Annotated in this window: 54 protein-coding genes and 3 pseudogenes (1 of these 57 only partly in view); 30 read left to right on the top strand and 27 right to left on the bottom strand. The window is 73.4% G+C overall.

Annotation, left to right across the window (positions count from 1 at the left end; genetic code table 11):
• Positions 1–247: the beginning of an inorganic phosphate transporter gene (locus AB0L29_RS28010; protein WP_365830762.1), read on the bottom strand. Its footprint begins 998 nt before the window's first position; the window shows 247 of its 1245 coding nt (coding positions 1–247); the start codon lies at positions 245–247; the stop codon falls past the left edge of the window.
• Positions 248–557: 310 nt separating this feature from the next.
• Here AB0L29_RS28010 and AB0L29_RS28005 point away from each other — a divergent pair, with 310 nt between their 5' ends.
• The 3 genes from AB0L29_RS28005 (at position 558) to AB0L29_RS27995 (ending at position 4268) form a co-directional block, all read left to right on the top strand.
• On the top strand, positions 558–1289 hold the full coding sequence (locus AB0L29_RS28005; protein ID WP_365830760.1) for a class II aldolase/adducin family protein: 732 nt from the start codon (positions 558–560) through the stop codon (positions 1287–1289).
• A 115-nt stretch (positions 1290–1404) separates the two neighbouring features.
• Positions 1405–2532, top strand: coding sequence for an alpha/beta fold hydrolase (locus AB0L29_RS28000; protein ID WP_365830758.1), 1128 nt, complete (start codon positions 1405–1407; stop codon positions 2530–2532).
• A 425-nt stretch (positions 2533–2957) separates the two neighbouring features.
• The gene (locus tag AB0L29_RS27995; protein WP_365830756.1) at positions 2958–4268 is read left to right on the top strand and encodes a hypothetical protein; all 1311 of its coding nucleotides are present in this window, start codon (positions 2958–2960) and stop codon (positions 4266–4268) included.
• 25 nt (positions 4269–4293) lie between these two features.
• Here the strand turns inward: AB0L29_RS27995 and AB0L29_RS27990 are convergent, their stop codons facing one another.
• The gene (locus AB0L29_RS27990) at positions 4294–4707 is read right to left on the bottom strand and encodes a VOC family protein (RefSeq protein WP_365830754.1); all 414 of its coding nucleotides are present in this window, start codon (positions 4705–4707) and stop codon (positions 4294–4296) included.
• 329 nt (positions 4708–5036) lie between these two features.
• Here AB0L29_RS27990 and AB0L29_RS27985 point away from each other — a divergent pair, with 329 nt between their 5' ends.
• The 3 genes from AB0L29_RS27985 (at position 5037) to AB0L29_RS27975 (ending at position 8208) form a co-directional block, all read left to right on the top strand.
• Positions 5037–6635, top strand: coding sequence for an ABC-F family ATP-binding cassette domain-containing protein (locus AB0L29_RS27985; protein ID WP_365830752.1), 1599 nt, complete (start codon positions 5037–5039; stop codon positions 6633–6635).
• A gap of 373 nt (positions 6636–7008) precedes the next feature.
• A complete protein-coding gene (locus AB0L29_RS27980; protein WP_053128672.1) occupies positions 7009–7230 on the top strand; it encodes a helix-turn-helix domain-containing protein in 222 nt (73 codons plus the stop codon).
• 174 nt (positions 7231–7404) lie between these two features.
• Positions 7405–8208, top strand: coding sequence for an enoyl-CoA hydratase/isomerase family protein (locus tag AB0L29_RS27975; RefSeq protein ID WP_365830750.1), 804 nt, complete (start codon positions 7405–7407; stop codon positions 8206–8208).
• Between the two features lie 49 nt (positions 8209–8257).
• Here the strand turns inward: AB0L29_RS27975 and AB0L29_RS27970 are convergent, their stop codons facing one another.
• Positions 8258–9136, bottom strand: a complete 879-nt coding sequence (locus tag AB0L29_RS27970; RefSeq protein WP_365830748.1) for a nucleopolyhedrovirus P10 family protein — start codon at positions 9134–9136, stop codon at positions 8258–8260.
• Between the two features lie 96 nt (positions 9137–9232).
• On the opposite strand from AB0L29_RS27970, the gene AB0L29_RS27965 reads away from it, so the two are divergent.
• From AB0L29_RS27965 to amaP, 5 genes and pseudogenes are all read left to right on the top strand, one after another.
• Positions 9233–9694 (top strand): Asp23/Gls24 family envelope stress response protein, encoded by a 462-nt coding sequence (locus tag AB0L29_RS27965; protein ID WP_365830816.1) that lies wholly within the window; start codon positions 9233–9235, stop codon positions 9692–9694.
• A 70-nt stretch (positions 9695–9764) separates the two neighbouring features.
• On the top strand, positions 9765–9950 hold the full coding sequence (locus AB0L29_RS27960) for a hypothetical protein (RefSeq protein ID WP_365830746.1): 186 nt from the start codon (positions 9765–9767) through the stop codon (positions 9948–9950).
• 5 nt (positions 9951–9955) lie between these two features.
• Positions 9956–10330 (top strand): hypothetical protein, encoded by a 375-nt coding sequence (locus AB0L29_RS27955; RefSeq protein ID WP_365830744.1) that lies wholly within the window; start codon positions 9956–9958, stop codon positions 10328–10330.
• Positions 10327–11019 (top strand): DUF6286 domain-containing protein, encoded by a 693-nt coding sequence (locus AB0L29_RS27950; RefSeq protein ID WP_365830742.1) that lies wholly within the window; start codon positions 10327–10329, stop codon positions 11017–11019. The genes AB0L29_RS27955 and AB0L29_RS27950 overlap by 4 nt, the downstream gene beginning before the upstream one ends.
• Positions 11016–11603: pseudogene (gene amaP, locus AB0L29_RS27945) on the top strand (alkaline shock response membrane anchor protein AmaP). Before AB0L29_RS27950 ends, amaP begins: the two are co-directional and overlap by 4 nt.
• A 45-nt stretch (positions 11604–11648) precedes the next feature.
• Here amaP and AB0L29_RS27940 read toward each other — a convergent pair.
• The 9 genes from AB0L29_RS27940 to AB0L29_RS27900 form a co-directional block, all read right to left on the bottom strand.
• Complete coding sequence (locus AB0L29_RS27940) at positions 11649–12404, bottom strand: SDR family oxidoreductase (protein ID WP_365830740.1); 756 nt, start codon at positions 12402–12404, stop codon at positions 11649–11651.
• Positions 12405–12409: 5 nt separating this feature from the next.
• Positions 12410–14194, bottom strand: a complete 1785-nt coding sequence (locus AB0L29_RS27935; protein ID WP_365830738.1) for a glycoside hydrolase family 15 protein — start codon at positions 14192–14194, stop codon at positions 12410–12412.
• A gap of 64 nt (positions 14195–14258) precedes the next feature.
• The gene (locus AB0L29_RS27930) at positions 14259–15053 is read right to left on the bottom strand and encodes an SURF1 family protein (protein ID WP_365830736.1); all 795 of its coding nucleotides are present in this window, start codon (positions 15051–15053) and stop codon (positions 14259–14261) included.
• Positions 15054–15150: 97 nt separating this feature from the next.
• Positions 15151–15384: a hypothetical protein gene (locus AB0L29_RS27925; protein ID WP_365830734.1), complete on the bottom strand. Its 234-nt coding sequence runs from the start codon at positions 15382–15384 to the stop codon at positions 15151–15153.
• 79 nt (positions 15385–15463) lie between these two features.
• Positions 15464–16453: a DEDDh family exonuclease gene (locus AB0L29_RS27920; protein ID WP_365830732.1), complete on the bottom strand. Its 990-nt coding sequence runs from the start codon at positions 16451–16453 to the stop codon at positions 15464–15466.
• A gap of 305 nt (positions 16454–16758) precedes the next feature.
• On the bottom strand, positions 16759–17760 hold the full coding sequence (locus AB0L29_RS27915) for a CopD family protein (RefSeq protein WP_365830815.1): 1002 nt from the start codon (positions 17758–17760) through the stop codon (positions 16759–16761).
• 105 nt (positions 17761–17865) lie between these two features.
• Entirely contained in the window at positions 17866–19266 is a 1401-nt protein-coding gene (locus AB0L29_RS27910; protein ID WP_365830730.1) for a CoA transferase, read from the bottom strand.
• Between the two features lie 126 nt (positions 19267–19392).
• Positions 19393–20907, bottom strand: a complete 1515-nt coding sequence (locus tag AB0L29_RS27905) for a S8 family serine peptidase (RefSeq protein ID WP_365830728.1) — start codon at positions 20905–20907, stop codon at positions 19393–19395.
• Between the two features lie 60 nt (positions 20908–20967).
• Positions 20968–22497 carry a S8 family serine peptidase gene (locus tag AB0L29_RS27900; RefSeq protein ID WP_365830726.1) on the bottom strand — a complete coding sequence of 510 codons (1530 nt, stop codon included), beginning with the start codon at positions 22495–22497 and terminating at the stop codon, positions 20968–20970.
• A gap of 315 nt (positions 22498–22812) precedes the next feature.
• Between AB0L29_RS27900 and AB0L29_RS27895 the strand changes: the two genes are divergently transcribed.
• From AB0L29_RS27895 to moaA, 3 genes are all read left to right on the top strand, one after another.
• Positions 22813–23169, top strand: coding sequence for a DUF485 domain-containing protein (locus AB0L29_RS27895; protein ID WP_365830724.1), 357 nt, complete (start codon positions 22813–22815; stop codon positions 23167–23169).
• Positions 23166–24785, top strand: a complete 1620-nt coding sequence (locus tag AB0L29_RS27890) for a cation acetate symporter (RefSeq protein WP_365830722.1) — start codon at positions 23166–23168, stop codon at positions 24783–24785. Before AB0L29_RS27895 ends, AB0L29_RS27890 begins: the two co-directional genes overlap by 4 nt.
• 157 nt (positions 24786–24942) lie before the next feature.
• Positions 24943–25932, top strand: a complete 990-nt coding sequence (gene moaA / locus AB0L29_RS27885) for a GTP 3',8-cyclase MoaA (protein ID WP_365830720.1) — start codon at positions 24943–24945, stop codon at positions 25930–25932.
• A 44-nt stretch (positions 25933–25976) separates the two neighbouring features.
• On the opposite strand, the gene AB0L29_RS27880 is transcribed toward moaA, so the two are convergent.
• Together AB0L29_RS27880 and AB0L29_RS27875 are read right to left on the bottom strand one after the other, a co-directional pair.
• On the bottom strand, positions 25977–26192 hold the full coding sequence (locus tag AB0L29_RS27880) for a hypothetical protein (protein WP_365830718.1): 216 nt from the start codon (positions 26190–26192) through the stop codon (positions 25977–25979).
• Positions 26193–26404: 212 nt separating this feature from the next.
• Positions 26405–26803 carry a DUF3099 domain-containing protein gene (locus tag AB0L29_RS27875; protein WP_365830716.1) on the bottom strand — a complete coding sequence of 133 codons (399 nt, stop codon included), beginning with the start codon at positions 26801–26803 and terminating at the stop codon, positions 26405–26407.
• A 261-nt stretch (positions 26804–27064) separates the two neighbouring features.
• Here AB0L29_RS27875 and AB0L29_RS27870 point away from each other — a divergent pair, with 261 nt between their 5' ends.
• Entirely contained in the window at positions 27065–27340 is a 276-nt protein-coding gene (locus AB0L29_RS27870; RefSeq protein ID WP_365830714.1) for a GlsB/YeaQ/YmgE family stress response membrane protein, read from the top strand.
• A 66-nt stretch (positions 27341–27406) separates the two neighbouring features.
• Here AB0L29_RS27870 and tyrS read toward each other — a convergent pair whose 3' ends face one another.
• The 3 genes from tyrS to AB0L29_RS27855 all read right to left on the bottom strand — a co-directional run bounded on the left by tyrS (position 27407) and on the right by AB0L29_RS27855 (position 31670).
• Positions 27407–28675: a tyrosine--tRNA ligase gene (gene tyrS / locus AB0L29_RS27865; RefSeq protein WP_365830712.1), complete on the bottom strand. Its 1269-nt coding sequence runs from the start codon at positions 28673–28675 to the stop codon at positions 27407–27409.
• Positions 28676–28755: 80 nt separating this feature from the next.
• A complete protein-coding gene (locus tag AB0L29_RS27860; protein WP_365830710.1) occupies positions 28756–30150 on the bottom strand; it encodes a TldD/PmbA family protein in 1395 nt (464 codons plus the stop codon).
• Positions 30147–31670: a TldD/PmbA family protein gene (locus tag AB0L29_RS27855; protein WP_365830708.1), complete on the bottom strand. Its 1524-nt coding sequence runs from the start codon at positions 31668–31670 to the stop codon at positions 30147–30149. The genes AB0L29_RS27860 and AB0L29_RS27855 overlap by 4 nt, the downstream gene beginning before the upstream one ends.
• A 253-nt stretch (positions 31671–31923) precedes the next feature.
• On the opposite strand from AB0L29_RS27855, the gene fabG reads away from it, so the two are divergent.
• The 3 genes from fabG (at position 31924) to AB0L29_RS27840 (ending at position 33963) form a co-directional block, all read left to right on the top strand.
• Positions 31924–32643 (top strand): 3-oxoacyl-[acyl-carrier-protein] reductase, encoded by a 720-nt coding sequence (gene fabG / locus AB0L29_RS27850; RefSeq protein WP_365830706.1) that lies wholly within the window; start codon positions 31924–31926, stop codon positions 32641–32643.
• Positions 32644–32648: 5 nt separating this feature from the next.
• Positions 32649–33416, top strand: coding sequence for an enoyl-ACP reductase FabI (gene fabI / locus AB0L29_RS27845; RefSeq protein WP_365830704.1), 768 nt, complete (start codon positions 32649–32651; stop codon positions 33414–33416).
• Positions 33417–33606: 190 nt separating this feature from the next.
• Complete coding sequence (locus AB0L29_RS27840) at positions 33607–33963, top strand: hypothetical protein (protein ID WP_365830702.1); 357 nt, start codon at positions 33607–33609, stop codon at positions 33961–33963.
• Here the strand turns inward: AB0L29_RS27840 and AB0L29_RS27835 are convergent.
• Entirely contained in the window at positions 33941–34633 is a 693-nt protein-coding gene (locus AB0L29_RS27835) for a FadR/GntR family transcriptional regulator (protein ID WP_365830700.1), read from the bottom strand. The two genes, AB0L29_RS27840 and AB0L29_RS27835, sit on opposite strands and share 23 nt — an antisense overlap.
• Positions 34634–34712: 79 nt before the next feature.
• On the opposite strand from AB0L29_RS27835, the gene AB0L29_RS27830 reads away from it, so the two are divergent.
• The 4 genes from AB0L29_RS27830 (at position 34713) to AB0L29_RS27815 (ending at position 37321) form a co-directional block, all read left to right on the top strand.
• Positions 34713–36038, top strand: coding sequence for a CynX/NimT family MFS transporter (locus AB0L29_RS27830; protein ID WP_365830698.1), 1326 nt, complete (start codon positions 34713–34715; stop codon positions 36036–36038).
• A 102-nt stretch (positions 36039–36140) separates the two neighbouring features.
• Complete coding sequence (locus AB0L29_RS27825) at positions 36141–36257, top strand: SGM_5486 family transporter-associated protein (RefSeq protein WP_365830696.1); 117 nt, start codon at positions 36141–36143, stop codon at positions 36255–36257.
• A gap of 275 nt (positions 36258–36532) precedes the next feature.
• Positions 36533–36739, top strand: coding sequence for a hypothetical protein (locus AB0L29_RS27820; protein ID WP_365830694.1), 207 nt, complete (start codon positions 36533–36535; stop codon positions 36737–36739).
• A gap of 63 nt (positions 36740–36802) precedes the next feature.
• Positions 36803–37321, top strand: coding sequence for a histidine phosphatase family protein (locus tag AB0L29_RS27815; RefSeq protein WP_365830692.1), 519 nt, complete (start codon positions 36803–36805; stop codon positions 37319–37321).
• A gap of 105 nt (positions 37322–37426) precedes the next feature.
• Here the strand turns inward: AB0L29_RS27815 and serB are convergent, their stop codons facing one another.
• Both serB and AB0L29_RS27805 read right to left on the bottom strand, forming a co-directional pair.
• On the bottom strand, positions 37427–38635 hold the full coding sequence (gene serB, locus AB0L29_RS27810; RefSeq protein WP_365830690.1) for a phosphoserine phosphatase SerB: 1209 nt from the start codon (positions 38633–38635) through the stop codon (positions 37427–37429).
• A gap of 172 nt (positions 38636–38807) precedes the next feature.
• Entirely contained in the window at positions 38808–41048 is a 2241-nt protein-coding gene (locus AB0L29_RS27805; RefSeq protein WP_365830688.1) for a streptophobe family protein, read from the bottom strand.
• A 240-nt stretch (positions 41049–41288) separates the two neighbouring features.
• On the opposite strand from AB0L29_RS27805, the gene AB0L29_RS27800 reads away from it, so the two are divergent.
• Positions 41289–43817 (top strand): FHA domain-containing protein, encoded by a 2529-nt coding sequence (locus tag AB0L29_RS27800; protein WP_365830686.1) that lies wholly within the window; start codon positions 41289–41291, stop codon positions 43815–43817.
• 108 nt (positions 43818–43925) lie between these two features.
• On the opposite strand, the gene AB0L29_RS27795 is transcribed toward AB0L29_RS27800, so the two are convergent.
• The 3 genes and pseudogenes from AB0L29_RS27795 to AB0L29_RS27785 form a co-directional block, all read right to left on the bottom strand.
• On the bottom strand, positions 43926–44678 hold the full coding sequence (locus AB0L29_RS27795) for a transglycosylase SLT domain-containing protein (protein ID WP_365830684.1): 753 nt from the start codon (positions 44676–44678) through the stop codon (positions 43926–43928).
• A gap of 297 nt (positions 44679–44975) precedes the next feature.
• Positions 44976–45128 (bottom strand): annotated as a pseudogene (locus AB0L29_RS27790) (S-adenosylmethionine:tRNA ribosyltransferase-isomerase); the annotation flags it as partial.
• Positions 45129–45164: 36 nt separating this feature from the next.
• A pseudogene (locus AB0L29_RS27785) lies at positions 45165–45358 on the bottom strand (short-chain dehydrogenase); the annotation flags it as partial.
• Between the two features lie 282 nt (positions 45359–45640).
• On the opposite strand from AB0L29_RS27785, the gene AB0L29_RS27780 reads away from it, so the two are divergent.
• From AB0L29_RS27780 to AB0L29_RS27770, 3 genes are all read left to right on the top strand, one after another.
• Positions 45641–46786: a GAF domain-containing sensor histidine kinase gene (locus AB0L29_RS27780; RefSeq protein WP_365830682.1), complete on the top strand. Its 1146-nt coding sequence runs from the start codon at positions 45641–45643 to the stop codon at positions 46784–46786.
• Positions 46779–47420 carry a response regulator transcription factor gene (locus AB0L29_RS27775; RefSeq protein ID WP_365830680.1) on the top strand — a complete coding sequence of 214 codons (642 nt, stop codon included), beginning with the start codon at positions 46779–46781 and terminating at the stop codon, positions 47418–47420. Before AB0L29_RS27780 ends, AB0L29_RS27775 begins: the two co-directional genes overlap by 8 nt.
• Positions 47421–47586: 166 nt before the next feature.
• Positions 47587–47832, top strand: coding sequence for a chaplin (locus tag AB0L29_RS27770; RefSeq protein WP_365830678.1), 246 nt, complete (start codon positions 47587–47589; stop codon positions 47830–47832).
• Positions 47833–48066: 234 nt separating this feature from the next.
• Here the strand turns inward: AB0L29_RS27770 and AB0L29_RS27765 are convergent, their stop codons facing one another.
• Entirely contained in the window at positions 48067–48855 is a 789-nt protein-coding gene (locus AB0L29_RS27765; RefSeq protein WP_365830676.1) for a hypothetical protein, read from the bottom strand.
• Positions 48856–49006: 151 nt separating this feature from the next.
• Between AB0L29_RS27765 and AB0L29_RS27760 the strand changes: the two genes are divergently transcribed.
• The 3 genes from AB0L29_RS27760 to AB0L29_RS27750 all read left to right on the top strand — a co-directional run bounded on the left by AB0L29_RS27760 (position 49007) and on the right by AB0L29_RS27750 (position 51453).
• The gene (locus AB0L29_RS27760; protein WP_365830674.1) at positions 49007–49804 is read left to right on the top strand and encodes an ABC transporter ATP-binding protein; all 798 of its coding nucleotides are present in this window, start codon (positions 49007–49009) and stop codon (positions 49802–49804) included.
• Between the two features lie 110 nt (positions 49805–49914).
• The gene (locus tag AB0L29_RS27755; RefSeq protein ID WP_365830672.1) at positions 49915–50346 is read left to right on the top strand and encodes an NfeD family protein; all 432 of its coding nucleotides are present in this window, start codon (positions 49915–49917) and stop codon (positions 50344–50346) included.
• A gap of 147 nt (positions 50347–50493) precedes the next feature.
• On the top strand, positions 50494–51453 hold the full coding sequence (locus AB0L29_RS27750) for an SPFH domain-containing protein (RefSeq protein ID WP_365830670.1): 960 nt from the start codon (positions 50494–50496) through the stop codon (positions 51451–51453).
• A 108-nt stretch (positions 51454–51561) separates the two neighbouring features.
• On the opposite strand, the gene AB0L29_RS27745 is transcribed toward AB0L29_RS27750, so the two are convergent.
• The 3 genes from AB0L29_RS27745 to AB0L29_RS27735 all read right to left on the bottom strand — a co-directional run bounded on the left by AB0L29_RS27745 (position 51562) and on the right by AB0L29_RS27735 (position 53636).
• On the bottom strand, positions 51562–52068 hold the full coding sequence (locus AB0L29_RS27745) for an HNH endonuclease (protein ID WP_365830668.1): 507 nt from the start codon (positions 52066–52068) through the stop codon (positions 51562–51564).
• A gap of 205 nt (positions 52069–52273) precedes the next feature.
• Positions 52274–52813, bottom strand: a complete 540-nt coding sequence (locus tag AB0L29_RS27740) for a YbhB/YbcL family Raf kinase inhibitor-like protein (RefSeq protein WP_365830666.1) — start codon at positions 52811–52813, stop codon at positions 52274–52276.
• Positions 52814–52853: 40 nt separating this feature from the next.
• Complete coding sequence (locus AB0L29_RS27735; protein ID WP_365830664.1) at positions 52854–53636, bottom strand: sporulation protein; 783 nt, start codon at positions 53634–53636, stop codon at positions 52854–52856.
• Between the two features lie 150 nt (positions 53637–53786).
• Here AB0L29_RS27735 and AB0L29_RS27730 point away from each other — a divergent pair, with 150 nt between their 5' ends.
• Positions 53787–54428, top strand: coding sequence for a DNA-3-methyladenine glycosylase (locus AB0L29_RS27730; protein WP_365830662.1), 642 nt, complete (start codon positions 53787–53789; stop codon positions 54426–54428).
• The last annotated feature ends 421 nt before the right edge of the window (positions 54429–54849 follow it).

Raw genomic sequence — 54849 nt, 5'->3', positions numbered from 1 at the left:
AGATGACCTCGGGACGGATGCCGGTCTCGTCGACGAGACCCTTGGAGATCGTGTTGGCGACTTCCACGGACAGGAAGGCGCCGACCAGGTTGAGGACGGCGGACATGGTGACCGCGACCTTGGGCTTCAGGGCGCCCGTGGAAATGGTCGTGGCCATCGCGTTCGCGGTGTCGTGGAAACCGTTCGTGAAATCGAACGCGAGTGCGGTTACCACCACAATCGCGAGGATCAGCGAGAAGCTTTCCATTTACCCAGGCAATCGTTCGAGGTCATTGGCTGGACGAACGTAGGTAACCAGGGTGAACGGAAGATGAACTGGGGGAGGCGCCGTGGTGTCCGCCGACGGGGTTTCTTATCCCGCCCCGCACCTGCGGCCCGGGCACCGCAGGGCCGGTCGCCCGCGGCGGGCCCTCTCAGCCGATCGGGCGACCCCTGGAAGAGAGATCGGTCACCCGGAAGGGTGCCGCCGTTGCCGTACCGCCCGCCGCGCGCCGGCTTCCGGCCCGAAGTGCCCCGATCCGGCGACGCGGCGCCGGCCCGCCTGGCAGGATCGCCGCATGGCCGAGCAGCGGTGGGACCAGCGGGACGGGGGAGAGCGCCGGGACGGCGCACGGGACGCGCGGGCGCCGCGGGGGCGGCGTGCGGGAACCGAGGAGGCCCGCGCCTGGGCGGACCTCGTCGAGACGGCCCGCCGGACGGTCCGCGACGGACTGGTCGTCGGCACCTCCGGCAACGTCTCGGTACGCGTCGGCGAGACGGTCCTGGTCACCCCCTCGGGCGTCCCCTACGACCGGCTCACGCCGGACGACGTGACCGGCGTCGACCTCGACGGCCGACAGGTCCTCGGCGGGCTCGTCCCCACCAGCGAGCTCCCCATGCACCTCGCCGTCTACCGCACCACCGGCGCCCGCGCCGTCGTCCACACCCACGCCGTGCACGCCACGGCCGTCTCGACGCTCGTCCGGGAGCTGCCGCCGATCCACTACATGGCCGCCGCGCTCGGCGGACCGGTCCGGGTCGCCCCGTACGCGACGTACGGCACCGGTGAGCTGGCCGAGAACATGCTGCGCGCCCTCGACGGCCGCTCCGGCTGCCTCCTGCAGAACCACGGCACGCTCACCCACGGCGCCACCCTCGACCAGGCCTACGACCGCACCGCCCAGCTGGAGTGGATGTGCCGCCTGTGGCTGACCGCCTCCTCGGTGCCGGGCCTGACGCCGACGCTGCTGTCGCGCGAGCAGCTGGCGCAGGCGGGGGAGAGGCTGCAGGGGTACGGGCAGCGGGGATGAGCCCTCGTCCGGGCCCCGGCGTGCGGGCCCCGCTGCCTTCCGCGGGACCGGTCCCGCGTCACCCGGAGCCGTCCTCCGGGTGGCCCCCCGGCGGGTCCGTCAGGACACTGGATCCGTGCACACTGTCAAAGCGACGGCCGCTGCCGTCACCGCCGTGACCGTCGCCGGCGCCGCCGCGGTGGCCGTCGGCCGGCTCGCCAGCGACGCCGCCCTCAAGGCGCCGCCGGGCAGGCCGCTGCCCACCGAGCCGCGGCTCACCGTGCACGGCACCGCCGCTGGCCGGATCAGCCTCACCCGGAACCTGGCCGCCCTGCGGCCCGGGCGGTACGGCCTGGCCGGCGCCGGCTCCCACGCGGTGGTCGGCCCCGTCCTGGACGCCGCCCCGCACACCGCCGACACCGTCGTGCGCCGCCTCGAACGCGTCACGCACGGCACCGTCCGGCCCGGCGACCGGGTGTGGCTCACCCCCAACCTGTACGTCGGCACCCCGGGCGCCGCCCTCGGGCTCGACCACACCGACGTCGACGTCCCCGGCGAACTCGGCTCCCTGCCGGCCTGGTGCGTGCCGTCGTCCCGCGACACCTGGGTGATCACGGTGCACGGCCTGGGCACCACCCGGGAACTGGCCATGAACGTCATGGAATTCCTGCACCGCCACCACTTCCCGGTGCTCGCCCTCGCCTACCGCGGCGACCTCGGCGCGCCCCGCTCCCCGGACGGCCTCGGCCACTTCGGCGAGACCGAGTGGCGCGACCTGGACGCGGCGATCCACCAGGCCCTGCAGCTCGGTGCCCGGCAGGTCGTCCTGCACGGCTGGTCCACCGGCGCGACCATGGCGCTGCGCGCGGCCACCCGCTCGGAGCTGCGCGAACGCATCGCCGGGCTGATCCTGGACTCCCCGGTGCTCGACTGGGAGACCGCCCTGCGCGCCCTCGCCGCGGCCCGCCACACACCGGGAGCGCTGCTGCCGCTCGCCGTCCGGGCCGCCCAGGGCCGCGCCGGCCTGGACGGCGACCGCCGTGCCGGCGCCGACGACCTCGACCGCCTGCGGGTCCCGGCCCTGATCTTCCACGGACCGGGCGACGTGGTGGCCCCCTGGCACCTCTCCCGGCGCCTCGCCGAGGCCCGCCCCCGCCTGGTCGGCCTGCGCAGGGTCGACCACGCGCCCCACGGAGCGATGTGGAACGCCGACCCGGAGGCCTACGAGGAGGCGATGCGCCGCTTCCTGATCCCGCTGATGTGACCGCTGATGTGATCTCCTGCGGGCTCCTGGCCGGGCCCCGTCCGCGGCCCCGCGGGGCCGCCCCGCGGGGCCGCGGACGGGGCGGTTTCCGGACAGGGTTCACGCACCTTCGCGCGCGCTCTCCCCGACCCGGTGGCGGGGATTCCGTTTAGCGTCGTGCCACTGGCCTGTTTCCTGCCCCCAGCCGCTCGCGGGACCCGGTGCGTTGGCCACCCCCGTCGCCCGCCGTGACATTCCGTTTGGGTTTTCGGACCGTCAACCGGAAGACTGCACCCGTGACGTCCCGTATCCCGCGCGACTCCAGGCTTCGACTCGTCCGCCCGCGACCCCTGGCCGCCGCCCCCAGAGCCGTGAACCAGCGGCGCCCGCGCCGCCCCGCACCGTGCCCCCCGGAGGGCACCCCGGCACCGGCGGAGCTGGCCAGAATGGCGCGCTCCGGTCTGGCCGGCGCGGTCCGCGTGGCCCGCTGGGCCGACGCCGCCCTCGGCCCCGGCCGTGCGGGCGCGACCACCGACGGCAAGGCCACCCTCTCCGACGCGACCGCCGAACGGGCGGCCCGCGAGCTGGGTCTGACCGAGGCCCAGGTGCGGGCCGACTGGGACACCGCCCGCCTGGCCGGCCTCGTCGAGGTGCACGGCGACCGCGCCCGCCCCGGCTGGCGGCTGCGCGCCTGGGACCGCGACGACAGCGCCGTGCTGCGCGGCTGGGTCGCCCTCTTCGACGCCTGGTCGCTCGCCTGCCCGGAGCCCGCGGGCCACGAGCCCGCCGCCGTCGCCGAGGTCGTCTCGGCCATGCCGCAGGTGCTCTCCTTCCTCCAGCTGTCCGCCGGGCCCGTCCCCGTGGAGCAGCTCCTGGACCTTCTGCAGCAGCGGGTGACCGAACTGCGCACCGAGCGCTGCGAGGTCGCCTACGTCCCGCCCGCCGCCACCGGCGACCCGTACGACCAGGCCCTCCTGGCCGCCCCGGCCGCTCCGGCCCCGTCCGATCCCGCCGAGGACCCGGAGACCGGCGCGGACGCCCCGCTCGCCCCGCTGCTGGACTGGGCGCTGCGCGCCCTGGCCGGCGTCGGCGCCCTCACCTACGGCGACGGGCAGGCCACCCTCACCCCGCTGGGCAGCTGGGCCGTCTGGGTGAAACTGGAGCAGATCTGCGTGGCCGCGCAGAGCCCGGCCGGCAACATCGAGCAGTCGGCCGAGGACATGCTGCGCGGCTGCGCCCAGCTGCGCCCCAACGCCGCCCGCGCCGAGTACCGCGCCTGGCTCGCCGCCCGCCCGGTCGGCAGCGCCGTCACCGAGCTGCTGGCCGCCGCCCGCGGCGACGACGCCCTGCTGCGCGGCCTGGCCTTCGAGGCGCTGCGCGTGGTCGGCGCCCCGGCCGAGCCCGAGGTGCGCGCCGTGCTGGAGGAGCCGACGCTGCGGCCCTACGCCCTGCTGTGGCTCGCCGAGCACGACGGGATCGACCCCGAGGACGCCCACGAGGTCCTCACCCGGCAGGAGGCCACCTGGCTGTGGGTGGACACCGCCGCCGCCGTCGCCGACCACGGCGAGGCCTCGATGCTGGTGCGGCACCTGGAGTCCGCGGTGCAGCCGACCGTCCCCGCCCTGTTGAACGAGGTGCGTGCCGTCGGGCACCCGCGCACCGTGCAGGTCCTCGTCGCGCTCGCCGCCGCGCACCCCGACCCGGCCCTGGCCAAGGCCGTCCGCCGCGCCGCCTTCCAGGTGCACACCGGCAGCTAGCGTCCGTCCGCCCCTCCCGGGGCCGTCAGCCCGCTGTCTCGGGGGCGTACGTGCCGAAGCTCCAGACGTTGCCCTCGAGGTCCCGGGCCATGTAGTCCCGGGAGCCGTAGTCCTGGTCCGTCGGGGGCATCAGGATCTCGACGCCGTGGTCCATGGCGCGCCGGTGGTGCGCGTCGACGTCGTCCACGACGACGTACACCCCCGCCGTGCCCGCGTCCTTCATCGCCGTGTCGAACACGCCCCCGCGGCCCTTGGACCCGACCAGCACCGCGCCGTTGCCCTGCGTCAGCTCGGCGTGCAGCACCGAGCCGTCCTCGCCCTCGAACACCGACAGCTCGGTGAAGCCGAAGGCCTCCGTGAGCTGCCGGATCGCCGCCTTCGCGTCCCTGTACAGCAGCGTGGGATAGATGCTCGGACGCCCACCGCCCGTGCCTGCCATGCCGATCACTCCCTCGTGACTCGGTGCCGGAAACCGCCGTGGAACAGCCGAACCCCGGCCTGCTGCCCAGTCTCGCACCGGCCGCCGGCAACGGCCCCCGGACCGGAGGCGGGAGCCGGCCGACGGGCCGCGCCCGCCTCCCCCGCGCGGCGCGCCGCACGGGGCGCCCGGCGGCGAAAGTCCCAGGTCCCGGCCCGAACGCCTGAACGCAGAAAAAATGGTTGCACGGCCCCGCTAGACTGGCCCCATGGCCATTCTCCTCGCGCATTAGACGGCGGGAACGTCCTCAGCCGCCCATCCCGCCCCCGTATCCGCCCAGGAGTCTGTCCGTGATCTCCGCCTCCGGCATCGAGCTGCGCGCCGGTGCCCGCGTCCTCATCGAGAACGCCACCTTCCGCGTCACCAAGGGCGACCGCATCGGCCTGGTCGGCCGCAACGGCGCCGGCAAGACCACCCTCACCAAGTGCCTGGCCGGCGAGGCCATCCCGGCCGCCGGCACCATCGCCCGCTCCGGGGAGGTCGGCTACCTCCCGCAGGACCCCCGCACCGGCGACCTCGACGTGCTCGCCCGCGACCGCATCCTCTCCGCGCGCGGTCTCGACGTCCTGATCCGCAAGATGCGCGAGAACGAGCAGCGCATCGCCAACGGCAAGGGCGCCACCCGCGAGAAGGCGATGAAGCAGTACGAGCGCCAGGAGACGGAGTTCCTCACCAAGGGCGGGTACGCCGCCGAGGCCGAGGCCGCCACCATCGCCGCCGCGCTGAACCTGCCCGACCGGGTGCTGGGCCAGCCCCTGCACACGCTCTCCGGCGGTCAGCGCCGGCGCGTCGAACTGGCCCGCATCCTGTTCTCCGACGCGGACACGCTGCTGCTCGACGAGCCGACCAACCACCTCGACGCCGACTCGATCGTCTGGCTGCGCGACTACCTCAAGAGCTACCGCGGCGGCTTCATCGTCATCAGCCACGACGTCGACCTGGTCGAGACGGTCGTCAACAAGGTGTTCTACCTGGACGCCAACCGCGCCACCATCGACGTCTACAACATGGGCTGGAAGCTCTACCAGCAGCAGCGCGAGGCCGACGAGAAGCGCCGCAGGCGCGAGCGGGCCAACGCCGAGAAGAAGGCCGCCGCCCTCAACGCCCAGGCCGACAAGATGCGCGCCAAGGCCACCAAGACCGTCGCCGCGCAGAACATGGCCCGCCGCGCCGAGAAGCTCCTGGCCGGCCTGGAGGACGTCCGCCAGCAGGACAAGGTCGCCAAGCTCCGCTTCCCGGAGCCCGCGCCCTGCGGCAAGACCCCGCTGATGGCGGAGGGCCTGTCGAAGTCGTACGGCTCGCTGGAGATCTTCACCGACGTCGACCTGGCCATCGACAAGGGATCGAGGGTCGTGATCCTCGGCCTCAACGGCGCGGGCAAGACCACCCTGCTCCGCCTGCTCGCCGGAGTGGAGCAGCCCGACACCGGCATGGTCGTGCCCGGCCACGGCCTCAAGCTGGGCTACTACGCCCAGGAGCACGAGACCCTCGACCCCGACCGCACGGTGCTGGAGAACATGCGCTCCGCCGCGCCCGACATGGACCTGGTCGAGGTCCGCAAGGTGCTCGGCTCGTTCCTGTTCTCCGGCGACGACGTCGACAAGCCCGCCGGTGTCCTGTCCGGGGGCGAGAAGACCCGCCTGGCCCTGGCGACCCTGGTGGTCAGCTCCGCCAACGTGCTGCTGCTCGACGAGCCGACCAACAACCTCGACCCGGCCAGCCGCGAGGAGATCCTCGGCGCGCTGCGCACCTACAAGGGCGCGGTCGTCCTCGTCACCCACGACGAGGGCGCCGTCGAGGCGCTCCAGCCGGAGCGGATCATCCTGCTGCCGGACGGCGTCGAGGACCTGTGGGGCGCCGACTACGCGGACCTCGTCGCCCTCGCGTGACCGCGCGGGCGGTCTCCGGCGCGGCCGGCTCCGCCGGAGCGGAGGCGTGATCCACCGCGTATGGATCATTCGGCCCAGCCGTGATCCATCATCTGTGTGAGATCTCCTCGTACCGCGGTGTGTCCTACACCGATTTCACGGCCGAGCCCCTCGTCGACCGGGGCTCGGCCGTCGCGCGTCCCTGACCTGGACCTTTGCGGAACCACTCGTCCGGCCGCACGAACGCCCTCACGTGGAATCGAGTAATCCGCTTGTGGGGACGCGCTCCCGTCGTCACAACCTTGTCTCACGGACCTTGCCGAATGGGTGGCCATGAAGCCCCGGAGGGGTGATCATGAGGGGACCAGAGCGCACTTCCCATGAGGAGGCACGGGTGGCCGAGACTCTGAAGAAGGGCAGCCGGGTGACCGGCGCCGCGCGCGACAAGCTCGCGGCAGACCTGAAGAAGAAGTACGACGCCGGTGCGAGCATCCGGGCGTTGGCCGAGGAGACCGGCCGCTCGTATGGCTTCGTGCACCGCATGCTCAGTGAGTCGGGCGTCACGCTCCGAGGGCGTGGCGGGGCGACACGGGGCAAGAAGGCCACGACGGCCTGACCCCGGGCGGCCCCTCGGCTTCGATGGTGGCCACCCGGTCGGCCGACCGACCGGCTGGGTGGTTACTGTGCAGTCACTTAACTGTGCCGTCGTACGGCGTCGTTCCGCCGTACGGCACGGAACGCCGTTCCGTCACACGGCACGGAAGACGACCGCACCCATCGGAGGCGCCCCATGGCTTCGCCCGCCCAGGACCTCGGTCCGGTTCTCGACAAGGACGGCGTACGGCTCACCGTCGACGACGCGATCGCCACGGTGACGCTGACCAACCCGGCCAAGCGCAACGCGCAGAGCCCCGCTCTGTGGCGGGCGCTGACCGAGGCCGGCCGGCTGCTGCCGGGCTCCGTCCGGGTCGTCGTGCTGCGCGCCGAGGGCAAGTCCTTCTCGGCCGGGCTCGACCGGCAGGCGTTCACGCCCGAGGGCTTCGACGGCGAGCCGTCGTTCATCGACCTCGCACGGGGCGGTGACGCCGAGCTCGACGCGACCATCGCCGAGTACCAGGAGGCGTTCACCTGGTGGCGGCGCAGCGACATCGTCTCCGTCGCCGCTGTCCAGGGACATGCCATCGGGGCGGGCTTCCAGCTCGCCCTCGCCTGTGACCTGCGCGTCGTCGCCGACGACGTGCAGGTCGCCATGCGCGAGACCAGCCTCGGACTGGTGCCCGACCTGACGGGCACGCATCCGCTGGTGGGGCTGGTCGGCTACGCCCGCGCGCTGGAGATCTGCGTGACCGGGCGGTTCGTCACGGCCGAGGAGGCCGTGAACACCGGGCTGGCCAACCTCGCCGTGCCCGGCGACCAGCTCGACGGCGCGGTGGGCGACCTGGCGTCGGCGATCCTGGCCGCGCCCCGGGACGCGGTCATCGAGACCAAGGCGCTGCTGCGCGGTGCGCAGGACCGGACCTACGAGGACCAGCGAGTGGCCGAACGCGCCGCCCAGGCCCGCCGGCTGCGCGACCTCGCCGGCCTCGGGGAATGAGCGCGGCCCGTCCACCGGGGAGTTGCCGGTGGACGGGCGCAGGGGGCGCTCAGCCCACCGCCGTCACCAGCACCGCCACCGTCGGGTGGTCCGGTAGCGCCCGCGCCACCGCCGCGCGGACCTCGCGGGCCACGTCCAGGGCCCGGTGGTCCGCGCTCACCGCGAGTTCCACCCGGACGTGACGGCCGGGCAGGGCGGCCTCCTGCCGCCGCTCCTCGATGTGCACCGCCCTGGCGGTGCCGCCGAGCGCGCCCGTCAGGCGGCTCACACCCGGCACCGCCAGGGCGGCGGCGGCCACGCGGCTCTCGTCGGAGCCGGGGGAGCCGCCGGCCGCCGGGTCCGCCGGGTCCGCCGGGTCCGCCGGGCCGATCCGGTCCTGCGGGTCCCGCGAGGCCCCCGGCGGCCGTGCGGCGGCGGGCTCGGCGCCCTCGGCGTCCTCGGCCCGCCCGCCCTCCCCGCCATCCCCGTGGCCGCCGTCGTTCCCTCGGCCACCGCCGTGCCCGTCCTGCCCGTCCTGCCCGTTCCCGTCGTCCTCGTCCAGGAGGGCCGCGACGCGCAGGTCCACCTCCGTCACCGCCAGCCCGATCCGCTCCGCCGCGGCGGCCGTCAGGGCCGTCCGCAGCAGCGCGGCCGTCGTCGGCAGGGGCTGCGACGCCGTGGCCGCGAACTCCGCCGACAGGCGCAGGGGCCCGGGCGGCAGACCGCTCGGCGGGGCGGGCACGGCCGGGTCGTACGTGCCCTCTGGGTCGGCCAGCGCGATGCGGAGCGTGTCCAGGCGTACGCCCGGCACCTCCCCGGCCGCGCGCCGCAGCACCGTCCCGGCCGCCCGCTCGGCGATCCACGCGCCGTCGCGCGGGCCGCCCAGGGGCAGGAGTCTGCCGAGGGCCAGCTGTTGTCTGACTGCCTGTGTCCACCGGTCCGCCGTCATACCTCCAGCCTGCCGTATCCCCGGCGCGCATCCACGCAACCGTGCTTACGGTGGTCACAGGACGACGACCGAAAGGGACCTACGGTGATGACCGAGATGCCGGAGCAGGACCGCGGCGCGCAGGCCAGGGCCCTCCGCGAGGGCCGGGCGACCGGGCGCGGCGAGGGGGACCCGGGCGCCCGGGGGCGGACCACCATCGCGGACGGCGTCGTGGAGAAGATCGCCGCACTGGCCGCACGCGACGTGGACGGCGTGCACGCCATGGGCAGCGGGCTGTCGCGGACCTTCGGAGCCGTGCGCGACCGGGTGCCCGGCGGGGCCAAGTCGGTGACGCGCGGAGTGAAGGCCGAGGTCGGCGAGGTGCAGGCTGCGCTCGACCTGGAGATCGTCGTCGAGTACGGCGTGCCGATCGCCGACGTGGCCCGGGAGGTGCGCGAGAACGTGATCGCCGCCGTCGAGCGGATGACCGGCCTCGAAGTCGTCGAGGTCAACATCGCGGTCGGCGACGTGAAGCTGCCGGACGAGGAGGAAGAGGAGCCGGAGCGCCGGATCCAGTGAGGCGCAGGTGGCCGGCCGGGGCCGCCGCGGGGTCGTGGAACCGTGGGACCGAGGAGCTGAGGAGCGCACCATGAGCATGGCCGTGGCCGGCATGATCGCCGGCATGGCGCTGGGCTTCGCCGGACACTTCGGCGGATTCGGGGCCTTTTTGCTGGTGGCGGCGCTGGGCGCCGTCGGCTTCGTCGTCGGCCGGTTCCTGGAGGGGGACGTGGACCTCGGCGACTTCCTCCGGTCCCGTGACGGACAGCGGCGGTGACGCCTGTGAGCACGCGGAACGGTGAGTCCCGCAGGACCCCCGCCGTCGTCCCGCCGGGCGAGCGCGGCGCCACCCGGATCGCCGACCGGGTGATGGCGAAGATCGCCTCGCAGGCGGCGCGCGAGGCCGTCGGCGCGCTGCCGCCGGACGCCGCGCCCCCGCACGCCACCGTCGCCGTGCACCAGGACGCCGCCCGGGTCCACGTCCACCTCGAACTCGGCTATCCCGGCGACATCGGCGGCCGGTGCCGGCGGGTGCGCCGTCAGGTCGTCGAGCGGGTGGGCGCGTTGGCGGGCAGGGAGGTGCCGGAGGTCGTCGTCCGGGTCGAGCGGCTGCACCTGACGGCGGCGCAGGGCGCGACCCGGGGAAGGACGCGATGAGCGAACTCCGGGGCACCGGGCCGTCCGAGGGCACCACACAGCGGCTGCCGGTCGTCGGGGAGGGGAGCGGCCCGCAGGCGGACCGGCCGGGACCGGCGCCGCCCGCGGACGACGGGCCCCCGCCCGAGCCCGGCGGCGGGGCCGGCCGCGACGGGCGCTTCTGGTCGGCGCGGCGCGTTCCCGCGGGCCTGGTCGCGCTGCTGCTGCTGATCGTCGCCAGCGCCTTCCTGTACGACATCGCCGCCGTGCGCGCCGGCCGGCCCGCGATGCGCTGGCGCCGGGAGCTGACCCGGCAACTGGCCGAGCGGCCCCTGGACGACGTCTGGGTGCTGGCCGGCGCGGGCACCGCCGCCGCCCTCGGCCTCTGGCTGCTGGTCCTGGCCGCCACACCCGGCCTGCGGAACGTCCTGCCCATGCGGTGCGCGCACGCCGACGTGCGCGCCGGACTCCACCGGGACGCCGCCGCGGCGGTGCTGCGGGACCGGGCGGTGGAGGTGCCCGGGGTGCGGTCGGCGCGGGTGCGCGTGCGCCGCCGCACGGCGGACGTGCGCGCGGTCTCGCACTTCCGCGACCCGGACGACGTACGGGCCGACCTGGACGCCGTGCTCACCGACGCGGCCCACGGGCTGGGCCTGGCCCGCACGCCCGCGCTGTCGGTGCGCGTCCGCCGGCCGGGCGGGAAGGGGTGAGGACGGTGCCCGGGGTCGTCAACCGCGTACTGCTCGGGCTCGCGGGCCTGGTCCTGCTCGTCCTCGGCGGCTGCGTGCTGGCCGCCGGGCTCGGGGCCCCGGCGCCCTCCCGGTGGATCCGTCGCGGGCGGGACGACGTGCTGCTCGGCGACGCCGAGCGGACCCGCTGGCAGGAGGCCGGCTGATGGTGGCCGGCCGTCCTGGCCGCGTTCGCCGTCCTCCTCCTGCTCGCCCTGTGGTGGCTGGTCGCGGTGGTGCGCCGCCGGCGGCTCGCCGAGGTGCTCGTCGACACCGGCGACGGCGAGGGGGCGCTGCTGAGCGGAGGAGCCCTGGAGGACGTCCTCGCCCGGGAGGCGGACCTGCTGGACGGTGTCGAGCGGGCCCGCGTCCACCTCGCCGGGCGCCGCACCGCCCCCCGGGCCCGCGTACGGCTGGCGCTGGAACCGCGCGTGGACCCCGGGACGGCGCTGCACGGCCTCACCGGCCGGGTGCTGGCGCACGCCCGGGACTCGGCCGGGCTGGCGTCGCTGCCGGCGGAGGTACGGCTGCGGGGTGTCCGGCACCGCGCGCGGAGGGTGAGCTGACCGTCCCGCGGGGCGCGGGAACCCCGGCCCGGCGGGCGGCGCTCCTCAGAACCCGTGCCGCGCCCCGCCGTCCACCGGCAGCATGACCCCGGTCAGATACGAGGCCGCCGGGGACAGCACGAACGCGGCGACGCGCCCGAACTCCTCCGGCGTCCCGTACCGCCGCAGCGGGATGCGCGACTCGGCCGCCGCCCGGGTCGCCTCCGGGTCGGCGGACAACGCGTCCAGTTCGCGCACGCGGTCGGTGTCGACACGTCCCGGAAGCAGCCCGACGACCCGGATGCCGCGCGGCCCCAGCTCGTCGGAGAGGGACTTGGCGAACCCGGCGAGCCCGGGCCGCAGCCCGTTGGAGATCGTCAGCCCCGGGATCGGCTCGTACACCGACCCGGACAGCACGAAGCCGATCACACCCCCCGCCTCCAGCTCGGCGGACGCGGCACGGGCCAGCCGCACCGCACCCAGGAACACCGACTCGAACGCCGTCTGCCACTGCTCGTCGGTGTTGTCGGCGACGAACCCGGGCGGCGGCCCGCCGACGCTGACGAGCACGCCGTCGAAGCGGCCGAACCGCTCCCGGGCGGCCGCGATCAGCCGCGCCGGAGCCTCGGGATCGGCGTTGTCCGAGGCCACGCCGAGCGCGTCGGGGCCCAGCGCGGCCGCCGCCTCGGCGACGCCCGTCTCGTCCCGCCCCGTGACGACCACCTTCGCGCCGTCGGCGACGAGCTCGCGCGCGGCGGCGTTGCCCAGTCCGCGGGTGGCCCCCGTGACGACGTACACCCGGTCCTTCAGTCCAAGATCCATGGCCCCTATCCTGCCCCGTCCTCCCCGAACAGGGCGAGGGCGGTGTTCACCAGGCCGATGTGGCTGAACGCCTGCGGGAAGTTGCCGAGCTGGCGGCCGGAGACGGGGTCGTACTCCTCCGACAGCAGTCCCACGTCGTTGGTGAGCCCGACGAGCCGTTCGAACAGCTCCCGGGCCTCCTCGGTGCGGCCGGTCATGTGCAGGGCGTCCGCGAGCCAGAAGCTGCACACCAGGAAGGTGCCCTCGCTGCCCGGCAGGCCGTCGACGGCCGTCTCGTCGACGCTGTAGCGCAGCAGGAACCCGTCCCGCTCCAGCTCCTTGCGGACCGCGTCGATGGTGCCGAGCACCCGCGGGTCGTCGGGCGGCAGGAAGCCCACGCGCGGGATGAGCAGCAGCGCGGCGTCCAGCTCGCGCGAGCCGTAGGACTGGGTGAAGGTGTTCCGCTCCGGGTCGTAGCCCTTCTCGCACACCTCGCGGTGCACCTCCTCGCGCAGCGCCCGCCAGGCGTCCAGGTCCCCCGGCAGCTCCGGGTGGCGCTCCAGCATGCGCACGGCCCGGTCCGCGGCCACCCACACCATCACCTTCGAGTGGACGAACTGGCGCCGCCCGCCGCGCACCTCCCACAGCCCCTCGTCCGGCTGCCGCCACACCGACCGCAGGTAGTCCATCAGCGCCATCTGCACCGCCCACACGTCCGGCTGGGCGGACAGCCCCGAACTGCGCGCCAGCGCCAGCGAGTCCATGACCTCGCCGTACACGTCGAGCTGGAGCTGCTTCACGGCGTCGTTGCCGATGCGGACGGGCGCCGACCCGTCGAAGCCGGACAGCCACGGCAGCTCGTACTCGGGCAGCCGCCGCTCGCCCGCCACGCCGTACATGATCTGCAGGTCCGCCGGGTCGCCGGCGACCGCGCGCAGCAGCCAGTTCCGCCAGGCCTCGGCCTCCTGCTGGTACCCGGCGGACAGCAGCGCGCCGAGGGTGAGGGTGGAGTCGCGCAGCCAGCAGTAGCGGTAGTCCCAGTTGCGCACCCCGCCCGGCTCCTCGGGCAGCGAGGTGGTGGGGGCGGCCACGATGCCGCCGGTGGGGGCGTAGGTGAGCGCCTTGAGGGTGATCAGGGAGCGGACGACGGCGTCCCGGTGGGGGCCGTCGTAGCGGCAGTGGGACACCCAGGTGCGCCAGTCCTCGACGCTGTGGCGCAGGGACTCGTACGGGTCGACGAGCGGGGGGCGCGGCTCGTGGGAGGGGTGCCAGGTCAGGACGAACGCGACGGTCTGCCCCGCCCGGACCGTGAACTCGGAGTGGGTGCCGTAGTCCTCGCCCCAGGTGGGCACCTCCGGCTCGCTGCGCAGCCACGTCGAGTCGGGGCCGGCCACGGCCACCCGGTGGCCGTCGGCCCGGCGCACCCACGGCACGACGGAGCCGTAGTCGAAGCGCAGCCGCAGCACGCTGTGGACGGTGACCTCGCCGCGCAGGCCCTCCACGATGCGCACGATGTCGGGAGCGCGGTCGCGCTGCGGCATCAGGTCGGTGACGCGCACCGCCCCCTCGCCGGTCTCCCACTCGGTGTCCAGGACGAGGGTGTCGCGGCGGTAGGCGCGCCGGGTGCACCGGTCCGCTCCCTTGGGAGCGATGCGCCAGAAGCCGTTGTCCTCGTCGCCGAGCAGCCTGGCGAAGCAGGCGGCGGAGTCGAAGCGGGGCAGGCACAGCCAGTCGATGGAGCCGTCCGCGCCGACCAGGGCCGCGGTCTGTTCGTCGCCGATGAGTGCGTAGTCCTCGATGCGGGGGTGCACGGAGTGCGGGTGCCCGGCAAGCCGGGGCGCCAATCAGGGGCGGGCCCGGTGAGTGGCCGCCGCGTCACACCGCGGCCGGTTCCGCCTCCGCCCCCTGGGCCCTGCGGGCCGCCTCCGCCCGTTCCCGGGCCTCGCGCCGGGCGAGGACCACCCAGCCGACCGGGACGGCCGCGGAGAACAGCCACCACTGGACGGCGTACGCGTAGTTCAGCGCGGCGTCCTCCTTGCCGGGCTCGCCGACCGGCTCCGGGAGGCCGCCGGCCGGTTCGGGCGCCGTCTGCGCGATGTAGCCGCCGAGCACCCGGACGCCGAGGCGCCGCGCCTCCCGCTCACTGTTGATCAGCATGACCTGACGGTCCGGCAGTCCCTCGAGGTCCTTGATGCCGCTCGACGCGGTGGTCTCGTCGGGCATCAGCCGGCCCGTGACGGTGATCTCGCCGCGGGGCGGTGCCGGCACCTCGGGGAACGCGCTCTGGCTCGTGCGGTCCGCGGGGACCCAGCCCCGGTTGACCAGCAGGACCTTGCCGTCGGTGAGGACGAACGGGGTCAGCACGTGGTAGCCGACCTCGTCGTCGGAGTTGGTGCGGCGGCGGACGACGACCTCGTCGCCGGTGTCGAAGCGCCCCTTCGCGGTCACGGTGCGGTACCGCTCGTCGCTGGTGACGGTGTGCCCGGGCGAGGTCAGCCGCTGCACGGGGACGGGCTCGGCGGCCAGCGCGTCGGAGACCAGCTCGTTGCGTTCGGTGCGCAGCTCGTAGCGGTGCATCTGCCAGATGCCCAGCCTGATCATCGTGGGGATGAGGAGGAGGGCGACCAGTGTGATGATCACCCACTGCCGGGACAACAGGAAGCGGTACACCCCACGACCGTACAACTCGGTCGCGGGGTGCATTCATGCGGGTGCCGGGTGCCGGGTGCCGGGTGCCGGGTGCCGGGTGCCGGAGGCGGGGCCGGGCTCACACGCTGTCGACGATGCCCACCTTCCCCTCCGCGCGGGCGCAGTGCGCGCCGCAGTACCAGTGGCCGTCGGCCTCGACGCCCTGGCCGATGATCTGCACCCGGCAGTGCTCGCAGACGGGTGCCATGCGGTGGATCGCGCAGGCGAAGCAGTCGAAGACGTGCACCGCGCCCTGCGCGTGCACCTCGAAGGTCATGCCGTACTGGTTGCCACATACTTCACAGGTCGCCATGGGCCACACAGTGAGCCGTCGGCGCCGTGCGGGCGAGCGGGCGCGGGGCGAGTCGCCCGGCAATCACCCGTCCGTACGGTCACCGCTGCGAGGCCGGTTCCACGTCGGCGAGGAGCTGCCCGAACGCCGCCTCGTCCACGATCGGCGTCCCGTACTGCCGGGCCTTGACCACCTTGGACGTGCCCGAGTCCGGGTCGTTGGTGACCAGGAGGCTGGTCAGCCGGGACAGGCTGGTGGCGACGTGCAGCCCGGCCTCGGTGGCGCGGTCCTCCAGCAGTTCGCGCTCGACGGAGGTGTCACCGGAGAAGGCAACCCGCATGCCCTGCTTGAGGCGCTTGCCCACTTCGTACCGGCCCGGGTTGGGGTAGGGGCACGCGGGCCTCTTGCGGGCGGGGCGCCAGCCGGTCGTCCGGTGGCCGCCGTAGCCCGCCTGCGAGCCGACCCGGGGCGCCGGCCGGTCGTTCCACTCGGTCAGCGGCCGGCACTCGTGCAGCGGCAGCCGGACGCCGGCCGCCGCCGCGGTGTGCAGACTGGGCCGGAACGCCTCCGCGAGCACCCGCGCGTCGTCCAGCGCGTGGTGCGCCCGCCGCTGGACGACGCCGAAGTGCGCCGCGAGCGTCTCCAGTTTGTGGTTGGGCAGCGGCAGGCCCAGCTCCTTGGAGAGCGCGATGGTGCACAGCCGCTGCCGCACCGGTGCCTCGCGCTCCGCGCGCGCGTACTCGCGGGCGATCATCTGCCAGTCGAAGACGGCGTTGTGCGCGACCAGCACCCGGCCGGCCAGCCGGGCGGCGAACTCCTCGGCGATGTCGGTGAAGAGGGGAGCCCCCTGGAGCATCTCGCTCGTCAGCCCGTGGATCCACACCGGTCCCGGATCCCGCTGCGGGTTGACCGTCGTGTACCAGTGGTCCTCGACCTCGCCGCGCGCGTCCAGCCGGTAGACGGCCGCGGAGATGATCCGGTCGTGCCGGGCCAGCCCCGTGGTCTCCACGTCGACGACCGCGTATCCCTTCGGATACGCGGCCGGCCACGACGTGGGGGAGGACGCTAGGGTCGTGAGGTCTTCGAGCATGGTCCCTGAGGATACGGGCCGGGACTGACAGAGCCGTCCGTCAGGTGCCGCGCGGCGCCCGGTCGAAGCGGATCGCCGGGAACGGCCCCGGCCGCCCGGCACCTTCCCGCCGCCCGCCGCCTTCGCGCCGTTCGCCGTCGCCTTCCCGCCGTTCGCCGTCGCCGGGGCGGTGAGCCGCCGCCTCGCCGCCCGCCCCCGCGGCGCCCTGCGCGTGGGACGCGGCCGGCTGCGCCTCGCCGCCCGCGGCTTCGGCGTCCCGCGCCCGGGACGCCACCGGTCGCGCGCCGCCTCCCCGGAGCGCCGGGTCACCACCGGATCGGCACCGGCAGCGCCGTGAGCAGCCCCGACACCGCGACCACCAGCCCCAGCACGACGACCTCGGCGCGGGCGGGGGAGCAGGCGGTCAGCGGGTCGGCCGCCCGGCGCAGCCGCAGCCGCGCCCACAGGGCGAGGCCGGCGACGGCGGCCATGAGGACCAGCTTGGCGAGCAGGACGCGCCCGTACGCCGTCGTGGTCAGCTGCTCCAGGACCGTCTCCGGGGGCATCCGGCGCAGCGAACTCCCCACGCCCGTCGCGGTCAGGGCGGCGAGCAGCACGGTCGCCGCACGCGCGTAGCGGCCCAGCAGGGCCGCGCCCGCCGCGGCGCCGCGCCACAGCCGCAGGGTGCGCAGCGCGTGCAGCAGACCGCCCGCCCACAGCGCCGCGCAGGCCAGGTGCACGAGCGTCAGGCCGGAGCCGAGCAGCGGGCCGTGCTCGGTGGCGGGGTGCGCGCGCAGGGCCTCCGCGACCACCACCGCGGCCAGCGGCCAGACCTGCGCGGCCGGACGGCGGGAGACGGCGCACAGGCCCGCCGCCAGGAACGCGTTCACCTCCAGCAGGGCGAGCCTGCCGTCCCGGGACGCGTACAGGCCGCCGACGTCGATCTGCGCCGGGTCGTGCGGCACCAGGTTGCCGGCGGCCACGACCGAGGCGAGCCCGAGGGCCGCGACGAAACCGGCGGCGGCCGCCGCCGGGGACCAGCTGCGCGGCGCGGCCGCGGGCGCGCCGGGCACCGAACGGGCCAGCCGGCCGACGAACAGCTCGCCGGCCGGCACGCACAGCGCGGCGAACAGCACCGTGCGCAGCAGGGCCGTGCCGCCCGCACCGGGCGCGGCGGCCTCCCCGGTGCCGCGCAGGGCGGGGGACGGCCCGAACAGCGGGATCAGCGCGCCCAGCGCCACCAGCACCAGGACGGCGGCCGCCCGGCCGGCCGCCCGGCGGCGCTCGGGTCCCCGCTCGCCGGCCGTCCCGGGAGTCGATCTCGTCAAGGTCACCCCGGAATCCTCACCAGCCGCCCCGGAACCGGGCAAGTCGCGGAAAAGAACGGCAGTGCGGCATTCCGCCCGCCGGTACGTCCCCCGGGCCCGCAGGACTCAGGCCGGCCGCGCGCGTCCGTGCCCGGGCGGTTCCTCGTCCCAGCGCGCCGCGTCCGCCCCCCAGGGCCCCGGCGGCCGGGCCCAGTCGGCCGGCCCGCCGTCGAAGGACACCGGCGGCAGGGCGTACCGCAGCGGCCCCAGTCGGCTGCCGGTCCCGGCGAGCCAGGCGTCCGGCCCCTCGTACACCGCCTTCGCCGGTTCCCCGGGCCGGCCCCCGTGCGTCAGCCAGGCCGCCGTCCGCGCCAGCGACAGCCGCACCAGCCGGCCGCCGCCCTCGTACGACTGCTCGGTCAGCGCCCGCAGCACCGCCGCCGCCAGCAGGTAGCCCGTGCCGTGGTCGAGCGCCTGCGCGGGCAGCGCGCCGGGCCGTTCCGCGGAACCCTCGGCCGCGGCGATCCCGGTGGCCGCCTGCACGAGGCTGTCGAATCCGCGCCGCCCGCCCCACGGCCCGTACGCGCCCCACGCCGACAGCTGCGCCACGACCACCCCGGGCCTGCGCCCGGCCAGCGCCTGCGGCGACAGCCCGAACCGGTCCAGGGCGCCCGGCCGGTAGCCGGTGACGACCACGTCCGCCGCCGCGAGCAGTTCCTCGAAGGTGTCCCGGCCGGTCGCCAGGTCAAGCCGCGCCGACCGCTTGCCGAAGCCGGTGTCCGCGTGCTGGCCGGGCAGTTCGGGCAGGTGCGGGCCGTCGAGGCGCAGCACGTCCGCGCCGAGCAGGGCGAGGGTGCGGGTGGCGACCGGGCCCGCGACGACCCGGGTCAGGTCCAGCACCCGCACTCCGGCGGCGGGCAGCAGGGGACCGGTCCCGGACAGGGGGCGCACGCGCGCGCGTGCCGAGTCCAGACGCCCGCGCTCGACCAGGGGGCGCGCGGCCACCGCCGCGCCCTGCTCGTGCGCGGCCCACTCCCCGGGTGTGCGCACGGCCACGGCGAGGCCGCCGGCCGCGTGCACGGCGTCCTCCACCTCCAGGGCACCACGCCCGGCGAGCGCGGCCCCCACGCGGGCCACGTCCTCCGGCACGCCCAGCGCGGCCAGCAGCCGCTCCCGGTGGTGCGGGTAGTTCGCGTGCGTCCGCACCCACCCGTCCGCCGTCCGCCAGAACCGCGACAGCGGCGCGAACGCCACCGGCGCCCGCCCGTCGACCAGCAGGTGCCGCTCGCTGGTGAACGCCGTCGCGACGGCCCCGTCGTCCACCCGGACCCGGGGCACCTCGGCGAGCCCGGCCCGCCGCGCCCCGAGTTCGGCCGCGGCCAGCGCGCACGCGCCCACGCAGGCCCGCGCCAACTCCCGCACGGGCAGGCGCGCGTGCAGCGCGCCCTCCCGCGTCACCGCGGTGACCCGCGAGAGAAGGGCGGGATCACCGCCCAGCGCCGACCAGGCGGACGCGATGTCGGTCATGACCGCACTATGCGGCATCGGCCCGCTCGACGTGCGGGGACCGCGGCGTCCGGCGCCCTTCCCGGGAACGGAACGGAACGGGCCGGGCGGGTCTCCCGCCCGGCCCGGACCGCCTTCACCGGGGCGCTACCTGGTCACCGCGTCCAGCGCGTCGACCATGCCCCAGCCGTAGAACCCGTTGCGGTTCCTCGGCCCCTCGCACACCGCGTCGGCCTTGCCGTCGGCGTCGATGTCGTAGGGGTCCGTGCACGGCACGGCGTCGGCCTGCGCGTACAGCAGCGCCTTCACCAGCGCCGGAGTGGCGTACGGGTGCGTCGACTTGATCAGGGCGGCCACGCCCGCGACGTGCGGGCTGGCCATGGACGTGCCCGCCATGTAGCCCCACGTGCCGCCGGGCAGCGTGCCGAGGATCAGCCCGCTGGTGGCCGGCGGGGCCGGGGGCTGGTAGCGGGTCGAGTCGCCGCCCGGCGCGGCTATGTCGACGACGCCCCGGCCGTAGTTGGAGAAGGACGACTTCAGGCCCTTGGCGCCGGTCGCCGCGACCGTGACGACACCCGGCAGCTGGGTGGGGATGTCGTAGCACTCGGACGGGTCGATCACCCGCTCCGACGGGGTGGAGTCGTTCGGGGAGACGGGGTCGGTGATCTGGTCGGCCGCGAGGTCGTAGTTCTCGTTGCCGGCCGCGGCGACGTTGACCGCGCCCTTCTTCTCCGCGTACCGCGAGGCCCGGGTGACGGCCTCCACGAGCGCCTTCTGGTCCGGGTCGTCCTTGCAGTTGAAGTACCAGGGGTCGGTGTAATAGCTGTTGTTGGTCACGTCGACGCCGTGCTCGGCCGCCCACACCAGGCCGCACACCACGGCCTCCGTGTAGAAGAAGCCGTCGGGGTTGGACACCTTGATGCCCGACACCTTCACCCCGGGCGCCACCCCCGTCATGCCGACGCCGTTCCTGGCGGCCGCGATCTCGCCCGCGACGTGCGTGCCGTGCGGGCTCTCTCCCGCGCCCGGCCGCCACGCCCCGTCGGTGGTGTCCGGCTTGCCCGACACGCAGTTGACCGACGCGGTGCGGTCGAAGTTGGGCGCGAGGTCCGGGTGGGTGTCGTCGACACCGGTGTCGATGACGGCGACGGTGACCTTCGGGCTGCCCAGCGACTTCTCGTGCGCCTTGTCCGCCTTGATGGCGGGCAGGTCCCACTGCTGGGGCTCCAGCGGGTCCTGCCCCGCGGGGGCCTCGGCGGCGGCGACCTCGGCGGCGCTGAGCACCTTCGGCGTGCCCACGTCGGTGGTCGACTGGGCGGGCAGCGGCGCGGTGCGCGTGGCGCCGGCCGAGTGGACCCCGGGCACCTCCCGGACGGTCCGGGCGAAGTCGGGGTTCGAGGAGTGGACGACGACGACGCCGATCCGGTCGTACGACGTCACGATCGTGCCGCCGGCCTCGCCGATGGCCTTCGTCACGTGGGCGGAAGGCGCGTGCCCGGGGCGGACGTTGACGACGTAGCTGAACGAGGCCGCGTCCGCGGTGACGGACGGGGCGCCGGCGGCGGAGGCCGTGGTGTTCGGGAGGAACGCGAGGGCCGTCGCCATGGCCATCCCGGCCGGGACGGCCATCGCGCGGCGGTAGCGCGGGTGAGGCGCTGTCATGGTGTCTCCAGTTCGTTCGCGGTACGAGCGGGCCGTGCGGGAGTTCTCAGGAGTGCGGGCTCACTTGACCGCGCGCAGCGCGTTGACGATGCCGAACCCGTAGAAGCCGTTGACGCGCCGGCCGCCCTCGCACACCGCGTCCTGCGTGCCGTCACCGTTCTGGTCGTACGATTCGGGGCAGCCGGGGTTGTCGGCCTGGGCCTTCAGCAGCGCCTGCAGCTGGGCCGGGGTCGCCCACGGGTGCTTCGACTTCAGCAGCGCGGCGACGCCGGCGGCGTGCGGCGAGGCCATCGAGGTGCCCTGCAGGAAGCCGTACTCGCCGTTGGGCATGGTGGACAGGATGCGGCCGTTCTTCGACGGGGTGTCGGGGATCTGGTAGAGGCGGTCGCCGCCCGGCGCCGCGACGTCGACGACGCGGTGACCGTAGCTGGAGTAGTACGACTTGAGGTCGTCGACGCCCGTCGCGCTGACCGTGACGACACCCGGCAGCTGGGTCGGCACGTCGAAGCACTCGTGCGGGTCGATGGTGCGCGTCACCGGCGTGGAGTCGTCGGGGCTGGAGTCGTCGACGATCGCGTCCGCGTCCAGGTCGTGGCTGGAGTTGCCCGCGGACGCCAGGTGCAGGGTGCCCTTCTTCTGGGCGTACAGCTGGGCCCGGTTGACCGCGTCGACGATGGCCCGCTGGTCCGGGTCGTCCATGCAGTTGTACAGCCACGGGTCGACGTAGTAGCTGTTGTTCGTGATCTCGACCCCGTGGTCGGCGGCGAACACGAAGGCGCACACGACGCTCTCCGGGTAGAACAGGCCGTTGCCGGGGTCGCTCACCTTGATGCCGGAGACCTTCACGCCGGGCGCGACACCGGCGACGCCGATGCCGTTGCGGGCCGCGGCTATCTCACCGGCCACGTGCGTGCCGTGGTAGTCCTCGGCGGTGTACGGGCGCCAGGCGCCCTCGCTGGTGTCCGCCTTGCCTCCGACGCAGTTCGCCGACTGGGAGGCGGAGAAGTTCGGGGCGAGGTCCGGGTGGGTGTCGTCGACGCCGGTGTCGATCACGGCCACCGTGACCTTCCTGCTGCCCGGGTTGATCCGCGCGGCCTCGTCGGCGCCGATCGCGCGCAGGTCCCACTGGTCGGCTTCGAGGGGCTCACTGCCCTGGGTCCGCTCCGAGACGGCCTCGGTCCTCGCCGCCTGAGCGTCCGTCAGGTACTCCGCCGCGCCCTGGTCCGTGGTCCCCGCGGCGGCCAGCGGCGCGGTCCGCGTCGCCCCCGCCGACCGCACCCCGCGCACCGTGCGCATGGTCTTGGCGAAGCCGGGGTCCGAGGAGTGGGCGACGATCACGCCGATCCTGCCGTACGTGACGACGACCGTGCCGCCGGCGGCCGTCACCGCCTTCTCCACCGCCGCGACCGTGCGGGCGTTCACCTCGGTGTTCACGACGTACGCCAGCTTCGGCGCGTCCGCCGCCCGCGCGGGTGCCTGCGCGTGCGGGGCGGCCGACGCCACCGCCGGCAGGAAGCCGAGCGAGGCGGTCAGCGACAGTACGAGGGGGACGGCGAGCGCGAGGCGGCGTCTGGAGGGCAGGTGGACCATGGGGTCTCCACATCATCCGGAAACGGAACCGGCCCGAGACACGGCTGGTGCTCGGGCAGGTACATGACGGGTGGTGCAGGGGCGAAGCTATCTCCCGGAGCCGCCGGCCATCAATGACCCACCGCGGGTGACTTCGGAAAGACCCCCGATGGAGTTGAACCGGTCCACGCGTGGCGCCGTGACGTTGGGCAAGGAGCCCGAGCACGATCGAGCCCTGCCGGATCACGTGCGGAACGCCTACCATCGGCCCGCGACTCACGTGATCCACGTCACCATGAGGTCCAAGCCGTTATGTCCGTCGTCCGAGGAGACTCCGTGGCCACCGACGCACCGCCCCCCGCGAAAGAGCGGCACACCCTGCCTTCACCCGAGGAGTTCACCGAGGTGCAGCAGAGCGCGGAGTTCGGTGAACTGCGCCGCTCCCACCGCTCCTTCGCCTTCCCGCTGACCATCGCCTTCATCGCCTGGTACCTGCTGTACGTCCTGCTCTCCAACTACGCGGGCGGCTTCATGGGCACCAAGCTGTTCGGCAACATCAACGTCGCCCTCGTCCTCGGTGTCGCCCAGTTCGCCACCACCTTCCTCATCGCCTGGTGGTACTCGCGGCACGCCGCCGCGAAGCTCGACCCCAAGGCCGAGGCGATCAAGGCCCGGATGGAGGGCGGCGCATGAACCTCGCCACGACCCTCGCGGCCAACGAGGCCAGCGAGCACCGGCCGCTGATCATCTCCCTGTTCGCGGCCTTCGTGATCGCCACCCTCTTCATCACCGTCTGGGCGGGCCGCCAGACCAAGGACGCCGCCGACTTCTACGCCGGCGGACGCCAGTTCAGCGCCTTCCAGAACGGCCTCGCGGTCTCCGGCGACTACATGTCGGCCGCCTCGTTCCTCGGCATCGCGGGCGCCATCGCCCTGTTCGGCTACGACGGTTTCCTGTACTCCATCGGCTTCCTGGTCGCCTGGCTGGTCGCGCTGCTCCTGGTCGCCGAACCGCTGCGCAACTCCGGCCGCTACACCATGGGCGACGTCCTGGCGTACCGCATGCGCCAGCGCCCGGTGCGCACCGCCGCCGGCACCTCCACCATCGTCGTGTCGATCTTCTACCTGCTGGCCCAGATGGCGGGCGCCGGCGTCCTGGTCTCGCTGCTGCTCGGCATCACCTCCGACGCCGGCAAGATCCTCATCGTCGCCCTCGTCGGCGTCCTGATGATCGTGTACGTCTCCATCGGCGGCATGAAGGGCACCACCTGGGTCCAGATGGTCAAGGCCGTGCTCCTCATCGGCGGCACGATCCTGATCACCTTCCTGGTGCTGCTGAAGTTCGACTTCAACATCTCCGACCTGCTCGGCAAGGCCGCCGAGAACAGCGGCAAGGGCGCCGCCTTCCTGGAGCCCGGCCTGCAGTACGGCGCCACCGGCACCTCCAAGCTGGACTTCATCTCGCTCGGCATCGCCCTGGTCCTCGGCACCGCCGGCCTGCCGCACATCCTGATCCGCTTCTACACCGTTCCCAACGCCAAGGCCGCCCGGAAGTCCGTGAACTGGGCCATCGGCATCATCGGCGCCTTCTACCTGATGACCATCGCGCTCGGCTTCGGCGCCGCCGCGCTCATCTCCCAGGACGAGATCATCGCGTCCAACCCGTCCGGCAACACGGCGGCCCCGCTGCTCGCCCTGCACCTGGGCGGCGTCGACTCGACCTGGGGCGCGATCCTGCTCGCCACCATCTCCGCGGTGGCCTTCGCGACGATCCTCGCCGTCGTCGCCGGCCTCACCCTCGCCTCGTCCTCGTCCTTCGCGCACGACATCTACGCCAACGTCATCAAGAAGGGCCAGGCCACCGAGAAGCAGGAGGTCCGGGCGGCCCGCCTGGCCACCATCGGCATCGGCGCCGTCTCCATCCTGCTGGGCGCCCTCGCCCGCGACCTGAACGTGGCCGGCCTGGTCGCGCTCGCCTTCGCGGTCGCGGCCTCCGCCAACCTGCCCACGCTCCTGTACAGCCTGTTCTGGAAGCGGTTCACCACCCAGGGCGCGCTGTGGTCGATCTACGGCGGCCTGATCGTGGCCGTCGGGCTGGTGCTGTTCTCGCCCGTCGTCTCCGGTGACCCCAAGGCGATGTTCCCCGACGTCGACTTCGCCTGGTTCCCGCTGAAGAACCCGGGCATCATCTCCATCCCGTTCGGCTTCCTGATGGGCTGGCTCGGCACGGTCCTGTCCAAGGAGGAGCCCGACGCCGAGAAGTACGCGGAGCTGGAGGTCCGGTCCCTGACCGGCACCGGCGCCCACTGAGCGGCCCCCGCGCACGGCCCCGTCGTGGCTCCCCACGGCGGGGCCGCGTCCTGCGCCGTGGGATCGGGCCTGTCCCGTTGCCGGTGGGGTCACGTACGCTCGCAGATGTCGGAAGAGCGTGCCGCGCGCACGATCCGCGTCGAGGGAGGGGGCCCACGTGCTCATCGACACCTACGGCCGAGTGGCCACCGACCTGAGGGTCTCGCTGACCGACCGGTGCAACCTGCGCTGCACCTACTGCATGCCCGAGGAGGGCCTGCAGTGGCTGGCCAAGCCGGACCTGCTCACCGACGACGAGATCGTCCGCCTGATCGGCATCGCGGTGACCTCCCTCGGCATAGAGGAGGTCCGCTTCACCGGCGGCGAGCCCCTGCTGCGCCCCGGCCTGGCCGGCATCGTCGAGCGCGTCGCCGCCCTGAGGCCCCGCCCCCGGACCTCCCTCACCACCAACGGCATCGGCCTCAAGCGCACGGCCGCCGCGCTGAAGGCGGCGGGCCTGGACCGGGTCAACGTCTCCCTCGACACGCTCCGCCCGGACGTCTTCAAGGCCCTCACCCGCCGGGACCGGCACAAGGACGTCATCGAGGGCCTGCACGCCGCCCGCGAGGCCGGCCTGACCCCCGTCAAGGTCAACTCGGTCCTGATGCCGGGCCTCAACGAGGACGAGGCCCCGGACCTGCTCGCCTGGGCGGTCGAGCACGACTACGAGCTGCGCTTCATCGAGCAGATGCCCCTGGACGCCCAGCACGGCTGGAAGCGCGACGGCATGATCACCGCCGGCGACATCCTCGCGTCCCTGCGCACCCGCTTCGAGCTGACCCCCGAGGGCGAGGAGGCGCGCGGCTCGGCACCGGCCGAGCGCTGGCTGGTCGACGGCGGACCGCACCGCGTCGGCGTCATCGCCTCCGTCACCCGCCCGTTCTGCTCCGCCTGCGACCGCACCCGCCTCACGGCCGACGGACAGGTACGCACCTGCCTGTTCGCCACCGAGGAGACCGACCTGCGCGCCGCCCTGCGCTCCGGCGCCCCCGACGAGGAGGTCGCCCGCATCTGGCGGCTGGCCATGTGGGGCAAGAAGGCGGGCGCGGGCCTGGACGACCCCTCCTTCGTCCAGCCCGACCGCCCCATGTCGGCGATCGGCGGCTAGGGCCCGGCGGCGACGCCGCCGAGGGGCGCGGACGGCCGCGCGGCTCACGGCTCCCGCGCTTCCCACTCCTTCAGGGGGACCACGTCCTTCAGGAACCCCCGCACACCGAGGAACTGCGACAGATGCTCGCGGTGCTCCTCGCACGCGAGCCACGTCTTGCGCCGCTCCGGCGTGTGGATCGTCGGGTTGTTCCACGCGAGCACCCACACGGCGTCGGCGCGGCAGCCCTTGGCGGAGCAGATCGGGGTCTCGTCACTCACTGGTTCGTCTCACAGGTCCACGAACAAGGCGACGCCGAGCAGCCACGGGGGGAGCTGCCCGGCGTCGGTCCGTCGCTCCGACGGGGGATGCGGAGCGCGTACGAAGTATGTCACGGGTGACCCTTTGCCCGGCACCGGAACAACATGATTGATCTGAGCTTTTCCTGAGCTTGGCGGGGAAGTGCCTTCCGCTTGCGGGGCCGCCCCCGGGGTCACGACCGTTCCCGGGGCTCCGTTCGTGTGCCCGGCGCCGGTTCCGCCACGACATCTTCCGCGACGGGCTGCGCGGCACCGTCATTCGTCCGCGGCGGCGCGAGCACCGGCCGCGCCGGGGGCGTCACGAACGTCGACGGCATCGACGGCGCGTTTTCGCGCCCGGCGTTGGCGACCACCACCGCGATGTACGGCAGGACCGCCCCGAGCACCAGGGCCACGACGGCGACGTGCCGCTCGACGTTCCAGAGCGTCGCCGCGAGGATCACCGAGAGCGTACGGACCGTCATCGAGATCACGTACCGGCGCTGCCGTCCGCGTACGTCCTCCTGGAGGCCCGTCCGGGCGCCCGTGATCCGGAACACCTGGACGTTGCCGCCGCCGCGTTGCTTCCGCATCACATTCCACCATCCGCCCGTATCGGACTCTCCCCGCCCCGTACCAGGTCCGCGACCGGTCGGGGAAATCTCGGGGTCCGGACAGCTCCACGGTACGCCGCCCCCGTACCGTCCACGAGACCGGGCCCCCGCTGTCCGGGGGGACGCCCGCGCGGGCGGAAGCGGGCCGGGTACCGCGGACGGCCCGCACGACGTGCGCCGCCCGGGGCCCCGGCCGAAACTGGTCGTAATGCTCATGTCGAGCGGGACGAGGAGGCGGCCATGGGCTGGCTGTGGGCGATCATCGTGGGATTGGTGCTCGGTCTGATCGCCAAGGCGATCCTCCCGGGCAAGCAGCACAGTCCTCTGTGGCTGGCCACCATCCTGGGCATGCTCGGAGCCCTCGCGGGCAACGCGATCGCGCGGGCGGCCGGCGTCGACGCGACGCCGGGCATCGACTGGTGGCGCCACGTCTTCCAGCTCGTGGCCGCGGTCGTCCTCGTCGCCGTCGGCGACAGGGTGTACATGACGGCCCGGGGCGAGCGGCGCAGAGCCTGACGACGGGCACGGGAAGGGGGCGGCCCCCGGGACCGGGGGCCGCCCCCTTCGTACGCGCGGCGGGCCTCAGGCGCCGGTGACCTCCACCGCGGCCAGGTTCTTCTTGCCGCGGCGCAGCACCAGCCAGCGCCCGTGGATCAGGTCCTCCTCGGCGGGCACCGCGTCCTCGCCGGTGACCTTGACGTTGTTCACGTAGGCGCCGCCCTCCTTGACCGTGCGGCGCGCGGCCGACTTGCTGGGCACCAGGCCGACCTCGGCGAACAGGTCCACGACCGGGCCGAGCCCGGCGACCCGGACGTGCGGCACCTCCGCGAGGGCCGCCGCCAGCGTCCGCTCGTCGAGCCCGGCGAGCTCGCCCTGGCCGAAGAGGGCCTTGGACGCGGCGATCACGGCGGCCGTCTGCTCGGCGCCGTGCACCAGCGTGGTCAGCTCCTCGGCGAGCGCGCGCTGCGCGGCCCGGGCCTGCGGACGCTCCTGCGTCTGCTTCTCCAGCTCCTCCAGCTCCTCACGGGACTTGAAGGACAGGATGCGCAGGTAGCGGGAGATGTCCCGGTCGTCCACGTTCAGCCAGAACTGGTAGAACGCGTACGGCGTCGTCATCTCCGGGTCGAGCCAGACGGCGCCGCCCTCGGTCTTGCCGAACTTGGTGCCGTCCGCCTTCGTCATCAGCGGCGTCGCCAGCGCGTGGACGGTGGCGCCCGGCTCCAGCCGGTGGATCAGGTCCAGGCCCGCCGTGAGGTTGCCCCACTGGTCGCTGCCGCCCTGCTGGAGCGTGCAGCCGTAGCGGCGGTACAGCTGCAGGAAGTCCATGCCCTGCAGGATCTGGTAACTGAACTCCGTGTAGCTGATGCCCTCGGAGGACTCCAGGCGCCGGGCGACGGAGTCCTTCGTCAGCATCTTGTTGACGCGGAAGTGCTTGCCGATGTCGCGCAGGAACTCGATCGCGGACAGGTCCTGCGTCCAGTCGAGGTTGTTCACCATGACCGCGGCGTTCTCGCCCTCGAAGGACAGGAACGGCTTGATCTGGCGGCGCAGCTTCTCGACCCAGCCCGCGACCGTCTCCGGGTCGTTCAGCGTGCGCTCCGCGGTCGGGCGCGGGTCGCCGATCAGCCCCGTGGCACCGCCGACCAGCGCCAGCGGCCGGTGGCCGGCCTGCTGGAGCCGGCGCACGGTGAGCACCTGCACCAGGTGCCCCACGTGCAGCGACGGCGCCGTCGGGTCGAAGCCGCAATAGAACGTGACGGGACCGTCCGCGAGCGCCTTGCGCAAGGCGTCCTCGTCGGTGGACAGGGCGAACAGCCCGCGCCACTTCAGCTCGTCGACGATGTCCGTCACGGTCGCAGGTCTCCTTGAACGGGATGGATGGGCCGAGCCGCGAAAGGCTCCCCGCCAGTCTATGGGGGGCGGCGGACCGTTCAGACGCCCTGGCTGACCGAGCTCATGTTGAAGTCGGGCACGCGCAGGGCGGGCATCGCGGCCCTGGTGAACCAGTCGCCCCACTCCCTCGGCAGCGTCTTCTCCGTGCGCCCCGCCTCCGTGGCCCGCCCCAGCAGGCCCACCGGCGACTCGTTGAACCGGAAGTTGTTGACCTCGCCGGTCACCTCGCCGTTCTCCACGAGGTAGACGCCGTCCCGGGTCAGACCGGTGAGCAGCAGCGTCGCCGGGTCGACCTCGCGGATGTACCACAGGCAGGTCAGCAGCAGGCCCCGCCCGGTGGCCGCGACCATCTCCTCCAGGGAGCGGTCCCCGCCCCCGTCCAGGATCAGGTTGTCGATGCCCGGCGCCAGGGGCAGCCCGGTCAGGCCCGCGCTGTGCCGGTTGGTCGTCAGACGCTTCAGCTCGCCCTCGTGCATCCACGTGGTGGGCGCGAGCGGCAGCCCGTTGTCGAACACCGACTGGTCGCCCCCGGAGGAGTGTGCGATCACGAACGGGGCCGACTCCAGGCCCGGCTCGTCCGGGTCGCTGCGCAGGGTCAGCGGCAGCCCGGCCAGCTTCTCGCCCAGGCGCGTGCCGCCGCCCGGCCTGGAGAACACCGTGCGGCCCTCGGCCGCGTCCCGGCCCGACGCCGACCACATCTGGTAGATCAGCAGGTCCGCCACGGCGGTCGGCGGCAGCAGCGTCTCGTAGCGGCCGGCGGGCAGTTCCACGCGCCGCCCGGCCCAGCCCAGGCGCACGGCCAGCTCCGCGTCCAGGGCCGCCGGGTCGACGTCCTTGAAGTCCCGCGTGGAACGGCCGGCCCACGCCGAGCGCGTCCGGTCCGGCGACTTGGCGTTCAGCTCCAGCGTCCCGTTGGGCTGGTCGTGCCGCAGCCGCAGCCCCGTCGAGGTGCCGACGTACGTGGAGACGAGCTCGTGGTTGGCGAAGCCGTACAGCTCCCGCCCGCCCGCCCGCGCGCGTGCGAACGCCTCGCCGAGCGCCGGCGCGAAGTCGGCGAACACGGCGGAGGAGGTCTCCGCGGGCGCCTCCGTGAAGTCGGGCGACTGCGGTACGCCCGTGACCAGCGGCTGGGCGTCCTCGGCGGGCCCGGCGCCGCGCGCGGCGGTCTCGGCGGCCCGCACCAGGGGCTCCAGCTCGTCCACCGTCACCGCCGAGCGGGACACCACGCCCGAGGCGGTGCCCTGCCGGCCGTCGACGGTCGCGATGACGGTGAGCGTGCGCCCGCGCGTGACACCGTTCGTGGTCAGGGCGTTGCCCGCCCAGCGCAGGTTGGCGGTCGACTGCTCGTCGGCGATCACGACGCAGCCGTCGGCCCGGGACAGCTCCAGGGCGCGCTCGACGATCTCGTGCGGCTTGGACGTACGCGCGCTCATCGGCCGGCCTCCTGGGTGGTGTTCAGAATGTTGACGCCCCTGAAGAGGGCGGACGGGCAGCCGTGCGAGACGGCGGCGACCTGGCCCGGCTGGGCCTTGCCGCAGTTGAAGGCGCCGCCCAGGACGTACGTCTGCGGACCGCCGACGGCCGCCATGGAGCCCCAGAAGTCGGTGGTCGTCGCCTGGTAGGCGACGTCCCGCAGCTGCCCGGCGAGCCGCCCGTTCTCGATCCGGAAGAAGCGCTGCCCGGTGAACTGGAAGTTGTACCTCTGCATGTCGATCGACCAGGACCGGTCCCCGACGACGTAGATGCCCCGGTCCACGCCCCCGATCAGGTCCTCCGTCGACATCCCGGCCGGATCCGGCCGCAGGGAGACGTTGGCCATGCGCTGCACCGGCACGTGCGCGGGGGAGTCGGCGAACGCGCACCCGTTGGACCGCTCGAACCCGGTGAGCCTGGCGATCCGCCGGTCCAGCTGGTAGCCGACCAGGACGCCGTCCCTCACCAGGTCCCAGGACTGCGCCTCGACGCCCTCGTCGTCGTAGCCGACGGTCGCCAGGCCGTGCTCGGCGGTGCGGTCGCCGGTGACGTTCATCAGCTCCGAGCCGTACCTCAGCTCGCCCAGCCGGTCGAAGGTGGCGAAGGAGGTCCCGGCGTACGCGGCCTCGTACCCGAGCGCCCGGTCGAGCTCGGTGGCGTGCCCGATGGACTCGTGGATGGTCAGCCACAGGTTGGACGGGTCGACGACCAGGTCGTACAGGCCCGGCTCGACGCTCGGCGCCCGCATCTTTTCGGCGAGCAGCTCCGGGATCTGCTCCAGCTCGCCGTCCCAGTCCCAGCCGGTGCCCCTCAGGTACTCCCAGCCGCGCCCCGCGGGCGGCGCGAGGGTGCGCATGGAGTCGAACTCGCCGCTGGACTCGTCCACCGCCACGGCCGTGAACACCGGGTGCAGCCGGATCCGCTGCTGGGTGGTCACCGTCCCGGCCGTGTCGGCGTAGAACTTGTTCTCGTGGACCGTCAGCAGGGAGGCGTCGACGTGGTCGACCCCGTCGGCCCCCAGCAGCCGCGCGCTCCAGTCCGCCATCAGCCCGGCCTTCTCCTCGTCGGGCACGGTGAACGGATCGATCTCGTACGACGAGATCCAGGTCCGGTCGGCGTGCACCGGCTCGTCGGCCAGTTCGACGCGCTCGTCCGACCCGGCCGCCCTGGTCACCTGCGCGGAGAGCTTCGCCATGGCCACCGCCTGGGAGGCGACCCTGGCGGCGGCGTCGAGCGTGAGGTCCACCCCCGACGCGAAGCCCCATGCACCGCCGTGCACGACGCGCACCGCGTACCCGAGGTCGGTGGTGTCCGACGAACCGGCGGGCTTGGCGTCCCGGAACCGCCAGGAGGCGTTGCGCACCCGCTCCAGGCGGAAGTCGGCGTGCTCGGCGCCCAGGGCACGCGCGCGGGCCAGGGCTGCGTCGGCCAGGGCGCGTAGGGGTAGTGCCGTGAAGGCTTCGTCGATCGTATGAGGCACCGAGGGCTCTCCCTGTCGTGTGACCTGTGGTTGCCCCGATCATGTCGCGTGCGCCCGGACCCGGACCACATGTTTGCGGGTCCGGCCGGGACTTTTCTGTAGGGACCCGACAGTGCGGCCCGTGCGCCACTGTGGGTGCCCGAATGTCCGCGGGTGGCCGCGGACCGATAGGTTTTCGGGGAAGCCGCCTGCCATCGCCGCCTGTCGTCAGGTGTTCGGGCGGGGTACCAGACGCTATCGAAAGGGTGATCCGTTGAGCCGCTCGGTTCTCGTCACCGGAGGCAACCGGGGCATCGGCCTCGCCATCGCCCGCGCTTTCGCCGACGCCGGCGACAAGGTCGCGATCACGTACCGCTCGGGTGAGCCGCCCGCCGCCCTGACGGAGGCGGGCTGCCTGGCCGTCAGGTGTGACATCACCGACGCCGAGCAGGTGGAGCAGGCCTACAAGGAGATCGAGGACGCGCACGGCCCGGTCGAGGTCCTGGTCGCCAACGCGGGCATCACCAGGGACCAGCTCCTGATGCGCATGTCCGAGGAGGACTTCACGTCCGTCCTCGACACCAACCTCACCGGCACCTTCCGCGTCGTCAAGCGCGCCAACCGCGGCATGCTGCGCGCCAAGAAGGGCCGCGTCGTGCTCATCTCGTCGGTCGTCGGGCTGCTCGGCTCCGCGGGCCAGGCCAACTACGCCGCCTCCAAGGCCGCCCTGGTCGGCTTCGCGCGCTCCCTCGCCCGTGAGCTGGGCTCGCGCAACATCACCTTCAACGTCGTCGCGCCCGGCTTCGTCGACACCGACATGACCAAGGTGCTCACCGACGAGCAGCGCGAGGGCATCGTGAAGCAGGTGCCGCTGGGCCGGTACGCGCAGCCGGAGGAGATCGCCGCGGCGGTGCGGTTCCTCGCCTCGGACGACGCCTCGTACATCACTGGAGCCGTCATCCCCGTTGACGGCGGACTGGGAATGGGTCACTGATCACCATGAGCGGAATTCTCGAGGGCAAGCGCGTCCTGATCACCGGTGTGCTGATGGAGTCCTCCATCGCCTTCCACACCGCCAAGCTGGCCCAGGAGCAGGGCGCCGAGATCATCCTGACCGCGTTCCCGCGGCCCACGCTGACCGAGCGGGTCGCCAAGCGGCTGCCCAAGCCCACCAAGGTCATCGAGCTCGACGTCACCAACGACGAGCACCTCGGGCGCCTGGCGGACGTCGTCGGCGAGGAGCTCGGCGGCCTCGACGGCGTCGTCCACTCCATCGGCTTCGCCCCGCAGGACGCCCTCGGCGGCAACTTCCTGAACACGCCGTTCGAGTCCGTCGCCACCGCGATGCACGTCTCGGCGTTCTCCCTGAAGTCGCTCACCATGGCGTGCCTGCCGCTGATGCAGAACGGCGGCTCCGTCGTCGGCCTCACCTTCGACGCCCAGTACGCCTGGCCGCAGTACGACTGGATGGGCCCGGCCAAGGCCGCCCTGGAGGCCGTCAACCGCTACATGGCCCGTGACCTGGGCAAGCAGAACATCCGCTGCAACCTGATCTCGGCGGGCCCGATCGGCTCGATGGCCGCCAAGTCCATCCCGGGCTTCGGCGAGCTGGCCTCCGTGTGGGACAGCCGCTCCCCGCTGGAGTGGGACCTGAAGGACCCGGAGCCGGCCGGCCGCGGCGTCGTCGCCCTGCTGAGCGACTGGTTCCCGAAGACCACGGGCGAGATCATCCACGTCGACGGCGGCCTGCACGCCATCGGCGCCTGACGCCTGCGGCGCCCGGAACCGGGGCGCCCGACGCGAGCGACGCCCGAGGGCCCGCACCCGGCAGGGGTGCGGGCCCTCGGCATGTCACCCGATCGGCCCGTCCGGCCGGGCGGACCGGCCGGCGACCGTCCACCCTGGGGTGCACGTCACCACGCGATCCCCTCCCCAGCACGGCCGAGGAGGCCCCCTTGTGCGCTCGTCCCGCCGCCTGGCCTCAGTGACCGCCGCCGTCGCCGTCGCCGTCGTGCTGGCCGTGCCGTGCGAAGCCCTGTCCCAGACGCGCGTGCACCGGGCGGAACGCGGCCCCGGGGAGCCGTTCGGCGCCGCCTGCCGGATCCGGGTCACCGGCTCGCAGGTGACCGCCTACTGCCACAACCCGTATCCGGTCACCGACCGCGTCAGCCTGCACGTCGAGTGCGCCCGGTGGTGGGACCTCGACAGCGACGGCTCCCCGGTGGACGCCGGGCCCGCGCAGACCGTCCGGCTGACCGGACGCTGCTGGAAGGAGGTCGGCTCGGCGTGGATCAGTCACCGGCGGGCGCGGTGAACCGGTCCGGGCGGCACAGGAACGGATAGCCGGCGGCCTCCGCGGCCGCCGTGGCCGCGTCACCCGCGCGGATCGCGTCGACCAGCCGCCCGTGGTCCATGTACGTCTCCGGCGTCAGCTCCCCGCCGACGTCCGCCCGCAGCCAGTCGCGCAGGACCTCGCCCAGGTCCGCGTAGACCGCGGTCATCGCGTCGTTGTGGGAGGCGGCCACGACAGCCAGGTGGAAGGTGGCGTCCGCCGTCACGAACGCCTCGGCGTCGCCCGACTCCCAGGCCTCCTCGCGCCGCAGCAGCAGCGCGTCGAGCTGCTTGAGGTCCTTCTCCGTGCGCCGCCCGGCGGCCAGCCGGGCGGCCGCCGACTCCAGCGCGGAACGCAGCTCGGCGATGTGCCGGGGGTCGGCGTCGGCGAAGCGGCGGTGCATCACGCCCGCCAGTTCGCTGGTGGCCACGACGTACGTGCCGGAGCCCTGGCGGATGTCGAGCAGGCCGTTGTGCGCCAGGGCGCGGACGGCCTCGCGGACCGTGTTGCGGGCGACGCCCAGCTGCTCCACCAGCTCGGGCTCCGTCGGGATACGGGACCCGACCGGCCACTCACCGGAGGTGATCTGGGCGCGCAGCGCGGCGATGACCTGCTCGGACAGCGCCGAGCGGCGGGGATGGCTCAGAGGCATGGCACACCTTCGCACAGGACGGGCGCCGGCCGGCGGACGAGGGCCTCCGGAAGTCGACAACAAATCATCCTATGATTCTATGATGGGCCTCATGGCTAGTGAGGAAACCCGGACGACCCGGTCCACGACCGCAGGCACCTCGGCCGCGCACGACGCCCGGGAACCCGGCGGAACCGGCACGCGCACCTGGACGACCCGCCTGATCGTCCTCGGCATCGTGCTGTCCGCCCTGAACCTCCGCCCCGCCATCACCAGCCTCGGCGCCCTCCTGGAGGAGGTCCGCGACGGGCTCGGCATGAGCGGCAGCGTGGCCGGGCTGCTCACCTCCGTCCCCCCGCTGTGCTTCGCCGTCTTCGGCGTCACGGCCCCGCGGCTCGCCCGCCGCTTCGGCGCCGGCGCGGTCGTGTGCGCCGGCATGGCCGCGATCGCCACGGGCCTGCTCGTACGCCCCTACGCCGGCGGCACGGCGGGCTTCCTGGCCGCCAGCGCCCTCGCCCTGATGGGGATCGCGGTCAGCAACGTCCTGATGCCGGTCATCGTCAAGCGCTGGTTCCCCGACCGGGTCGGCTCCATGACCGGCCTGTACTCCATGGCCCTCGCCCTCGGCACCTCGGCCGCGGCCGCCGTGACCGTGCCCCTGACCGGCGTCCTGGGCGGGAACTGGCAGTCGGGCCTCGCCGTGTGGGCGGCGCTCGCCGCGGCGGCCGTCCTGCCGTGGCTGCCGTTCGTGCGGGAGCGCGCCGCCGGCGCCGGGGAGCGGGGGACGGCGCGTGCCGCGCGCGGGAGCGGGCGGTCCGCACCGGACGGGACGGCGCCCGTGCTGCGGATCACCCGGAGCCGTACCGCCTGGGCACTGGCCGTGTTCTTCGGGCTCCAGGCCACCGCCGCCTACATCACGATGGGCTGGATGGCGCAGATCTTCCGGGACGCGGGCGTGCCCGCGGGCACGGCCGGACTGCTGCTGGCGGTCACGATGGTGATGGGCGTGCCGCTGGCCTTCGTCATCCCGCGCCTCGCCACCCGGCTGCCCCACCAGGGCCCCATCGTGCTGGCGCTGGGCCTCTGCGGTCTCGCCGGGTACGCCGGCCTCTACCTCGCCCCGGCCGGCGGCGCCTGGGCGTGGGCCCTGCTGCTCGGCGTCTCCAACTGCGCCTTCCCGCTGGCCCTGACCATGGTCGGGATGCGGGCCCGGACCGGCGCGGGCGTCTCCCAGCTGTCGGCCTTCGCCCAGAGCACGGGGTACCTGATCTCCATCCCGGGCCCGCTCCTGGTCGGCGTGCTCTACCAGCACAGCGGCGGCTGGGGCCTGCCGATCGCCCTCATGGCCGGCCTCATGATCCCGCAGATGCTGATGGGCGTCCTGGCCGGGCGCGACCGCACGGTGGAGGACGAGGCGGCCCGCTGACGCCCGGTGGCCGGGGCCCGCGGTCAGGGGGCGGGGAGCGGCACCCGGGCCCGCGCCGGGGTCCGGGTGCCGCTCCGTCGCGAGGAGTGCGAGACTTGCCCCATGCCAGTGCTCGATCCGAACCCCCAGCACAGCCAGAAGAAGATGCTGCTCGTCTTCGGCGCGTTCTTCGCGATCTTCATCGTCATCGGCGTGATCGCGTCGCTCGTCGCCCCGTGACGGGCGCGGCCCCGGTCCGCCCCCACGACGTTCCGGCCCCCTTCCCGGCGGACGAAGACCCCGTCCGCCGGGAAGGGGGCCCTCGTCCGCCGGACGGTGGGGTTAACCCCCCATCCCTTAGGGGGTGAGGGTCAGGGTCAAGTGGGTGGACCTCCGGATGGGTCGAGAGCCGTGGATTCCGTAGCTTCGAAACGTGCCCGCGAACGGCGCGTCGCGAAGCAACCGGACGGATCACCGGACGGATCACGGACACTCGGAGACCAGCGGAGGCACCCATGCCGGCCCCTACGCACACCCGGCCCCACCCGGCGACCCGGGGCGGCCTCGACGACCGGCTGCCCTGGTGGGCCCTCGCCCTGCCCACCCTCGCCTTCGTCACGCTGCTCGCCCTGATCCTGAACCCGTCCGACGCCCACGCCGCCGCCGGCGACCCCGCGATCACTCACCTCTTCGAGCGTATGCGGCAGGTGATGGTCCGCTAGCAGCACCGGGCCGCCCGCCAACTCCCTGCGCCCCGTGGCCTGTTTCGTGCGAAGCTGGGTTCCATGAGCGTCGCAGAACCCCGCAGGATCGTCCTCTTCCGGCATGCGAAAGCCGACTGGCCGCAGGTCTCCGACCACGAGCGTCCGCTCGCCGAGCGGGGCCGCATGGACGCCGCAGCCGCCGGGCGCAGGCTCGCCGACACCGGCCTCCCCTTCGACCTGACCCTGTGCTCCACCGCGACCCGGACCCGGGAGACCTGGAAGCTCGCCGTCCAGGAGTTCCCGCAGCGGCCGAAAACCGTCTACGAGGAGCGGATCTACGAAGCCTCGCCCGGCGAACTGATCGCCGTGCTCAACGAAACCCCCGACGACGCGCAGAACGTCCTCCTGGTCGGCCACAACCCGGGCGTGCAGGGCCTCGCCGACGTCCTGGCCGGCTCCACCGAGGGTGACGCCCGCGAGCGCATGAGCCGCCGCGGCTTCCCGGCCGCCGCCTTCGCCGTCCTGTCGTTCACCGGCTCCTGGAAGAGCCTGGAGCCCGGCGTGGCGACACTGCTCGACTACTGGGCGCCGACCGAGTGACCCGCCGGGCACGACGCGGGGCCGGTACCCGGGGTACCGGCCCCCGTGCCCACTCGCCGGCCCGGTGCGCACCGGGGACGCCGGTCGCCCGCTCCGGCCGGCCGCTCAGTGCGTGCCGAGCGTGTCCGCGGCCTCGACCTCTTCGCGGGTGATGCCCAGCAGGTACAGGACCGTGTCCAGGAAGGGGAAGTTCACCGCGGTGTGCGCCGCCTGGCGTACCACGGGCTTGGCGTTGAAGGCGACGCCGAGACCGGCCGCGTTGAGCATGTCCAGGTCGTTGGCGCCGTCCCCGATGGCCACCGTCTGCGACAGCGGCACGCCCGCCTCGGCGGCGAACCGGCGCAGCAGCCGCGCCTTGCCCGCCCGGTCGACGATCTCGCCGGTGACCCGGCCGGTGAGCTTCCCGTCGACGATCTCCAGCGTGTTGGCCTGGGCGAAGTCCAGCCCCAGCCGCTCCTTCAGATCGTCGGTGACCTGGGTGAACCCGCCCGAGACCACACCCACCTGGTAGCCGAGCCGCTTCAGCGTGCGGATCAGGGTCCGGGCGCCCGGTGTCAGCCGCACCTCGCTGCGCACCTTGTCCACCACGGAGGCGTCGAGTCCCTCCAGCAGTGCCACGCGCGCGTGCAGCGACTGCTCGAAGTCCAGCTCCCCGCGCATCGCGGCCGCCGTCACCTCGGCGACCTTGTCCTCGCAGCCGGCGTGCGCCGCGAAGAGCTCGATCACCTCGTCCTGGATGAGCGTCGAGTCCACGTCCATGACGACCAGGCGCTGGGCCCGCCGGTACAGGCCGGCCGCGACGACCGCCACGTCGATGCCGAGCTTCGCCGCGTCGGTCGCCAAAGCGGTGCGCAGCGGTTCGGTCTCCACGCCGGACACCGCGAACTCGACCGCCGTGACCGGGTACTTGGCGAGCCGGAAGATACGGTCGATGTTGCCGCCGGCCCGGGTGATCCGGGCGGCGACGGCCGCCGTCGCCTCGGCGGTGAGCGGGTGGCCGAGCACGGTGACCAGGGAGCGGCCGAGACCGCGCGGACGGTTGTCGCCGAGGCCGGAGATGACCTCCGCCTGCATCTTCATCGAGCCCGCCCAGCTGTGGACGGTCGCCCGCAGGTCGCCCTCCAGCCCCTCGGGCGGCTCGGTCACGAGCGCGCACAGCACCATCCGGCCCCGGGTGACGACCTGCTCGATGTCGACCACGTCGACGGAGTAGGCGGCGAGGGTGTCGAAGAGGCCGGCCGTGATGCCCGGCCTGTCCTTGCCGAAGATCTTGACCAGGAGAGTGGGAACGTCGGAGGTCTGCGAAGCGCTCATGGTGTTTCCACCGTATCCGGCACGCGGTGCCCTTCGCCGCCCAGGTCCGTCTGGCGGACAGCGAACAGTGGGTGTCGAGTCGGTGGCCTGCGCCCCACGTGCCGGTCCCGCCCCCGCCGGCCGTGACAAGCCCCCTGACCTCGATGCCCACCCGCAAGGGGAGGACGCCGGATCACCGCCTTCCGCCCGGCCTCCGCGGCGGGGGCGGCGGTGGCGGCGGGGGAGGGGGAGGCGGGGGCGGTGGCCCGTCGTCCGGGCGCGGAGGCGGCCCGAGCGGCCGCACCACCGTGGGAGCCCCGTGCACGTCGTCGTGCACGTCGTCGTGCACGCCGCCGTGCGGGTCGGCGGGCATGGCGTCGTACACGGCGCCGTCGCCGGCATCCGACGGCCCACCGTCCGGCTGCCGCTCGCCGGGAGGCCCGCTTCCGCCGGCCGGACGGGTCCGACCGGGGTGGCGGGGCTCGTCGGGGTGCCGAAGGCGGTCTGGCGGCCGGGCCCCGCCCGGTCGCCAGGACGGGCCGGGCGGCCGCGCCCCGCGCGACCCCGGGAGCTCCTCGGACACCCCGGGGAGCTCCCCGGGCCGCGCGTCCTGCGGTTCCCGGAACTCCTGCGGATCCCGGAGTTCCCCCACGTCCCGGAGTTCCTCCGGCATCCGCAGATACGGATTGGTCGCCGGGTTCGGCGGCCGGTACGGCGCGCCCGGCGCATACGGCCCGGACCGCGTCCCGTCCCCCGGACCCCCGGCACCCTCCACGCCCCCGGCGGGCCGAGCGGCCCCGGCGTGTTCCGGATGCCGCGGAGCCCGCCCGCCGGGCCCCGCCCCTCCGGCAGCCGGCACCGCGGCCACCCCCGTACCCGCCCCCGCACCGCCCCGGGCCAGGGGCGCCGCACCGCGCCCCGCCGCTCCGCTCGCCCAGGCCAGCAACGCCCCCGCGGCGCCCGCCCCCGCACCCCACAGAGCGCCCAGCAGCAGGGCCGTACCGAGGTGCCCGCGCAGCTCGAGGCCGGCGCCGAACGCGTCGAAGCCGAGCACCGACAGCGAGGCGTCCACGGACACCTCCGTCAGCCAGGCCAGCAGCGGCAGGGCCAGCGCGGTCGCGACCCCCAGCCGCAGCGCACACCGCCCCACGAAGCCGAGGGCACCGGACCCCCTTGCGCCGCCGGGTTCCGGACCCCGGGCACCACCGGAACCCCAGCCCGGCGCGCCCCCCGGATCAGCACCTCGCCCACCACCGCCGCGCCCCACCACGGACCCGGCACCCGGCGCGCCCGAAGCCCGCGCGCCCGCGTCCCGCCCACCACCGCCCCGCGCCCCCACCGGCGTCCGCACCGCCGTCAGCGTCCCCGCCAGCAGCGTCGTCAGTGCCGCCGCCGCCCCCAGCAGCCACACCCGCGCATCCAGCCCGGCCAGTCGCCCCAGCGTGAGGGCCCCGGCCGCGTCCGCCCGGAGCAGATCGTCCAGCGGGTCCGGCAGCAACCGGGCCAGTCCGCCCGCCGCCCGGCCGTCCCACGGCACGAACAGGCCGACCGGGATCCCGAGCCACACCCCGTTGGGGGCGCCGAGCAGCGCCGCGCCCGCGATCCGCCGGGGGTGGTCGTCCCCGGCGGCCGCGTACGCCGCCGCCGCGAACCCGGCCGCCACCGCCACCAGCAGCACGGTCACCACCGCCGAGGCGGCGGGCCGTACGACCCGGTGCAGGGCGTCCCAGCCGCGCGGCAGGGGAGTGCGGCGCGAGGCCAGCAGGGCGATGAGCAGGACCCCGGCCGACCAGCCCAGGCCGCCGAGCAGTGTGGGGACCGTGTCGACCGTGAAGCCGACCGTCGCCCGAGCGTCGACGAGGTCGCCGATCCGGTCCGGCAGCAGCCCTTCGACCTCCCCCAGCCCGGGGGCCTCCACGCCGCCCCCGCCCTCCGCGCCGGGCAGGCCGCCGAACCCCGGCGAGCCGCCGTCGAGGACGACGACGCCGTGCCCGGCCCGGGCCAGCCCGCCCAGCACCGCCACGAACAGCGCGACCACCGTGCCCGCGCGTGCGAGGAGTTCGGCGGGCGGGATCCCGACTCCCGCCGCGCGCAGGGACCGCAGGAAGAAGAGCGACAGCAGCAGCGCACCGGCCAGGCTCACGCCGAGTGGCGTGATCTCGACGACGGTGCTCGTCTCCGCGCCCGCCGGCCCGAACGCGGACACATCACCGGACGGTGTGACCGAACCACCCGCCCCCAGGGCCACCACCGCCGCGGTCATCGGCCCCAACGAGCCCGCCGTGTCCGCCCGCAGCAGGTGCAGGCCCAGCGCCGCCGTGCCCGCCATCCCGATCAACGCCCAGCTCACGGAGGCGATCGCGGTCAGCAGGACGTCCCCCCACGGCACGCGCGTGCCGCCCCCGGCCGTCCCGGTGCTCCCGGACGCGCTCATGGCAGACCCCCCGATCCGCGGCACGGCGTGATCGCCGTGCTTGTCCCCCTCGCGTGCTTTACCACTTTCCGGGGCGATTTCAACCCCGTCAACGGGAACGGCCGTTGCGACCGCGCCCGGCCCTCACGAGGCCCGACTTTCGGTCAGGGGGCCGAGCCTGAAATAGTTCCCCCCGATGTTCGACATCCCTAGACTCCCCATGTCGGGGGTGAATCGGGGGACAACTCAGTGGGGCATGGAGTGCCGGAACTCGTACTGGAATCAAACGGACGGACCTGGACGCTCGATCCGTCCAGGTCCTACACGCTCGGACGCGATCCGCAAGGAGACGTCGTGTTCGACGACGCCAGGGTCTCCTGGCGGCACGCCACGGTCAGTTTCAACGGCCGCAGTTGGGTCATCGAGGACCACGGCAGCACCAACGGCACGTTCGTGCAGGGGCAGCGGATCCACCATCTGGAGATCGGGGCGGGCACCGCGGTGCACCTCGGCAACGCGACCGACGGACCGCGCGTGAACCTGTCCGGCGCCGCGGCCGCCGTCGCCACGCCGCAGGCACAGCCCCTGCAGCAGCCGTACGCCGCCCAGGGAGCGAACCCCGGCTGGCCGCAGCAGGTCCCCGCCCAGCAGGCGCCGCAGGCCGGCTGGCAGCAGCCGCAGCAGGCCGCCGCGCACTTCCCGCAGCAGCAGGGCGGCCCGGCGCAGCAGGTGCCCGGTGGTGTCGCGGGGGCGCCGCCGGCCCACGGCGACCGCAGCCCCACCATGCTCCACCAGTTCTCGCTCGGCCGCGTGATGCGCATCGGCCGTGCCCTGGAGAACGACCTGGTCGTCTCCGACCTGCAGGTCTCCCGCAACCACGCCGAGTTCCACGCCACGCCCGACGGCCGTTTCGAGATCCGCGACCTGGGCTCGCACAACGGCACGTACGTCAACGGCCAGCCCATCCCCAAGGGCGGCTCGCAGCTGCTCGGCCCGACCGACGTCGTCGGCGTCGGCCACTCGACGTTCCGGATCGTCGGCGACCGGCTGGAGGAGTTCGTCGACACCGGTGAGGTGTCCTTCTCCGCCCGCCACCTGACCGTCACCGTCGACGGCGGCAAGCAGATCCTCAAGGACGTCTCCTTCGGCGTCCCCGAGAAGTCGCTGATCGCGGTCATCGGCCCGTCCGGCTCCGGCAAGTCGACCCTGCTCAAGGCGCTCACCGGCTACCGTCCGGCCGACCAGGGCGAGGTCCTCTACGACAACCGGAACCTCTACAAGCAGTTCGCCGAACTGCGCCAGCGCATCGGCCTGGTCCCGCAGGACGACATCCTGCACAAGGAACTGACCGTCAAGAAGGCCCTCAAGTACGCGGCCAAGCTGCGCTTCCCGGCCGACACCACGGCCGCCGAGCGCGACTCCCGCATCGACGAGGTGCTGCGCGAGCTGAAGCTCGACATCCACAAGGACAAGAAGGTCACCTCCCTCTCCGGCGGCCAGCGCAAGCGCGTCTCGGTGGCCCTGGAACTGCTCACCAAGCCGTCGCTGATCTTCCTGGACGAGCCGACCTCCGGCCTGGACCCGGGCATGGACCGCGACGTCATGCAGCTGCTGCGCGGCCTCGCCGACGACGGCCGCACCGTCCTCGTCGTCACCCACTCCGTGGCCGAGCTGGCGCTGTGCGACAAGCTGCTGGTGATGGCGCCGGGCGGCGCGGTCGCCTACTTCGGCCCGCCCGAGGAGGCGCTGAACTTCTTCGGCTACGACACCTGGGCCGACGTCTTCTCCGCCTTCGAGAACTACCGCGACTACGACTGGGCGGGCCGCTGGAAGGGCTCGCAGCACTACCAGATGTACGCCGCGGACATCGACGCCGTCGCCCCGCAGTCCGTACAGGTCGCGCCGATGCAGGCGATGCGGCCGCCGAAACCGCAGGGCTGGATGTCGCAGTTCGTCACGCTGGTGCGCCGCTACGTCTCGGTGATCGCCTCCGACAAGGGCTTTCTCGCCCTGATGGTGATCCTGCCGGCCGTGCTCGGCGCGGTGAGCCTGCTCATCGACGCGGACCGGGGCCTGCTGCCCAGCCCGCCCAACCCGCAGACCGGTCGGCTCGTCCCCAACGGCACGGCCACCACGGTCCTGCTGATCCTCGCGGTCGGCGCCTGCTTCGCGGGCGCGGCGAACTCCGTCCGCGAGCTGATCAAGGAACGGGTCATCTACGAGCGGGAGCGCGCCACCGGCCTGTCCCGCTCGGCGTACCTGATGTCCAAGGTGTTCGTGCTCGGTGTGATCACCGTGCTCCAGGGCCTGATGGTCGGCGTCATCGGCTTCGCCAGCCGGGAGATCCCCGAGGAGGGACTGCTCCTCGGCGGCGCCACGCTCGTCGAGCTCTCCCTGCCGATCATGGCGCTGGGCTTCACCTCGATGATGTTCGGCCTGATCATCTCGTCGCTCGTCAAGACGGCCGAGAAGACCATGCCGCTGCTGGTCATGTTCGCGATCATCCAGGTCGTCTTCACCGGCTGCCTGTTCGCGCTGCACGGCTCGGTCGGCGTCAACCAGTTCTCGTTCCTGATGCCGTCGCGCTGGGCGGTGGCCGCCGCGGGCGCCACGCTGGACTTCAACAAGATCAGCCCGCCCGAGACCGCCGGTGACACCGACCCGCTGTGGGACCACACCCTGGGCACCTGGCTCCTGGACATGGGCGCGCTGATCGCCCTCGGCGTGGTCTGCGGCTTCTTCGTGGCCCGCTTCCTGCGCCGTCACGAGCCGGAGGTCATGCGCAAGTAGTCACGGTCCCACGGCGCGGTCGCCGTCGTGGGGCCCCGAAGGGCGGCACCCGTCAGGAGGGTGCCGCCCTTCGGCGTCCGTGATCGCGAGAAGAGGTCCGCGCCGACCTCAGTACGCGCTGTTGACGTTGTCCATGGAGCCGTACCGGTCGGCCGCGTAGTTGCAGGCGGCGGTGATGTTGGCGACCGGGTCGTAGATGTTCCAGGACGTGCCGGGGACGTGGTAGGCCTGGAAGGTCGGCGGGATGACCTGCAGGAGGCCCTTGGACGGAACGCCGTTGATGGCGTTGATGTCCCAGTTGTTGATGGCGTTCGGATTGCCGGAGGACTCCCGCATGATGTTGCGGTGGATGCCCTCGTAGGAGCCCGGGATGCCGTGCTTCTTCATGATGTCGAGGGACTCGCGGATCCAGCCGTCGAGGTTGTCCGGGTAGCTCTTGGCGACGGCCTTCTTGATCGTGGCGCGCTGGACGGTGCGGCTCGCGGCGGCCTCGGCCCTGCGCTCCTGCTCGGCCTTCTTCCGCGCGGCCTCGGCGGCGGCCTTCTTCTTGGCGGCCTGCTCGGCGGCGGCCTTCTTCGCCGCGGCCTTCTTCTGCGCGATCTGCTCGGCCTTCAGGCTGGCACCGGCGAGCTGGTCGGTGACGCTGGCCTTGACGTCCTTGATCTGCTCGGAGTCGATCTTCTCGGAGCTGATCGCCACCTGAGCCGCGGGAGCGGTCTCCGCCGTGGTCGTCGACGCGCCACCGGGAACCGCCGAGAAACCGAGCGCGGCGGCGCCGAGGGTGGCGACACCGGCCATGGCGATCTTCTGGTGCCGGGTCACGGCGCGGTTGCGGACACGACTGAGAAGGTTTTCGAGCATGGGAAAGGGACCTCTTCGAATAGCGCGGAGGTCGCTCTACGTCCGGTGGGGACAGGGGTGCTTCCGGCACAAACGCCGCGGACTGAACCCGCGGCGCTGAGCGACGGGAGCAATTCTTAGCTGGCGCAAAAACGCGAGGCAAAGGTGTGACGTACGAAGCCGGGTAGTGGATCAGGGAAGGGTGAAACGGGACAGATCGCCCAATCCTTCCCGGTCAAAAAGGACGCTTCGCCTCCTATTGCCCTTCGTACGTGACCTGCGCCCTATGGGCGGGCTCACATCGAGCGCATGAACACCTCACCGCCAGTTGCTGGAGCAATGCTCTGTGTGAGGGTTTTCCTCCGGCGGGACGAGGGGGACGTCTCCGGACTCGTGCCGCAGGGGGCGCCCGCGCGTCGCCTCCTCGTACCCGCGCCCGATCGCCGCACGCCCCGCGACCGCCTCCGGCACCGGCGGATCGACGCCGCCTGGGCCGCCGGGCCGGGCGTCCGTGACATCACCGGGCAGGGCCGTCACGCGCGTGCCCTGCGCGGACACCGCCCCGGCCGCCTCCTCCAGCGCCCGCGCCCCTCCAGTGCCCGCGCCCCTCCGGCGTCCGGCACCAGGTCCCGGCCGCGCGCGGCCGGCGCCTCGGCGAGCGCCCGTCCCAGCCCGTTCGAAGCCCCCGTGACGATCGTCACCGGCCGGGCGTGCGCCCCTCGTCCCGATCGGCGTGCCCCGACCCGGGAACGGGACCGCCCCGGCCGCCTCGGGCGCGGGCCGCGGCGCGCCGGGTCCCCTCGTCCTGATCCGCCGGCCCGCGCCCCGGGGCCCGCGCCGCCACCCCGGGCCGGCGGACCCGCGACCCGCGACCCGCGACCCGGGACCCGGGACCCGGGACCTCGGTCCTAGGCCCACCGGCGCAGCCGGCGGCCGTCACGGGTCCGATCCGCGATGCCGCGGCCCGCCGGTACCGTGAGGACATGAGCCACGGTCCCCGGTCCGGCCTCGCCGCGGTGAGCTCCGCGCTGCTGGCCATGAGCAGGCATCTGGAGGTGCGCGACGTCCTCAAGACGATCGTCGCCTCGGCCCGCGAACTGCTCGACGCGCAGTACGCCGCGCTCGGCGTCCCGGACGACCACGGCGGCTTCGCCCAGTTCGTGGTCGACGGCGTCAGCGACGAGCAGTGGAGGGCCATCGGTCCCCTCCCGCGCCAGCACGGCATCCTCGCCGCGATGCTGCGCGACGCCAGGATCGAGCGCCTCGCCGACGTCCGCCGGGACCCCCGCTTCGAGGGCTGGCCGAGCGCCCACCCCGACCTGGCCGACTTCCTGGGCCTGCCCATCCGCGACGGCGACGAGGTCATCGGGGCGCTGTTCCTGGCGAACAAGAACTGCCCGAAACCCGACGGCGGATGCGGCTTCACCGCCGACGACGAGGAACTGCTCGGCATCCTCGCCCAGCACGCGGCGATCGCCCTCACCAACGCCCGGCTCTACGAACGCAGCCGCGAACTGACCATCGCCGAGGAGCGCTCCCGCCTCGCCCACGAGCTCCACGACGCCGTCAGCCAGAAGCTCTTCTCGCTGCGGCTGACCGCCCAGGCCGCCGCCCGCCTGGTGGACCGCGACCCCTCCCGCGCCAAGGGCGAACTCCAGCAGGTGGCCGCTCTGGCCGCCGAGGCCGCCGACGAACTGCGCGCCGCGGTGGTCGAGTTGCGCCCCGCCGCCCTCGACGAGGACGGCCTCGTCGCCACCCTGCGCACCCAGGTGCAGGTCCTCGACCGTGCCCACAGCGCGCGCGTGACCTTCACCGGCCGGGGCGTACGGGCGCTGCCCGCCGCCCAGGAGGAGGCCGTCCTGCGCGTCGCCCAGGAGGCCCTGCACAACGCCCTGCGGCACTCCGGCGCGGAACGCGTCGACGTGACCCTGGAGCGCCGCGGACCCGGGGCCGTCCTGCGGGTCACCGACGACGGCAGCGGTTTCGACCCCCGGGCGGTCCGCCGCGCGGGACGCCACCTGGGCCTGGTCTCCATGCGGGACCGGGCGAGCGGGGTCGGCGGCAGGCTGACGGTGGAATCGGCGCCCGGCAAGGGCACCACGATCGAGATGGAGGTCCCCGGTGGCTGACACAATCAAGGTGCTGCTCGTCGACGACCACCAGGTGGTCCGCCGGGGCCTGCGCACGTTCCTGGAGGTGCAGGACGACATCGAGGTCGTCGGGGAGGCGGCCGACGGCGCGGAGGGGGTAGCCCGTGCCGAGGAGCTGAAGCCCGACGTCATCCTGATGGACGTCAAGATGCCGGGCATGGACGGCGTCGAGGCGCTGCGCAGACTGCGCGAACTCGACCACCCCGCGCGCGTGCTGATCGTCACCAGCTTCACCGAACAGCGCACGGTGGTCCCCGCCCTGCGCGCGGGCGCCGCCGGATACGTCTACAAGGACGTCGACCCCGACGCACTCGCCGGAGCCATCCGCTCGGTCCACGCCGGCCACATCCTCCTGCAGCCCGAGGTCGCCGGCGCCCTGCTGTCCCAGGAGGAGGCCAACTCCGGCCAGGGCAGGGCCGGTTCCCTGACGGAACGGGAGCGCGAGGTGCTCGGCCTGATAGCGGACGGCCGCTCCAACCGGGAGATCGCCCGCGCACTGGTCCTCTCCGAGAAGACCGTCAAGACGCACGTCTCGAACATCCTGATGAAACTCGACCTGGCGGACCGCACCCAGGCCGCCCTGTGGGCCGTACGACACGGTCTGTCCGGGTGACGACCGCCTCCGGAGCGATAAGACGGCAATACGGAAGGTTCCCCTCCGGGCCGAGATTCATACCGTCGTGGGAATGTCACCCACTTGGCGCACCCTCCGGCGATCCCCGCCGTTCTCCAGTGCGTGCCGCGGCGCCTGCCGCGGCGATCGCAAGGAGGGCTCAGAAGTGAAGAACCTGAAGAAGGCGGCGGCCGTGACGATGATGGCCGGCGGTCTGCTCGCCGCCGGCGCCGGGATGGCCTCCGCCACCGACGGCGCGCACGCCGACGGCCAGGCCGTGGGCTCCCCGGGCGTCGCCTCGGGCAACCTGGTCCAGGTCCCGGTGGACGTCCCGGTCAACGTCTCGGGCGACAGCGTCAACGTCATCGGCGTGCTGAACCCCGCCTTCGGCAACCTCGCCGTCAACCGCTGACGCGCACCTCCCTCTCCGGGCCGGAGGTGACCACCGGCCTCCGGGCACGCCCCGGGGGCCGGTCAGGTGCACCGACGGCCGGGACACCGACGGCCGGGACACGGGCGGCCGGGTCCGTGCTCCGCGGGCATCCGTGCCGCGGGACGGCAGGGACGGGCGCGGGCGGCACCCTGCAGCGCCGGACCGCCTCAACCCGCCTCCGGGCCGCAGCGCCCGGCGCGGGCGGACGAACGCTCAGCGCGCCCCCCGCTCCCGCTCCTCCACCACCGAGTTGTACGCGGCGACCTGCGCCCGCCGGGCCGTCCGCTCCACCGGCCGCAGCGCCTCCCGCCGCGCCCCCATCTCGGACGCGCTCACCGCGCCCCCGTGCCCGCTCCCGGCCGCCAGCGAGACCAGCGCCCCCACCCGCTGCGCGAGCTCCAGCACCCGCACCGCCCGCGGCGGATACCCGGGCGCCAGCACCTCCCGCCCCGGCGCGGACCGCGCCCGGTAGGCCTCGACCGCCGCCTCCGCCACCGGCCCCGACCCGGCCACGTCCAGCCGCGTGAGCGTCTCGGTCGCCTCCCGCAGCGCCTCCGCCAGTTCCCGCTCGGCCTCCCCGAGCGAGGGCACGTCGGCGGGCGGCGCCTCCCGCACCGGCAGGCAGTGCCACACCACCTCGACGTGCACGTCACCCTCGGGCCCGGCCTCGTCCACCTCCGGCACCAGCCCGAACGCGGCGCCGTGACAGACGACCGCCTCCTGCGCGTCCAGCGCCCGCGCGTTGAACTCCGGCGGTCCGCTCAGCCCCAGCGGATGCCCGGGCGCCGGCAGCGCCACCCGCAGCCCGGTCGCCCCGAGCGTCCGCAGCCGCCCCAGCGCGAGCGTGAGACCGACCGGCGCCGGCTCGCCGGGCAACCCCGCGACCCGGTGCACCGCGTCCTCGCCCACGATCGCGAAGACGGCGTCGTCCGGGGAGACGAGGCCGGCGAGAAGGGCGTTTCCCCAAGCGGCCAGACGGCCTGAGCGTGGTTCCGAGAGCATGCCCCCACCCTAAGGACCGGACCGATGGAATGGAGGAGCCGGCCGGTGGCGTAGATTTCCTTGAGGGCTGCGCCCAGCGGCGCGGCGGACCGAGCCACAGGCGTACGCGACAGCCGAGACCGGCCACACTGCAAGGGGAGACAACGCGCTCATGAGCGATGTTCTGGAACTTCAGGACGTATCCGTCATCCGTGAGGGCCGAGCGCTGGTGGACCAGGTCTCCTGGTCGGTCAAGGAGGGCGAACGCTGGGTCATCCTCGGCCCCAACGGCGCCGGCAAGACCACCCTCCTCAACGTCGCCTCCACCTACCTCTTCCCCAGCAAGGGCACCGCGTCCGTCCTCGGCGAGACCCTCGGCAGGCCCGGCAGCGACGTCTTCGAGCTGCGCCCGCGCATCGGCATGGCCGGCATCGCCATGGCCGACAAGCTGCCCAAGCGCCAGACCGTCCTGCAGACCGTCCTGACCGCCGCGTACGGCATGACCGCCACCTGGCACGAGGACTACGAGGAGATCGACGAGCAGCGCGCCCGCGCCTTCCTCGACCGCCTCGGCATGAACGACTACCTCGACCGCAGGTTCGGCACCCTCTCCGAGGGCGAGCGCAAGCGCACCCTCATCGCCCGGGCCCTGATGACCGACCCCGAGCTGCTGCTGCTCGACGAACCCGCCGCCGGCCTCGACCTCGGCGGCCGCGAGGACCTCGTGCGCCGGCTCGGCCGCCTCGCCCGCGACCCCATCGCCCCCTCGATGATCATGGTCACCCACCATGTCGAGGAGATCCCCCCGGGCTTCACCCACGTCCTGATGATCCGCCAGGGCAAGGTCCTCGCCGCCGGCCCGCTGGAGCTCGAACTCACCTCCCGCAACCTCTCCCTGTGCTTCGGCCTCCCGCTCGTCGTCGAACAGATGGGCGACCGCTGGACCGCCCAGGGCCTCCCGCTCTCCTGAACCGCCCCCACATCCCCCGTCCCACATCCCGCAAGACGCCGAACGGCAAAGCCTTTTCCGACTGATCGGCGCCCTGTCCGCGACAGGGCCCGCGGACCTACCATGACCGTGTGGACATCGACGCATGGGTGTGGTGGCTGACCGGCGCGGCGGCGCTCGGCATCGGGCTCGTCATCACCGCGATGCCCGAACTGGGCATGCTCGCGGTGGGCGCCGTCGCGGCCGCCGTGGTCGCCGGTGTCTTCGGCGGCGGCGCCGTCCTGCAGGTCGTGGCGTTCGTCCTCGTGTCGACCGCGCTCATCGCCGTCGTACGGCCCATCGCCAACCGGCACCGCGCCCAGCGCCCCCGACTCGTCACCGGTGTGGAGGCGTTGAAGGGCAGGCAGGCCGTGGTCCTGGAGCGTGTCGACGGCTCCGGCGGCCGCATCAAGCTCGCCGGAGAGGTCTGGTCGGCACGCGCCCTCGACACCGACCGCTCCTACGAAGTGGGGCGGGAAGTGGACGTCGTGGACATCGAGGGAGCCACGGCGATCGTCATGTGACCTCGTACGACGCAACTGAGCGGAACGACCCACGAGTTGCACGACGGTCTGTCAGACTCGACGAGCAAGATCCTCAACTGCGAGATCTTCAACGGACACAAGATCTGCCGAAGGCGCCGAGGCGGAGAAGGGTACGGGGAGCCGACGATGCAACCGGTCATCATCGTCCTGATCATCCTGGTGGTGTTGGTCTTCATCGCCTTGATCAAGACGATCCAAGTCATCCCACAGGCCAGCGCGGCCATCGTCGAGCGCTTCGGCCGCTACACGCGGACGCTGAACGCGGGCCTGAACATCGTCGTCCCGTTCATCGACACCATCCGCAACCGCATCGACCTGCGCGAACAGGTCGTCCCGTTCCCGCCGCAGCCGGTGATCACCCAGGACAACCTGGTCGTCAACATCGACACCGTCATCTACTACCAGGTGACCGACGCCCGGGCCGCGACGTACGAGGTCGCCAGCTACATCCAGGCGATCGAGCAGCTCACCGTCACCACGCTCCGCAACATCATCGGCGGCATGGACCTGGAACGCACCCTGACCTCCCGCGAGGAGATCAACGCGGCCCTGCGCGGCGTCCTGGACGAAGCCACCGGCAAGTGGGGCATCCGCGTCAACCGCGTCGAACTCAAGGCGATCGAACCGCCCACCTCCATCCAGGACTCGATGGAGAAGCAGATGCGCGCCGACCGCGACAAGCGCGCCGCGATCCTCCAGGCCGAGGGCGTCCGGCAGTCCGAGATCCTGCGCGCCGAGGGCGAGAAGCAGTCCCAGATCCTGCGCGCCGAGGGCGAGGCCAAGGCCGCCGCCCTGCGCGCCGAGGGCGAGGCCCAGGCCGTCCGCACGGTCTTCGAGGCGATCCACGCCGGCGACCCGGACCAGAAGCTGCTCTCCTACCAGTACCTCCAGATGCTCCCGAAGATCGCCGAGGGCGACGCCAACAAGCTCTGGATCGTCCCCAGCGAGATCGGCGACGCCCTCAAGGGCCTGTCCGGCGCCATGGGCAACTTCGGCGGCATGGGCGGCGGCTCGGGCGGCCACGGGGCATCGGGGTCCTCCGCCAACGGCGGCTCGGAGCGCCGGGAGAAGCCGTCGATCGACTGAGCCGGCCCTGAAGCACACGTTCCCCGCGCCCCACTTCAAGGGCGCGGGGAACTGCGCGAGCACCTTCGCGCGGCCCGCGGCCGCGACACGGCCCGAACGCGGCAGACGCTATGCGGCGTCCAGGGTCAGCCAGTCCGGCAGCGTCTCGAGGTCCTCCTGCCCGAGCGCCAGCAGCATCGCATCCGCCGGAGTCGGCTCGAACGGCTGCCGCAGCAGCGTCATCCCGGCCTCCTCCGGAGTCCGGTTCGCCTTGCGGTGGTTGTCCTCCGCGCACGCGGCCACCGTGTTCAGCCAGGTGTCCCCGCCCCCCTGCGACCGCGGCAGCACGTGGTCCACGGTCGTCGCCCGCCTGCCGCAGTACGCGCACCGGTGCCGGTCCCGGACCAGCACCCCCCGCCTCGACCACGGAGCTCGTCTTCGGAACGGCACCCGTACGTACTTGCAGAGCCGGATCACACGGGGCGCCGGTATGTCGACCGCGGCTCCACGCATCCGCAGTTCGGGATGGGCCTGCTCGACGACGGCCTTGTCCTGCAGCACCAGAACGACGGCTCGGTTCAGCGTCACCGTCGACAGCGGCTCGAAGCTCGCGTTCAGCACCAGCGTGTCCCGCATACCAGCCCACCTCCCGTGTGCCCTGGCCCACCCCTCGGCGGGCTGGGACCAACTCTGGCCGGGCACGCCGGGATGGACAACGCAATATCTGCTGCTCCACGGGGGTGCCCCCGCGCCCCGGCAACAAAAATGCCCGCCTCCGATCACTTCCAAGACCAGAGGCGGGCAAACGTTCAATGAACGCCGGGATGACCCGAGGACCGGCTCAGCCCTCGGCGGGCACCTCGTACTCACCGATCAGCTGGGCCCGCGCGATCGTGTGGAACCGCAGGTTGAAGCCCACCACGGCGGGCGTGGCCTCCGCGTCCGGACCGAGCTTCTCCCGGTCCACGGCATACACCGTGAACACGTACCGGTGCGGCCCGTCCCCGGGCGGCGGCGCGGCACCGCCGAAGTCCTTGGTGCCGTAGTCGTTGCGCACCTGGACGGCGCCCTCGGGCAGCCCCTCGAACGCGCCGCTGCCCGCACCGGCCGGCAGCTCGGTCACCGAGGCCGGGATGTCGAACACCACCCAGTGCCAGAACCCGCTGCCCGTCGGGGCGTCCGGGTCGTAGCAGGTCACGGCGAAGCTCTTGGTCTCGGCCGGGAAGCCCTCCCACCGCAGCTGCGGTGAGGTGTTGCCCTTCGCGTAGACCTGGGCGTCCCTGAGCGTGGCGCCCTCCCGGACGTCCTCGCTCGTGACCGTGAACGACGGCACGGGCGGATGGAAGTCGTGGGGGAGCGGCCGCCGCTTGAGCTCGGTCACCTCGGTACCTCCTGATCGGTTCCTTGCGTGGGACTCGAGCCTAGAACCAGTTGCGCTTGCTGCCGACTTCGGCCAGCCACTGGTTGAGGTACGCCGCCCAGTCGGTCCCCTGGTAGTCGTTCAGACCGACCTGGAACGAGCGGAAGGTGTCACTGCCCTCGCTGAACAGCCCCGGCTTCTTGTCCATCTCCAGCACGACGTCCATCGCGTGCTCGTCGGCCACGAAGCTCAGCTCGACCTGGTTCAGCCCCCGGTACTGCTGCGGCGGGAAGAACTCGATCTCCTGGTAGAACGGCAGCCGCTGCCGCGTACCGCGGATGACGCCGCGCTCCAGGTCCGCGTTCTTGAACCGGAAGCCAAGCTGGATGAAGGCGTCGAGAATCGCCTTCTGCGCCGGCAGCGGGTGCACATTGATCGGGTCCAGGTCACCGGAGTCCACGGCGCGCGCGATCTCCAGCTCCGTCGTCACCCCGATGCTCATGCCCCGCAGCGGCTGCCCGTCGATCACGGTGACCGGCGTCTCCCAGGGGATCTCCAGTCCGAACGGCACCGTGTGCACGGCGTTCGCCTGCAGTTCGAAGGCCCCGCCCAGCCGCTGCTTGGTGAACTCGACGTCCTGCTTGTACTCCTGGTCGCCGCTCTCCACCTCGACCTTGGCCTGCAGCCCGACCGAGAGCCCTTCGATCTGCTGGTTCACGGACCCGCCCTGGATCCGCACCTCACCCTGCACGACCCCGCCCGGGACGACGTTGACCTCGTTCAGCACCGTCTCGACCGAGGCCCCACCGGCTCCCAGGCTCGCAAGCAGCTTCTTGAACGCCATGACTCTCCCTAATTCCGAACCCGTACGTCGAAACCCTTGATCCCTACAAACGCGATCCGGCGGCGGCCGGTTCCGTGCCCCTCACCCCGGCGGGGCGGGCGTCCTGTGGCCACCCCGCCACACCCTCCGCCTCCAGTACCCTCGGACGGCATGATCGCGACCCCCGACCGTACGCCCCTGCCCAGGAAGTTCTTCGACCGCCCCGTCCTGGAGGTCGCCCCCGATCTCCTGGGCCGCATCCTCGTACGCACCACCCCGGACGGTCCGATCGCGCTCCGCCTCACGGAGGTCGAGGCCTACGACGGCCCGAACGACCCCGGCTCCCACGCCTACCGCGGCCGCACGGCCCGCAACGGCGTGATGTTCGGCCCGCCCGGCCACGTGTACGTCTACTTCACCTACGGCATGTGGTTCTGCATGAACCTGGTGTGCGGTCCGGAGGGCAGGGCGAGCGCGGTGCTGCTGCGGGCCGGCGAGATCGTCGAGGGCGCCGAGCTGGCCCGCACCCGTCGGCTCTCGGCCCGGAACGACAAGGAACTGGCCAAGGGCCCCGCCCGCCTGGCCACGGCCCTGGACGTGGACCGATCCCTGGACGGCACCGACGCCTGCGCCCCCGGCGACACCCCCCTGCGGATCCTCACGGGCACTCCCGTCCCCTCCCACCAGGTACGCAACGGACCCCGCACCGGCGTGGCCGGCGAGGGAGGCGTCCACCCCTGGCGCTTCTGGGTCGCCGACGACCCGACGGTGAGCCCGTACCGGGCCCACGTCCCGAGGCGCCGTCGAAGTTGACGCGCCCGCGGGGAGTGCGTAATGTATTCCGAGCCGCTGGACCGGGTACTGCGATCGTCAGCAGCCGGAGCGGCCAAACCACTACCAAACGATCACCCCCAGGCGGGGTCGCTTCGGGTGTGCCCGCATGCCTGAATTCGAATCCGCGAAACCCGATTATGAATCGGGCGGGGGAATCGGCTAACGTAGTGAATGTCGAAAGGCCGACAGGCGGAAGCCCTAAGCCTTACGGCGAATCCCGCCGACAGGGAATCGGATCGGAAAGATCTGGTAGAGTCGGAGACGCAAGACCGAAGGGAAGCGCCCGGAGGAAAGCCCGCGAGGGCGAGTACGAAGGAAGCGTCCGTTCCTTGAGAACTCAACAGCGTGCCAAAAGTCAACGCCAGATATGTTGATACCCCGTCCCCGGCCGGTCGGCCGG

Origin of the sequence: Streptomyces sp. NPDC052701, from assembly GCF_040678355.1 — a bacterium.
Taxonomy (GTDB): domain Bacteria; phylum Actinomycetota; class Actinomycetes; order Streptomycetales; family Streptomycetaceae; genus Streptomyces.
The sequence above is the reverse complement of the archived record's forward strand: the minus strand, read 5'-3'. Positions and strand labels throughout refer to the sequence as shown.

What these genes read in the sequence shown, in the direction of transcription:
- AB0L29_RS27910 (WP_365830730.1), bottom strand. Translation starts at nt 19,266, where the DNA reads ATGACCGACATCGCGTCCGCCTGGTCGGCGCTGGGCGGTGATCCCGCC.
- AB0L29_RS27925 (WP_365830734.1), bottom strand. Translation starts at nt 15,384, where the DNA reads ATGGCGACCTGTGAAGTATGTGGCAACCAGTACGGCATGACCTTCGAG.
- AB0L29_RS27815 (WP_365830692.1), top strand. Translation starts at nt 36,803, where the DNA reads ATGAGCGTCGCAGAACCCCGCAGGATCGTCCTCTTCCGGCATGCGAAA.
- AB0L29_RS27940 (WP_365830740.1), bottom strand. Translation starts at nt 12,404, where the DNA reads ATGGATCTTGGACTGAAGGACCGGGTGTACGTCGTCACGGGGGCCACC.
- AB0L29_RS27900 (WP_365830726.1), bottom strand. Translation starts at nt 22,497, where the DNA reads ATGGTCCACCTGCCCTCCAGACGCCGCCTCGCGCTCGCCGTCCCCCTC.
- AB0L29_RS27870 (WP_365830714.1), top strand. Translation starts at nt 27,065, where the DNA reads ATGGGCTGGCTGTGGGCGATCATCGTGGGATTGGTGCTCGGTCTGATC.
- AB0L29_RS27835 (WP_365830700.1), bottom strand. Translation starts at nt 34,633, where the DNA reads ATGCCTCTGAGCCATCCCCGCCGCTCGGCGCTGTCCGAGCAGGTCATC.
- AB0L29_RS27950 (WP_365830742.1), top strand. Translation starts at nt 10,327, where the DNA reads ATGAGCGAACTCCGGGGCACCGGGCCGTCCGAGGGCACCACACAGCGG.
- AB0L29_RS27965 (WP_365830816.1), top strand. Translation starts at nt 9,233, where the DNA reads ATGCCGGAGCAGGACCGCGGCGCGCAGGCCAGGGCCCTCCGCGAGGGC.
- AB0L29_RS27960 (WP_365830746.1), top strand. Translation starts at nt 9,765, where the DNA reads ATGAGCATGGCCGTGGCCGGCATGATCGCCGGCATGGCGCTGGGCTTC.
- AB0L29_RS27890 (WP_365830722.1), top strand. Translation starts at nt 23,166, where the DNA reads ATGAACCTCGCCACGACCCTCGCGGCCAACGAGGCCAGCGAGCACCGG.
- AB0L29_RS27730 (WP_365830662.1), top strand. Translation starts at nt 53,787, where the DNA reads ATGATCGCGACCCCCGACCGTACGCCCCTGCCCAGGAAGTTCTTCGAC.
- AB0L29_RS27830 (WP_365830698.1), top strand. Translation starts at nt 34,713, where the DNA reads ATGATGGGCCTCATGGCTAGTGAGGAAACCCGGACGACCCGGTCCACG.
- AB0L29_RS27805 (WP_365830688.1), bottom strand. Translation starts at nt 41,048, where the DNA reads ATGAGCGCGTCCGGGAGCACCGGGACGGCCGGGGGCGGCACGCGCGTG.
- AB0L29_RS27750 (WP_365830670.1), top strand. Translation starts at nt 50,494, where the DNA reads ATGCAACCGGTCATCATCGTCCTGATCATCCTGGTGGTGTTGGTCTTC.
- AB0L29_RS27825 (WP_365830696.1), top strand. Translation starts at nt 36,141, where the DNA reads ATGCCAGTGCTCGATCCGAACCCCCAGCACAGCCAGAAGAAGATGCTG.
- AB0L29_RS28005 (WP_365830760.1), top strand. Translation starts at nt 558, where the DNA reads ATGGCCGAGCAGCGGTGGGACCAGCGGGACGGGGGAGAGCGCCGGGAC.
- AB0L29_RS27875 (WP_365830716.1), bottom strand. Translation starts at nt 26,803, where the DNA reads ATGCGGAAGCAACGCGGCGGCGGCAACGTCCAGGTGTTCCGGATCACG.
- AB0L29_RS27970 (WP_365830748.1), bottom strand. Translation starts at nt 9,136, where the DNA reads ATGACGGCGGACCGGTGGACACAGGCAGTCAGACAACAGCTGGCCCTC.
- AB0L29_RS27975 (WP_365830750.1), top strand. Translation starts at nt 7,405, where the DNA reads ATGGCTTCGCCCGCCCAGGACCTCGGTCCGGTTCTCGACAAGGACGGC.
- AB0L29_RS27920 (WP_365830732.1), bottom strand. Translation starts at nt 16,453, where the DNA reads ATGCTCGAAGACCTCACGACCCTAGCGTCCTCCCCCACGTCGTGGCCG.
- AB0L29_RS27735 (WP_365830664.1), bottom strand. Translation starts at nt 53,636, where the DNA reads ATGGCGTTCAAGAAGCTGCTTGCGAGCCTGGGAGCCGGTGGGGCCTCG.
- AB0L29_RS27780 (WP_365830682.1), top strand. Translation starts at nt 45,641, where the DNA reads ATGAGCCACGGTCCCCGGTCCGGCCTCGCCGCGGTGAGCTCCGCGCTG.
- AB0L29_RS27860 (WP_365830710.1), bottom strand. Translation starts at nt 30,150, where the DNA reads ATGAGCGCGCGTACGTCCAAGCCGCACGAGATCGTCGAGCGCGCCCTG.
- AB0L29_RS27795 (WP_365830684.1), bottom strand. Translation starts at nt 44,678, where the DNA reads ATGCTCGAAAACCTTCTCAGTCGTGTCCGCAACCGCGCCGTGACCCGG.
- AB0L29_RS27765 (WP_365830676.1), bottom strand. Translation starts at nt 48,855, where the DNA reads ATGCTCTCGGAACCACGCTCAGGCCGTCTGGCCGCTTGGGGAAACGCC.
- AB0L29_RS27820 (WP_365830694.1), top strand. Translation starts at nt 36,533, where the DNA reads ATGCCGGCCCCTACGCACACCCGGCCCCACCCGGCGACCCGGGGCGGC.
- AB0L29_RS27995 (WP_365830756.1), top strand. Translation starts at nt 2,958, where the DNA reads ATGGCGCGCTCCGGTCTGGCCGGCGCGGTCCGCGTGGCCCGCTGGGCC.
- fabI (WP_365830704.1), top strand. Translation starts at nt 32,649, where the DNA reads ATGAGCGGAATTCTCGAGGGCAAGCGCGTCCTGATCACCGGTGTGCTG.
- serB (WP_365830690.1), bottom strand. Translation starts at nt 38,635, where the DNA reads ATGAGCGCTTCGCAGACCTCCGACGTTCCCACTCTCCTGGTCAAGATC.
- AB0L29_RS27745 (WP_365830668.1), bottom strand. Translation starts at nt 52,068, where the DNA reads ATGCGGGACACGCTGGTGCTGAACGCGAGCTTCGAGCCGCTGTCGACG.
- AB0L29_RS27990 (WP_365830754.1), bottom strand. Translation starts at nt 4,707, where the DNA reads ATGGCAGGCACGGGCGGTGGGCGTCCGAGCATCTATCCCACGCTGCTG.
- AB0L29_RS27760 (WP_365830674.1), top strand. Translation starts at nt 49,007, where the DNA reads ATGAGCGATGTTCTGGAACTTCAGGACGTATCCGTCATCCGTGAGGGC.
- AB0L29_RS27905 (WP_365830728.1), bottom strand. Translation starts at nt 20,907, where the DNA reads ATGACAGCGCCTCACCCGCGCTACCGCCGCGCGATGGCCGTCCCGGCC.